This is a genomic window from Klebsiella sp. PL-2018, assembly GCF_019048985.1.
Lineage (GTDB): Bacteria > Pseudomonadota > Gammaproteobacteria > Enterobacterales > Enterobacteriaceae > Klebsiella > Klebsiella michiganensis.
Window position 1 is genome coordinate 5,339,368 of sequence record NZ_CP077673.1, and the last position, 54,082, is coordinate 5,393,449.

General features: G+C 52.8%; 71 protein-coding genes, 1 tRNA gene and 3 rRNA genes (2 of these 75 running past the window's edge). 15 read left to right on the plus strand and 60 right to left on the minus strand.

Features of this window, described 5'->3' with window-relative positions:
* From rrf to MKleb_RS25200, 4 genes are all read right to left on the minus strand, one after another.
* A 5S ribosomal RNA gene (gene rrf, locus MKleb_RS25185) occupies positions 1-81 on the minus strand; it reaches 35 nt to the left of the window's first position.
* 200 nt (positions 82-281) lie between these two features.
* Positions 282-3,187, minus strand: a 23S ribosomal RNA gene (locus MKleb_RS25190).
* 190 nt (positions 3,188-3,377) lie between these two features.
* Positions 3,378-3,453: transfer RNA gene (locus MKleb_RS25195), tRNA-Glu, on the minus strand.
* 85 nt (positions 3,454-3,538) lie between these two features.
* Positions 3,539-5,078 (minus strand): 16S ribosomal RNA (locus MKleb_RS25200).
* Together the 16S, 23S and 5S rRNA genes with 1 tRNA gene alongside form the textbook arrangement of a ribosomal RNA operon.
* A gap of 472 nt (positions 5,079-5,550) precedes the next feature.
* Between MKleb_RS25200 and MKleb_RS25205 the strand changes: the two genes are divergently transcribed.
* On the plus strand, positions 5,551-6,105 hold the full coding sequence (locus tag MKleb_RS25205; RefSeq protein WP_014839658.1) for a gamma carbonic anhydrase family protein: 555 nt from the start codon (positions 5,551-5,553) through the stop codon (positions 6,103-6,105).
* Here the strand turns inward: MKleb_RS25205 and MKleb_RS25210 are convergent.
* Genes MKleb_RS25210 through dprA form a run of 6 tightly spaced genes read right to left on the minus strand, consistent with a single transcriptional unit; the run spans position 6,081 to position 9,873 of the window.
* A complete protein-coding gene (locus MKleb_RS25210; RefSeq protein ID WP_014227027.1) occupies positions 6,081-6,338 on the minus strand; it encodes a DUF1488 family protein in 258 nt (85 codons plus the stop codon). The two genes, MKleb_RS25205 and MKleb_RS25210, sit on opposite strands and share 25 nt — an antisense overlap.
* Positions 6,335-7,153, minus strand: a complete 819-nt coding sequence (aroE, locus tag MKleb_RS25215; protein ID WP_014227028.1) for a shikimate dehydrogenase — start codon at positions 7,151-7,153, stop codon at positions 6,335-6,337. Before aroE ends, MKleb_RS25210 begins: the two co-directional genes overlap by 4 nt.
* 3 nt (positions 7,154-7,156) lie before the next feature.
* Positions 7,157-7,729 carry an L-threonylcarbamoyladenylate synthase type 1 TsaC gene (gene tsaC, locus MKleb_RS25220; RefSeq protein ID WP_163586447.1) on the minus strand — a complete coding sequence of 191 codons (573 nt, stop codon included), beginning with the start codon at positions 7,727-7,729 and terminating at the stop codon, positions 7,157-7,159.
* A gap of 4 nt (positions 7,730-7,733) precedes the next feature.
* Positions 7,734-8,276 (minus strand): DNA topoisomerase family protein, encoded by a 543-nt coding sequence (locus MKleb_RS25225; RefSeq protein ID WP_014227029.1) that lies wholly within the window; start codon positions 8,274-8,276, stop codon positions 7,734-7,736.
* A 27-nt stretch (positions 8,277-8,303) separates the two neighbouring features.
* Complete coding sequence (gene smg / locus MKleb_RS25230; protein WP_004125874.1) at positions 8,304-8,777, minus strand: DUF494 family protein Smg; 474 nt, start codon at positions 8,775-8,777, stop codon at positions 8,304-8,306.
* Entirely contained in the window at positions 8,749-9,873 is a 1,125-nt protein-coding gene (gene dprA, locus MKleb_RS25235; protein ID WP_025107518.1) for a DNA-protecting protein DprA, read from the minus strand. Before dprA ends, smg begins: the two co-directional genes overlap by 29 nt.
* 129 nt (positions 9,874-10,002) lie before the next feature.
* Between dprA and def the strand changes: the two genes are divergently transcribed.
* The 5 genes from def to mscL all read left to right on the plus strand — a co-directional run bounded on the left by def (position 10,003) and on the right by mscL (position 14,767).
* On the plus strand, positions 10,003-10,512 hold the full coding sequence (def, locus tag MKleb_RS25240; protein WP_004854751.1) for a peptide deformylase: 510 nt from the start codon (positions 10,003-10,005) through the stop codon (positions 10,510-10,512).
* A 14-nt stretch (positions 10,513-10,526) separates the two neighbouring features.
* Entirely contained in the window at positions 10,527-11,474 is a 948-nt protein-coding gene (fmt, locus tag MKleb_RS25245; RefSeq protein ID WP_025107519.1) for a methionyl-tRNA formyltransferase, read from the plus strand.
* A gap of 51 nt (positions 11,475-11,525) precedes the next feature.
* A complete protein-coding gene (rsmB, locus tag MKleb_RS25250; RefSeq protein WP_064375828.1) occupies positions 11,526-12,815 on the plus strand; it encodes a 16S rRNA (cytosine(967)-C(5))-methyltransferase RsmB in 1,290 nt (429 codons plus the stop codon).
* 21 nt (positions 12,816-12,836) lie between these two features.
* Positions 12,837-14,213, plus strand: coding sequence for a Trk system potassium transporter TrkA (gene trkA, locus MKleb_RS25255; RefSeq protein ID WP_004125888.1), 1,377 nt, complete (start codon positions 12,837-12,839; stop codon positions 14,211-14,213).
* 140 nt (positions 14,214-14,353) lie between these two features.
* Entirely contained in the window at positions 14,354-14,767 is a 414-nt protein-coding gene (gene mscL, locus MKleb_RS25260) for a large-conductance mechanosensitive channel protein MscL (protein ID WP_004106310.1), read from the plus strand.
* On the opposite strand, the gene MKleb_RS25265 is transcribed toward mscL, so the two are convergent.
* The 31 genes from MKleb_RS25265 to rpsJ all read right to left on the minus strand — a co-directional run bounded on the left by MKleb_RS25265 (position 14,721) and on the right by rpsJ (position 29,599).
* Positions 14,721-14,981, minus strand: a complete 261-nt coding sequence (locus tag MKleb_RS25265) for an alternative ribosome-rescue factor A (RefSeq protein ID WP_025107521.1) — start codon at positions 14,979-14,981, stop codon at positions 14,721-14,723. The two genes, mscL and MKleb_RS25265, sit on opposite strands and share 47 nt — an antisense overlap.
* 58 nt (positions 14,982-15,039) lie before the next feature.
* Complete coding sequence (gene zntR / locus MKleb_RS25270; protein WP_014227035.1) at positions 15,040-15,465, minus strand: Zn(2+)-responsive transcriptional regulator; 426 nt, start codon at positions 15,463-15,465, stop codon at positions 15,040-15,042.
* A 2-nt stretch (positions 15,466-15,467) separates the two neighbouring features.
* The gene (locus MKleb_RS25275) at positions 15,468-15,836 is read right to left on the minus strand and encodes a DnaJ family domain-containing protein (protein WP_025107522.1); all 369 of its coding nucleotides are present in this window, start codon (positions 15,834-15,836) and stop codon (positions 15,468-15,470) included.
* 107 nt (positions 15,837-15,943) lie between these two features.
* A complete protein-coding gene (rplQ, locus tag MKleb_RS25280) occupies positions 15,944-16,330 on the minus strand; it encodes a 50S ribosomal protein L17 (RefSeq protein WP_001216372.1) in 387 nt (128 codons plus the stop codon).
* Between the two features lie 40 nt (positions 16,331-16,370).
* A complete protein-coding gene (locus MKleb_RS25285) occupies positions 16,371-17,360 on the minus strand; it encodes a DNA-directed RNA polymerase subunit alpha (protein ID WP_002919219.1) in 990 nt (329 codons plus the stop codon).
* A 25-nt stretch (positions 17,361-17,385) separates the two neighbouring features.
* Positions 17,386-18,006: a 30S ribosomal protein S4 gene (gene rpsD, locus MKleb_RS25290; RefSeq protein ID WP_004125897.1), complete on the minus strand. Its 621-nt coding sequence runs from the start codon at positions 18,004-18,006 to the stop codon at positions 17,386-17,388.
* 33 nt (positions 18,007-18,039) lie between these two features.
* Complete coding sequence (gene rpsK, locus MKleb_RS25295; protein WP_004138423.1) at positions 18,040-18,429, minus strand: 30S ribosomal protein S11; 390 nt, start codon at positions 18,427-18,429, stop codon at positions 18,040-18,042.
* A 16-nt stretch (positions 18,430-18,445) separates the two neighbouring features.
* Positions 18,446-18,802 (minus strand): 30S ribosomal protein S13, encoded by a 357-nt coding sequence (rpsM, locus tag MKleb_RS25300; protein ID WP_004106333.1) that lies wholly within the window; start codon positions 18,800-18,802, stop codon positions 18,446-18,448.
* 146 nt (positions 18,803-18,948) lie between these two features.
* Complete coding sequence (rpmJ, locus tag MKleb_RS25305; RefSeq protein ID WP_000868187.1) at positions 18,949-19,065, minus strand: 50S ribosomal protein L36; 117 nt, start codon at positions 19,063-19,065, stop codon at positions 18,949-18,951.
* A gap of 31 nt (positions 19,066-19,096) precedes the next feature.
* Positions 19,097-20,428 carry a preprotein translocase subunit SecY gene (gene secY / locus MKleb_RS25310; protein ID WP_004106334.1) on the minus strand — a complete coding sequence of 444 codons (1,332 nt, stop codon included), beginning with the start codon at positions 20,426-20,428 and terminating at the stop codon, positions 19,097-19,099.
* Positions 20,429-20,435: 7 nt separating this feature from the next.
* Positions 20,436-20,870, minus strand: coding sequence for a 50S ribosomal protein L15 (gene rplO / locus MKleb_RS25315; protein WP_004106336.1), 435 nt, complete (start codon positions 20,868-20,870; stop codon positions 20,436-20,438).
* A gap of 3 nt (positions 20,871-20,873) precedes the next feature.
* Positions 20,874-21,053 (minus strand): 50S ribosomal protein L30, encoded by a 180-nt coding sequence (rpmD, locus tag MKleb_RS25320; RefSeq protein ID WP_001140434.1) that lies wholly within the window; start codon positions 21,051-21,053, stop codon positions 20,874-20,876.
* 3 nt (positions 21,054-21,056) lie between these two features.
* Complete coding sequence (gene rpsE, locus MKleb_RS25325; RefSeq protein ID WP_004106339.1) at positions 21,057-21,560, minus strand: 30S ribosomal protein S5; 504 nt, start codon at positions 21,558-21,560, stop codon at positions 21,057-21,059.
* Positions 21,561-21,574: 14 nt separating this feature from the next.
* A complete protein-coding gene (rplR, locus tag MKleb_RS25330; protein ID WP_000358960.1) occupies positions 21,575-21,928 on the minus strand; it encodes a 50S ribosomal protein L18 in 354 nt (117 codons plus the stop codon).
* 9 nt (positions 21,929-21,937) lie between these two features.
* Positions 21,938-22,471: a 50S ribosomal protein L6 gene (gene rplF, locus MKleb_RS25335; protein ID WP_025107523.1), complete on the minus strand. Its 534-nt coding sequence runs from the start codon at positions 22,469-22,471 to the stop codon at positions 21,938-21,940.
* A gap of 12 nt (positions 22,472-22,483) precedes the next feature.
* Positions 22,484-22,876, minus strand: coding sequence for a 30S ribosomal protein S8 (gene rpsH / locus MKleb_RS25340; RefSeq protein ID WP_004106343.1), 393 nt, complete (start codon positions 22,874-22,876; stop codon positions 22,484-22,486).
* A gap of 33 nt (positions 22,877-22,909) precedes the next feature.
* The gene (rpsN, locus tag MKleb_RS25345; protein WP_002919667.1) at positions 22,910-23,215 is read right to left on the minus strand and encodes a 30S ribosomal protein S14; all 306 of its coding nucleotides are present in this window, start codon (positions 23,213-23,215) and stop codon (positions 22,910-22,912) included.
* A gap of 14 nt (positions 23,216-23,229) precedes the next feature.
* A complete protein-coding gene (gene rplE / locus MKleb_RS25350) occupies positions 23,230-23,769 on the minus strand; it encodes a 50S ribosomal protein L5 (RefSeq protein ID WP_001096202.1) in 540 nt (179 codons plus the stop codon).
* 14 nt (positions 23,770-23,783) lie between these two features.
* The gene (rplX, locus tag MKleb_RS25355; RefSeq protein ID WP_004106345.1) at positions 23,784-24,098 is read right to left on the minus strand and encodes a 50S ribosomal protein L24; all 315 of its coding nucleotides are present in this window, start codon (positions 24,096-24,098) and stop codon (positions 23,784-23,786) included.
* Between the two features lie 10 nt (positions 24,099-24,108).
* Positions 24,109-24,480 (minus strand): 50S ribosomal protein L14, encoded by a 372-nt coding sequence (gene rplN, locus MKleb_RS25360; RefSeq protein ID WP_000613954.1) that lies wholly within the window; start codon positions 24,478-24,480, stop codon positions 24,109-24,111.
* Positions 24,481-24,645: 165 nt separating this feature from the next.
* On the minus strand, positions 24,646-24,900 hold the full coding sequence (gene rpsQ / locus MKleb_RS25365) for a 30S ribosomal protein S17 (RefSeq protein ID WP_004106347.1): 255 nt from the start codon (positions 24,898-24,900) through the stop codon (positions 24,646-24,648).
* Positions 24,900-25,091 (minus strand): 50S ribosomal protein L29, encoded by a 192-nt coding sequence (rpmC, locus tag MKleb_RS25370; RefSeq protein WP_002919754.1) that lies wholly within the window; start codon positions 25,089-25,091, stop codon positions 24,900-24,902. The genes rpsQ and rpmC overlap by 1 nt, the downstream gene beginning before the upstream one ends.
* A complete protein-coding gene (gene rplP / locus MKleb_RS25375) occupies positions 25,091-25,501 on the minus strand; it encodes a 50S ribosomal protein L16 (protein WP_002919759.1) in 411 nt (136 codons plus the stop codon). Before rplP ends, rpmC begins: the two co-directional genes overlap by 1 nt.
* A gap of 12 nt (positions 25,502-25,513) precedes the next feature.
* Positions 25,514-26,212: a 30S ribosomal protein S3 gene (gene rpsC, locus MKleb_RS25380; protein WP_004106350.1), complete on the minus strand. Its 699-nt coding sequence runs from the start codon at positions 26,210-26,212 to the stop codon at positions 25,514-25,516.
* A gap of 17 nt (positions 26,213-26,229) precedes the next feature.
* On the minus strand, positions 26,230-26,562 hold the full coding sequence (gene rplV / locus MKleb_RS25385; RefSeq protein WP_002919773.1) for a 50S ribosomal protein L22: 333 nt from the start codon (positions 26,560-26,562) through the stop codon (positions 26,230-26,232).
* Between the two features lie 14 nt (positions 26,563-26,576).
* The gene (rpsS, locus tag MKleb_RS25390; RefSeq protein ID WP_001138115.1) at positions 26,577-26,855 is read right to left on the minus strand and encodes a 30S ribosomal protein S19; all 279 of its coding nucleotides are present in this window, start codon (positions 26,853-26,855) and stop codon (positions 26,577-26,579) included.
* Between the two features lie 16 nt (positions 26,856-26,871).
* Complete coding sequence (rplB, locus tag MKleb_RS25395) at positions 26,872-27,693, minus strand: 50S ribosomal protein L2 (RefSeq protein WP_000301869.1); 822 nt, start codon at positions 27,691-27,693, stop codon at positions 26,872-26,874.
* A 17-nt stretch (positions 27,694-27,710) separates the two neighbouring features.
* Positions 27,711-28,013 carry a 50S ribosomal protein L23 gene (rplW, locus tag MKleb_RS25400; protein WP_000617546.1) on the minus strand — a complete coding sequence of 101 codons (303 nt, stop codon included), beginning with the start codon at positions 28,011-28,013 and terminating at the stop codon, positions 27,711-27,713.
* On the minus strand, positions 28,010-28,615 hold the full coding sequence (gene rplD, locus MKleb_RS25405; protein WP_003031119.1) for a 50S ribosomal protein L4: 606 nt from the start codon (positions 28,613-28,615) through the stop codon (positions 28,010-28,012). The genes rplW and rplD overlap by 4 nt, the downstream gene beginning before the upstream one ends.
* A gap of 10 nt (positions 28,616-28,625) precedes the next feature.
* Entirely contained in the window at positions 28,626-29,255 is a 630-nt protein-coding gene (rplC, locus tag MKleb_RS25410; protein ID WP_004106354.1) for a 50S ribosomal protein L3, read from the minus strand.
* Positions 29,256-29,287: 32 nt separating this feature from the next.
* Positions 29,288-29,599 (minus strand): 30S ribosomal protein S10, encoded by a 312-nt coding sequence (gene rpsJ / locus MKleb_RS25415; RefSeq protein WP_001181005.1) that lies wholly within the window; start codon positions 29,597-29,599, stop codon positions 29,288-29,290.
* A gap of 380 nt (positions 29,600-29,979) precedes the next feature.
* Here rpsJ and MKleb_RS25420 point away from each other — a divergent pair, with 380 nt between their 5' ends.
* Entirely contained in the window at positions 29,980-30,453 is a 474-nt protein-coding gene (locus tag MKleb_RS25420; protein WP_217076349.1) for a prepilin peptidase, read from the plus strand.
* On the opposite strand, the gene bfr is transcribed toward MKleb_RS25420, so the two are convergent.
* The 11 genes from bfr to fkpA form a co-directional block, all read right to left on the minus strand.
* A complete protein-coding gene (bfr, locus tag MKleb_RS25425) occupies positions 30,437-30,913 on the minus strand; it encodes a bacterioferritin (RefSeq protein ID WP_004125910.1) in 477 nt (158 codons plus the stop codon). The genes MKleb_RS25420 and bfr overlap by 17 nt on opposite strands.
* A 74-nt stretch (positions 30,914-30,987) precedes the next feature.
* Positions 30,988-31,182: a bacterioferritin-associated ferredoxin gene (gene bfd / locus MKleb_RS25430; RefSeq protein ID WP_004125913.1), complete on the minus strand. Its 195-nt coding sequence runs from the start codon at positions 31,180-31,182 to the stop codon at positions 30,988-30,990.
* 173 nt (positions 31,183-31,355) lie between these two features.
* Positions 31,356-32,540, minus strand: coding sequence for an elongation factor Tu (gene tuf, locus MKleb_RS25435; RefSeq protein WP_004097636.1), 1,185 nt, complete (start codon positions 32,538-32,540; stop codon positions 31,356-31,358).
* A 70-nt stretch (positions 32,541-32,610) separates the two neighbouring features.
* On the minus strand, positions 32,611-34,725 hold the full coding sequence (gene fusA / locus MKleb_RS25440) for an elongation factor G (RefSeq protein ID WP_004115957.1): 2,115 nt from the start codon (positions 34,723-34,725) through the stop codon (positions 32,611-32,613).
* Between the two features lie 96 nt (positions 34,726-34,821).
* The gene (gene rpsG / locus MKleb_RS25445) at positions 34,822-35,292 is read right to left on the minus strand and encodes a 30S ribosomal protein S7 (protein ID WP_004106370.1); all 471 of its coding nucleotides are present in this window, start codon (positions 35,290-35,292) and stop codon (positions 34,822-34,824) included.
* A gap of 95 nt (positions 35,293-35,387) precedes the next feature.
* Complete coding sequence (gene rpsL, locus MKleb_RS25450; RefSeq protein WP_002920115.1) at positions 35,388-35,762, minus strand: 30S ribosomal protein S12; 375 nt, start codon at positions 35,760-35,762, stop codon at positions 35,388-35,390.
* Positions 35,763-35,886: 124 nt separating this feature from the next.
* Complete coding sequence (gene tusB, locus MKleb_RS25455) at positions 35,887-36,174, minus strand: sulfurtransferase complex subunit TusB (RefSeq protein ID WP_025107828.1); 288 nt, start codon at positions 36,172-36,174, stop codon at positions 35,887-35,889.
* A 7-nt stretch (positions 36,175-36,181) separates the two neighbouring features.
* Positions 36,182-36,541, minus strand: coding sequence for a sulfurtransferase complex subunit TusC (tusC, locus tag MKleb_RS25460; RefSeq protein ID WP_004854839.1), 360 nt, complete (start codon positions 36,539-36,541; stop codon positions 36,182-36,184).
* Positions 36,541-36,927, minus strand: a complete 387-nt coding sequence (gene tusD, locus MKleb_RS25465) for a sulfurtransferase complex subunit TusD (protein WP_025107829.1) — start codon at positions 36,925-36,927, stop codon at positions 36,541-36,543. Before tusD ends, tusC begins: the two co-directional genes overlap by 1 nt.
* Positions 36,927-37,649, minus strand: coding sequence for a helix-turn-helix transcriptional regulator (locus MKleb_RS25470; protein WP_004106380.1), 723 nt, complete (start codon positions 37,647-37,649; stop codon positions 36,927-36,929). Before MKleb_RS25470 ends, tusD begins: the two co-directional genes overlap by 1 nt.
* Before the next feature lie 166 nt (positions 37,650-37,815).
* Entirely contained in the window at positions 37,816-38,634 is an 819-nt protein-coding gene (gene fkpA / locus MKleb_RS25475; protein ID WP_025107830.1) for an FKBP-type peptidyl-prolyl cis-trans isomerase, read from the minus strand.
* A 222-nt stretch (positions 38,635-38,856) separates the two neighbouring features.
* Here fkpA and MKleb_RS25480 point away from each other — a divergent pair, with 222 nt between their 5' ends.
* Positions 38,857-39,075, plus strand: a complete 219-nt coding sequence (locus MKleb_RS25480) for a protein SlyX (protein ID WP_004106384.1) — start codon at positions 38,857-38,859, stop codon at positions 39,073-39,075.
* 59 nt (positions 39,076-39,134) lie between these two features.
* Here MKleb_RS25480 and slyD read toward each other — a convergent pair whose 3' ends face one another.
* From slyD to kefG, 4 genes are all read right to left on the minus strand, one after another.
* Positions 39,135-39,722, minus strand: a complete 588-nt coding sequence (gene slyD, locus MKleb_RS25485; RefSeq protein WP_163586369.1) for a peptidylprolyl isomerase — start codon at positions 39,720-39,722, stop codon at positions 39,135-39,137.
* 94 nt (positions 39,723-39,816) lie between these two features.
* On the minus strand, positions 39,817-40,017 hold the full coding sequence (locus MKleb_RS25490; protein WP_004106389.1) for a YheV family putative zinc ribbon protein: 201 nt from the start codon (positions 40,015-40,017) through the stop codon (positions 39,817-39,819).
* A gap of 11 nt (positions 40,018-40,028) precedes the next feature.
* Positions 40,029-41,834: a glutathione-regulated potassium-efflux system protein KefB gene (gene kefB, locus MKleb_RS25495; RefSeq protein WP_014227043.1), complete on the minus strand. Its 1,806-nt coding sequence runs from the start codon at positions 41,832-41,834 to the stop codon at positions 40,029-40,031.
* On the minus strand, positions 41,821-42,381 hold the full coding sequence (gene kefG / locus MKleb_RS25500) for a glutathione-regulated potassium-efflux system ancillary protein KefG (RefSeq protein WP_004854856.1): 561 nt from the start codon (positions 42,379-42,381) through the stop codon (positions 41,821-41,823). The genes kefB and kefG overlap by 14 nt, the downstream gene beginning before the upstream one ends.
* 175 nt (positions 42,382-42,556) lie before the next feature.
* Between kefG and MKleb_RS25505 the strand changes: the two genes are divergently transcribed.
* On the plus strand, positions 42,557-44,461 hold the full coding sequence (locus tag MKleb_RS25505) for an ABC transporter ATP-binding protein (RefSeq protein WP_004854860.1): 1,905 nt from the start codon (positions 42,557-42,559) through the stop codon (positions 44,459-44,461).
* Positions 44,462-44,522: 61 nt separating this feature from the next.
* Here MKleb_RS25505 and MKleb_RS25510 read toward each other — a convergent pair whose 3' ends face one another.
* Positions 44,523-46,013 (minus strand): nicotinate phosphoribosyltransferase, encoded by a 1,491-nt coding sequence (locus MKleb_RS25510; protein WP_163586370.1) that lies wholly within the window; start codon positions 46,011-46,013, stop codon positions 44,523-44,525.
* A gap of 4 nt (positions 46,014-46,017) precedes the next feature.
* Positions 46,018-46,887: a ribose-phosphate diphosphokinase gene (gene prs, locus MKleb_RS25515; protein ID WP_064357751.1), complete on the minus strand. Its 870-nt coding sequence runs from the start codon at positions 46,885-46,887 to the stop codon at positions 46,018-46,020.
* A 196-nt stretch (positions 46,888-47,083) separates the two neighbouring features.
* On the opposite strand from prs, the gene MKleb_RS25520 reads away from it, so the two are divergent.
* From MKleb_RS25520 to MKleb_RS25535, 4 genes are all read left to right on the plus strand, one after another.
* A complete protein-coding gene (locus MKleb_RS25520; RefSeq protein ID WP_217076351.1) occupies positions 47,084-47,803 on the plus strand; it encodes an NUDIX hydrolase in 720 nt (239 codons plus the stop codon).
* 144 nt (positions 47,804-47,947) lie between these two features.
* Positions 47,948-48,907 (plus strand): hydrolase, encoded by a 960-nt coding sequence (locus MKleb_RS25525; RefSeq protein ID WP_231719137.1) that lies wholly within the window; start codon positions 47,948-47,950, stop codon positions 48,905-48,907.
* A complete protein-coding gene (locus MKleb_RS25530) occupies positions 48,904-49,122 on the plus strand; it encodes a YheU family protein (RefSeq protein WP_004125965.1) in 219 nt (72 codons plus the stop codon). Before MKleb_RS25525 ends, MKleb_RS25530 begins: the two co-directional genes overlap by 4 nt.
* A gap of 35 nt (positions 49,123-49,157) precedes the next feature.
* Positions 49,158-50,030, plus strand: coding sequence for a phosphoribulokinase (locus MKleb_RS25535; RefSeq protein WP_004854874.1), 873 nt, complete (start codon positions 49,158-49,160; stop codon positions 50,028-50,030).
* Between the two features lie 43 nt (positions 50,031-50,073).
* Here MKleb_RS25535 and MKleb_RS25540 read toward each other — a convergent pair whose 3' ends face one another.
* Positions 50,074-50,478: an OsmC family protein gene (locus MKleb_RS25540; protein WP_004854875.1), complete on the minus strand. Its 405-nt coding sequence runs from the start codon at positions 50,476-50,478 to the stop codon at positions 50,074-50,076.
* Between the two features lie 304 nt (positions 50,479-50,782).
* On the opposite strand from MKleb_RS25540, the gene crp reads away from it, so the two are divergent.
* Both crp and MKleb_RS25550 read left to right on the plus strand, forming a co-directional pair.
* Entirely contained in the window at positions 50,783-51,415 is a 633-nt protein-coding gene (crp, locus tag MKleb_RS25545; RefSeq protein ID WP_000242758.1) for a cAMP-activated global transcriptional regulator CRP, read from the plus strand.
* A 51-nt stretch (positions 51,416-51,466) separates the two neighbouring features.
* On the plus strand, positions 51,467-53,545 hold the full coding sequence (locus MKleb_RS25550; RefSeq protein ID WP_014839675.1) for a YccS/YhfK family putative transporter: 2,079 nt from the start codon (positions 51,467-51,469) through the stop codon (positions 53,543-53,545).
* Here MKleb_RS25550 and argD read toward each other — a convergent pair.
* Positions 53,535-54,082, minus strand: the 3' portion of a protein-coding gene (argD, locus tag MKleb_RS25555) for a bifunctional acetylornithine/succinyldiaminopimelate transaminase (RefSeq protein ID WP_025107834.1). 673 nt of this gene lie beyond the right edge of the window; 548 of the gene's 1,221 nt are visible here — the last part of the coding sequence; its start codon lies off the right edge, out of view; the stop codon is at positions 53,535-53,537. The genes MKleb_RS25550 and argD overlap by 11 nt on opposite strands.

Sequence of the window (54,082 nt, forward strand, 5' to 3'; positions counted from 1 at the left end):
CACACTACCATCGGCGCTACGGCGTTTCACTTCTGAGTTCGGCATGGGGTCAGGTGGGACCACCGCGCTAGTGCCGCCAGGCAAATTCTTTGTGCTCAGTACGCAATTCTTTATCGCATCAGCCGCGTTGCCCGCGCTCGCAAAGTCAGTCACATACTTCAGTATGCTCCTTCCTTTCCTTCGCTTGTCGCCTTGCTGCTGCGCAAATTATTGCGTACTCAACTCTGAATCAATGCTGAAATTGTTGTCTTCTCAAATCGCCAAAACATCTTCGGCGTTGTAAGGTTAAGCCTCACGGTTCATTAGTACCGGTTAGCTCAACGCATCGCTGCGCTTACACACCCGGCCTATCAACGTCGTCGTCTTCAACGTTCCTTCAGGACCCTTAAAGGGTCAGGGAGAACTCATCTCGGGGCAAGTTTCGTACTTAGATGCTTTCAGCACTTATCTCTTCCGCATTTAGCTACCGGGCAATGCCATTGGCATGACAACCCGAACACCAGTGATGCGTCCACTCCGGTCCTCTCGTACTAGGAGCAGCCCCCCTCAATTCTCCAGCGCCCACGGCAGATAGGGACCGAACTGTCTCACGACGTTCTAAACCCAGCTCGCGTACCACTTTAAATGGCGAACAGCCATACCCTTGGGACCTACTTCAGCCCCAGGATGTGATGAGCCGACATCGAGGTGCCAAACACCGCCGTCGATATGAACTCTTGGGCGGTATCAGCCTGTTATCCCCGGAGTACCTTTTATCCGTTGAGCGATGGCCCTTCCATTCAGAACCACCGGATCACTATGACCTGCTTTCGCACCTGCTCGCGCCGTCACGCTCGCAGTCAAGCCAGCTTATGCCATTGCACTAACCTCCTGATGTCCGACCAGGATTAGCTGACCTTCGTGCTCCTCCGTTACTCTTTAGGAGGAGACCGCCCCAGTCAAACTACCCACCAGACACTGTCCGCAACCCGGATTACGGGCCCACGTTAGAACACCAGCCATTAAAGGGTGGTATTTCAAGGATGGCTCCATGCAGACTGGCGTCCACACTTCAAAGCCTCCCACCTATCCTACACATCAAGGACCAGTGTTCAGTGTCAAGCTATAGTAAAGGTTCACGGGGTCTTTCCGTCTTGCCGCGGGTACACTGCATCTTCACAGCGAGTTCAATTTCACTGAGTCTCGGGTGGAGACAGCCTGGCCATCATTACGCCATTCGTGCAGGTCGGAACTTACCCGACAAGGAATTTCGCTACCTTAGGACCGTTATAGTTACGGCCGCCGTTTACCGGGGCTTCGATCAAGAGCTTCTCCGCGAGGATAACCCCATCAATTAACCTTCCGGCACCGGGCAGGCGTCACACCGTATACGTCCACTTTCGTGTTTGCACAGTGCTGTGTTTTTAATAAACAGTTGCAGCCAGCTGGTATCTTCGACTGATTTCAGCTCCACGAGCAAGTCGCTTCACTTACCATCAGCGTGCCTTCTCCCGAAGTTACGGCACCATTTTGCCTAGTTCCTTCACCCGAGTTCTCTCAAGCGCCTTGGTATTCTCTACCTGACCACCTGTGTCGGTTTGGGGTACGATTTGATGTTACCTGATGCTTAGAGGCTTTTCCTGGAAGCAGGGCATTTGTCACTTCAGCACCGTAGTGCCTCGTCATCACACCTCAGCGTTAGTGACGTTCCGGATTTACCTGGAACATCCGCCTACATGCTTAAACCGGGACAACCGTCGCCCGGCCAACATAGCCTTCTCCGTCCCCCCTTCGCAGTAACACCGAGTACAGGAATATTAACCTGTTTCCCATCGACTACGCCTTTCGGCCTCGCCTTAGGGGTCGACTCACCCTGCCCCGATTAACGTTGGACAGGAACCCTTGGTCTTCCGGCGTGCGGGTTTTTCACCCGCATTATCGTTACTTATGTCAGCATTCGCACTTCTGATACCTCCAGCAACCCTCACAGGCCACCTTCAACGGCTTACAGAACGCTCCCCTACCCAACAACACATAGTGTCGCTGCCGCAGCTTCGGTGCATGGTTTAGCCCCGTTACATCTTCCGCGCAGGCCGACTCGACCAGTGAGCTATTACGCTTTCTTTAAATGATGGCTGCTTCTAAGCCAACATCCTGGCTGTCTGGGCCTTCCCACATCGTTTCCCACTTAACCATGACTTTGGGACCTTAGCTGGCGGTCTGGGTTGTTTCCCTCTTCACGACGGACGTTAGCACCCGCCGTGTGTCTCCCGTGATAACATTCTTCGGTATTCGTAGTTTGCATCGGGTTGGTAAGTCGGGATGACCCCCTAGCCGAAACAGTGCTCTACCCCCGAAGATGAATTCACGAGGCGCTACCTAAATAGCTTTCGGGGAGAACCAGCTATCTCCCGGTTTGATTGGCCTTTCACCCCCAGCCACAAGTCATCCGCTAATTTTTCAACATTAGTCGGTTCGGTCCTCCAGTTAGTGTTACCCAACCTTCAACCTGCCCATGGCTAGATCACCGGGTTTCGGGTCTATACCCTGCAACTTAACGCCCAGTTAAGACTCGGTTTCCCTGCGGCTCCCCTATACGGTTAACCTTGCTACAGAATATAAGTCGCTGACCCATTATACAAAAGGTACGCAGTCACCCAACTAGTGGGCTCCTACTGCTTGTACGTACACGGTTTCAGGTTCTTTTTCACTCCCCTCGCCGGGGTTCTTTTCGCCTTTCCCTCACGGTACTGGTTCACTATCGGTCAGTCAGGAGTATTTAGCCTTGGAGGATGGTCCCCCCATATTCAGACAGGATACCACGTGTCCCGCCCTACTCTTCGAGTTCACAACCTGTGTGTTTTAGTGTACGGGAGTATCACCCTGTACCCTGCGACTTTCCAGACGCTTCCACTAACACACAAGCTGATTCAGACTCCGGGCTGCTCCCCGTTCGCTCGCCGCTACTGGGGGAATCTCGGTTGATTTCTTTTCCTCGGGGTACTTAGATGTTTCAGTTCCCCCGGTTCGCCTCGTTTGACTATGTATTCATCAAACGATAGTGCAACGAATTGCACTGGGTTTCCCCATTCGGACATCGCCGGCTGTAACGGTTCATATCACCTTACCGACGCTTTTCGCAGATTAGCACGTCCTTCATCGCCTCTGACTGCCAGGGCATCCACCGTGTACGCTTAGTCGCTTAACCTCACAACCCGAAGATGTTTCGTAAAACATCGTCGTGTCGCGAAAATTTGAGAGACTCGAACACACTTAAACAGTGTGTCGTTTCAATTTTCAGCTTGATCCAGATTTTTAAAGAGCAAATATCTCAAACGTCACCCGAAGATGAGTTTTGAGATATTAAGGCAGGTGACTTTCACTCACGAACCAGCAAGTGGCGTCCCCTAGGGGATTCGAACCCCTGTTACCGCCGTGAAAGGGCGGTGTCCTGGGCCTCTAGACGAAGGGGACACTGAAGTCTCAATCGCAAGACGCCTTGCTATTTACTTTTCATCAGACAATCTGTGTGAGCACTACAAAGGCAGGTTCTTTAAGGTAAGGAGGTGATCCAACCGCAGGTTCCCCTACGGTTACCTTGTTACGACTTCACCCCAGTCATGAATCACAAAGTGGTAAGCGCCCTCCCGAAGGTTAAGCTACCTACTTCTTTTGCAACCCACTCCCATGGTGTGACGGGCGGTGTGTACAAGGCCCGGGAACGTATTCACCGTGGCATTCTGATCCACGATTACTAGCGATTCCGACTTCATGGAGTCGAGTTGCAGACTCCAATCCGGACTACGACATACTTTATGAGGTCCGCTTGCTCTCGCGAGGTCGCTTCTCTTTGTATATGCCATTGTAGCACGTGTGTAGCCCTACTCGTAAGGGCCATGATGACTTGACGTCATCCCCACCTTCCTCCAGTTTATCACTGGCAGTCTCCTTTGAGTTCCCGACCGAATCGCTGGCAACAAAGGATAAGGGTTGCGCTCGTTGCGGGACTTAACCCAACATTTCACAACACGAGCTGACGACAGCCATGCAGCACCTGTCTCACGGTTCCCGAAGGCACCAAAGCATCTCTGCTAAGTTCCGTGGATGTCAAGAGTAGGTAAGGTTCTTCGCGTTGCATCGAATTAAACCACATGCTCCACCGCTTGTGCGGGCCCCCGTCAATTCATTTGAGTTTTAACCTTGCGGCCGTACTCCCCAGGCGGTCGACTTAACGCGTTAGCTCCGGAAGCCACTCCTCAAGGGAACAACCTCCAAGTCGACATCGTTTACAGCGTGGACTACCAGGGTATCTAATCCTGTTTGCTCCCCACGCTTTCGCACCTGAGCGTCAGTCTTTGTCCAGGGGGCCGCCTTCGCCACCGGTATTCCTCCAGATCTCTACGCATTTCACCGCTACACCTGGAATTCTACCCCCCTCTACAAGACTCCAGCCTGCCAGTTTCGAATGCAGTTCCCAGGTTGAGCCCGGGGATTTCACATCCGACTTGACAGACCGCCTGCGTGCGCTTTACGCCCAGTAATTCCGATTAACGCTTGCACCCTCCGTATTACCGCGGCTGCTGGCACGGAGTTAGCCGGTGCTTCTTCTGCGGGTAACGTCAATCGACAAGGTTATTAACCTTATCGCCTTCCTCCCCGCTGAAAGTACTTTACAACCCGAAGGCCTTCTTCATACACGCGGCATGGCTGCATCAGGCTTGCGCCCATTGTGCAATATTCCCCACTGCTGCCTCCCGTAGGAGTCTGGACCGTGTCTCAGTTCCAGTGTGGCTGGTCATCCTCTCAGACCAGCTAGGGATCGTCGCCTAGGTGAGCCGTTACCCCACCTACTAGCTAATCCCATCTGGGCACATCTGATGGCAAGAGGCCCGAAGGTCCCCCTCTTTGGTCTTGCGACGTTATGCGGTATTAGCTACCGTTTCCAGTAGTTATCCCCCTCCATCAGGCAGTTTCCCAGACATTACTCACCCGTCCGCCACTCGTCACCCGAGAGCAAGCTCTCTGTGCTACCGTTCGACTTGCATGTGTTAGGCCTGCCGCCAGCGTTCAATCTGAGCCATGATCAAACTCTTCAATTTAAGTTTGATGCTCGTAGAATTAAACTTCGTAATGAATTACGTGTTCACTCTTTGAGACTTGGTATTCATTTTTCGTCCGAGGACGTTAAGAATCCATGTCACTTTGAGTGCCCACACAGATTGTCTGATAAATTGTTAAAGAGCAGTGCAACGCGGCTTTCGCTCACCGTTGCGAGGTGGCGTATATTACGCTTTCCTCTTTCAGAGTCAACCCGTTATTTCAGGATTTTTTCTCTTCAACCGACCGGGTTGTTTGTGAAGTGATTCACATCTGCCGTGTCAGTGGGAGCGCATTATAGGGATCCCATTTTTTTGCACAAGCCTTTTTTCGATCTTTTTTTCCAAATGATGGTTTTTCAGCCGCTTCGCGGCGTTCTTGCTCAATTCGCTCAATTTTTACCACAATAAGGGGTTGCAGACGGCCAGAAAAGCAACCAAAGTCTCTGCACTCCCTTCGTTTATTGAGGTAACCATGACCACCAGCTTGCGTCGTTATAAAGATTTATTCCCTAAAACGGGCCTACGCGTGATGATCGACAGCAGCAGCGTGGTGATCGGCGATGTCAGAATAGCTGACGATGTCAGTATCTGGCCTCTGGTCGCCATTCGCGGTGATGTGAACTATGTGGAAATAGGCGCCCGCACTAACATTCAGGACGGTAGCGTCTTACATGTCACGCATAAGTCTTCATCTAATCCACACGGCAATCCACTTATCATTGGCGATGATGTTACCGTCGGTCATAAGGTGATGCTACACGGCTGCACTATTGGTAACCGGGTCCTGGTCGGTATGGGTTCGATTTTGTTGGATGGCGTGATTGTTGAAGACGATATAATGATTGGGGCTGGCAGTCTGGTGCCTCAGAACAAACGTCTCAAGAGTGGCTATCTTTACTTTGGTAACCCGGTAAAACAGATACGCCCCCTGACAGAGGCGGAAATTGCCGGGCTACAATATTCAGCGAACAACTATGTAAAGTGGAAAGGTGATTACCTGGCTCAGGAAAACCAGATCCAACCTTGAGCATCTTCTTGCTGGTCGAGAATGAGATCCTGGGCTTCATCTTCCAGATCCCAGCGATGTTCACGAAAAGCGGCCAGCCATTGCGCCGGCTCTTCACCGCCAAAACGCTTCTTGAGCACCGTTAGCGTTAAGGCGCAGGTAAGCTGCATGCCGTTAACTAATGCAGGAAAAGCGATACATTGACGCGCTTCATCCCATACCTCTCTGTCTGGAAACTGAATTGCCTGGTTCATGCATTCAGTTCCTTCTGCAAAGCCGCAATGACTGGCGTAATTTCTGGCAGAACGCCGTGCCACAACAGCACCGCATGAGCAGCCTGCGCCACCAGCATTCCCAACCCATCAGCGCATTTTGTCGCACCGTGTTGCTGGCATAAGGATAAAAATGGCGTACTACCTTTCTGGTAAAACATGTCATAACAACAGACATGGGGATTTATTAAGGTAACAGGGATCGCGGGAACACCGCCGTCAATACCGCTGGATGTCGCATTAATAATGAGATCAAATTCCTGACCGCCTAATGCTTCTATATCCAAAGCGCGGACGCTGCCGGTATGAGCAAAAAGCGTAGCCAGTTCATGGGCGCGAGAATAGGTACGATTAACAATAGTCACGGCACAATCCAGCGACAGGAGAGGAAGCAAAACGCCGCGTGAAGCCCCACCTGCGCCAATAAGCAATACCCGGAATCCTGGTTTAATAAAACCCAGCCGTTCCAGATCGCTCAGTAGTCCAATACCATCGGTATTGTCCCCCAGCAGGCGGCCATCCTCCAACCGTTTAAGCGTATTGACCGCACCGGCCAGCGCTGCACGTTCGGTTAGCTCATCTGCTCGCGCGAAGGCCTCTTCTTTAAAAGGCACGGTGACGTTCGCTCCCTTACCGCCTTCATTAAAGAAGGTATCGAGCGTCGTAACGAAATCATCGAGCGGAGCCAGGATACGGCCATAGGGATGCGTAATTTGCAACTGCTGAGCAAAAAGCCGATGAATAGATGGCGACTTGCTATGGGCAATAGGGTGTCCGAAGACGGCATAAGTTTCCATGAGTTACCCCTGGCGGAAGAGTTCGCCCGTCAAGGCATCACGTATTTCAGATGGGTTTTGACGCCCTCCCGTAGCCCCGTCAACGACCGGGAAATCAGCGCCAAACTGCGCATAAACTTCTGCCGTCGTGCGGCAAGGAGGCTGGCCAGACAAATTTGCGCTGGTTGAAACCAGCGGTTTTCCGTAAGCATTACACAGTTTGACCACCAGCGGATGATCCGTGACTCGCACAGCCAGTGAATTGAAGCGCCCCGTCAACCAACGCGGCGTTGAAGCGCAAGCGGGGAAGACAAATGTCACAGGCCCTGGCCAGCAAGAAAAAATCGTCTCCAGCTGCTCATCGCTAAGTTGCGTATCGTCAATATAGGGTTTGAGTTGCTCGAAGTTCGCCGCAATCAGGATCAGCCCCTTTTCAACGGGACGCTGTTTAAGTGCAAGCAGGCTCATGACGGCCTTTTCGCTATCGGGATCGCAACCGACGCCAAAAACGGCTTCTGTTGGATAGGCGATGACATGTTCATTATTCAGAAGCGCCACAGCACGTACGATGGCTTCTGAGGGCAGGTTATTATTCACAGATTTATTCCGCCGGTATCGGCTTTCCACATTGTTTGCTGGCACAGAAGCGTTTAACGCCCTGCGCCGTTTTCTTTTCGATTAGCAACGGGTAATGACACTCTGGACACTCGCCCGCCACTGGCCTGAAGTTTATGACGAACTGGCAATCGGGGTAACGATCGCAGGAATGGAAGTTTTTTCCAAAACGTGAGCGGCGCTGAACCAAATGCCCTTGCCCGCACTGTGGGCATGCAATTGCGGTTTCATCCGGCTTATCGATAAGTTCAGTATGTTCGCAATCTGGATAGCTGCTACAACCGATAAACATACCAAAACGCCCCTGGCGTAGTACCAGCACTGCGCCGCAAGACGGGCACGTTTGCCCCTCCAGAACTTTGACAATATGTCCGTCCGCCTGATTTTTCAGGGGCCGGACATAGTCACAGTCAGGATAATGCGAGCAGCCGAGAAAAGGCCCGTGTTTCCCGGAGCGTATTACCAGTTCAGCCCCACACTGCGGGCAGGGTTCGTTTTTACGCACCGAGAACAGCGCTGTTTTGGTCATAACAATTCTAATGTCGCAGCAAAAAAGTTAGTGCAGCATACCTTCATTTACTTCAAAGAGTAATTCTTCCATTTGCTGGTAGGCATTTTCGCAACCGGGAATATTGAACAGCACCATCAGGATCACCCATTTGAGATCTTCCAGATCGAACTCTGCCGTATCCAGCGCCAGTACACGCTCAATCACCATTTCCCGTGTTTCGAGGTTCAACACCTGAATTTGCTCAAGGAATAATAAGAATCCCCGGCAGCTTGCATCAAGACGCTGGCACTCCTCGTCGGTGTAGACTCGTAACGAGAGTGGGTCAGAAGCAAGCTGCATTGGCGCAACAAGCCCCTCCTGGTAATCAGCCAGTTTCTCCAGCCACATCAGGGCGTTATAGATATCTTCTCGTTCAAAACCGGCATCGGTCAGATCCCGAGTCAGCTTGTCCTGATCCACGCGCATTTCTGCTTCGTTATGGATGTAAGTTTCAAACAGATACATCAGTACGTCGAACATGGCTTGCCCTCCTTAATCGGACATAGCCGCCGGGTACAGCTGCGATCCAGCCTGCTAACTCCAGTTCTAGTAGCTGGGCTACGGTTACTGGCACAGATTGGCCGGCACGTTCAGCGACAACGTCAACAGGTGTTACCTCATCTCCTACGTTAGCCAGGAGCTCTGGAAATGGCAATGCTACAGAAGGCCGATTACCGCAATTATTTGCGTCATCTGGTTCAGGAAGAACATATGGCAGCTCATCCCGCCAGTATTCGACGATGTCTTCCGGGGCTGTCACGGGAATCGCGCCCTGCTTGATAAGCCAGTGGGGACCTTCTGAACCCGGGCTGCCAATCGGCCCTGGCAGGGCAAACACATCCCTTCCCTGCTCCAGAGCATAACGAACCGTCACTAATGAGCCGCTTTTCAGGGCCGCCTCAATAACCAACACGCCGGCACTTAGCCCGCTGATAATCCGGTTACGGCGAGGAAAGTTGCCCGGCAGGGGCGGGGTAAACAGCGGAAACTCCGAAATGATGGCGCCGCAGCTGTTAGTAATCTGCTCCGCTAACGCCTGATGACGGCGAGGATAGATCTCTCTTAAGCCATTCCCTAAAACAGCAACCGTTCTACCTTTCCCTTCCAGCGCACCACGATGAGCAATTCCATCAATGCCAAGGGCCAGGCCGCTCGTGATCGTAATACCATAACGTGCTAAAGCTTCGCTAAAGAGTTTCCCCCAACGAGCGCCATACCATGAATGCGCCCGGCTCCCAATGACGGACAGCTGCCGGCTGCTCAGTAGCGCAGGGTCTCCACATACTAAAAGAGCGCAAGGAAAGTCGACAATCGCCCGCAGCTGGGGTGGGTAAAGCGGATCTTCGGCAGTCAGTAGATAGCAATTTGGTCGCTCCAGCCATTGCAGCGTGGCATCTATCTCGCATTGGTTAACGCTGAGGAAATGCTTCGATTGCGCCAGACTCAAGCCACAGGCTCGCAAATCTTCTCGACCTAACGTCGCAGATGCACATAGCTGACGGGCGGCACTGACAGCACTCTCGCCATACAGGCTGCTCACCCTCATCAAACGTAACCAAATTTCCCTGGGCGTCATCCCTATCCCCCTGCCACAAGCGACTTTAACAATCTTTGCGATTGGACAGCGAGACTGTCAATTGCAGGGGGTTTTGTCTAGAATAGAGGTAATAATCTTTCCAACTCCTGAACACAACTCTGGATAACTATGTCAGTTTTGCAAGTGTTACATATTCCGGACGAGCGCCTTCGCAAAGTCGCAAAGCCGGTAGAAGAAGTAAATGCAGAAATTCAGCGTATCGTCGATGATATGTTCGAGACGATGTATGCTGAAGAAGGTATCGGTCTGGCCGCAACGCAGGTGGATATTCACCAGCGAATTATTGTTATTGATGTATCAGAAAATCGTGAAGAGCAGCTGGTATTAATTAACCCTGAGCTGCTGGAAAAAAGCGGAGAAACAGGCATTGAAGAGGGCTGCCTCTCTATTCCTGAACAGCGTGCTTTAGTGCCGCGTGCAGAAAAAGTGAAAATCCGCGCGCTCGATCGCGAAGGCAAACCTTTTGAGCTTGAAGCCGACGGTCTGCTGGCCATCTGCATTCAGCACGAGATGGATCACCTCGTCGGTAAGCTGTTCATCGATTACCTGTCACCGCTCAAGCAACAACGCATTCGTCAAAAAGTTGAGAAACTTGACCGCCTGAATGCTCGAGCTTAAGGACGAGAATAAACGTGTCAGACTCACTACGTATTATTTTTGCCGGCACCCCTGACTTTGCAGCACGTCATCTCGACGCGCTGCTGTCCTCTGGACACAACGTTGTTGGCGTCTTCACCCAACCGGACCGTCCGGCAGGTCGTGGTAAAAAACTCATGCCCAGCCCGGTGAAAGTTCTTGCTGAAGAAAAAGGCATACCGGTATTCCAGCCAGCTTCACTACGTCCGCAGGAAAATCAGCAGCTCGTCTCCGATCTGCGTGCAGACGTCATGGTCGTCGTAGCCTATGGGCTCCTTCTACCAAAAGCCGTGCTGGATATGCCGCGCCTGGGCTGCATTAACGTTCACGGTTCGTTGCTTCCGCGCTGGCGCGGCGCGGCGCCCATTCAGCGTTCGCTGTGGGCTGGCGATACCGAGACCGGTGTCACCATCATGCAGATGGATGTCGGTCTCGATACGGGTGATATGCTCTATAAACTTGCGTGCCCAATCACGGCCGAAGACACCAGCGGAACGCTGTACGACAAGCTGGCTAACCTGGGGCCGCAGGGGCTGATCGAAACCCTCAAGCAGCTTGCTGCAGGTACCGCGAAACCGGTTGTACAGGATGAAGCGCTGGTTACCCATGCGCAAAAACTCAGCAAAGAAGAAGCGCGTATCGACTGGTCTCTTCCAGCCGCTCAGTTAGAACGCTGCATTCGCGCCTTTAACCCGTGGCCAATGAGCTGGATAGAAATTGATGGCCAGCCGGTAAAAGTCTGGCAGGCGTCGGTTATCGATGTGGCCACAACAGCCGAACCGGGGACCATCATTGAAGCGACAAAACAGGGGATTCAGGTGGCGACCAGCGACGGCGTGCTGAATTTACTCTCGCTACAGCCTGCCGGGAAAAAAGCAATGAGTGCTCAGGATCTATTAAACTCGCGGCGGGAATGGTTCGCTCCTGGCAACCGTCTGGTCTGACGCGCCCTTCTTAATACGCCCGGTGTTGCCGGGCATTTTTATTTTGTGCTTATGAAAAAACAACTCAATTTACGCAGCCTGGCAGCGCAGGCCGTTGAACAGGTTCTCGAACAAGGGCAATCCCTGAGCAACGTTCTGCCCCCGCTGCAACAAAAAGTATCCGATAAAGACAAAGCGCTGCTTCAGGAACTCTGCTTTGGCGTGCTACGTACCCTTTCCCAGTTAGATTGGCTGATCGGCAAGCTCATGTCCCGGCCGATGACGGGTAAACAGCGTGTTGTGCACTACCTCATTATGGTGGGCATTTACCAACTGCTGTACACGCGGATTCCTCCTCATGCTGCATTGGCGGAAACGGTTGAAGGCGCAGTAGCAATTAAGCGCCCGCAGCTCAAAGGGTTGATTAACGGCGTATTGCGCCAGTTTCAGCGCCAGCAGGAAGAACTGTTATCTGAATTTTCTCGTAGCGAAATTCGCTTTTTACACCCCTCCTGGTTGTTGAAACGTCTGCAGAAAGCCTATCCAGCACAGTGGGAAGCGATCGTGGAAGCAAACAACCAGCGCCCGCCAATGTGGTTGCGCGTAAACCGTGTCCACCATCCGCGCGACGGCTGGCTGGCACTGCTGGAAGAGGCGGGAATGAAAGGTTTTACTCATCCTGCTTACCCTGACGCTGTGCGCATGGAAACACCGGTGCCGGTCCACGCATTGCCGGGGTTTGAAGAGGGTTGGGTTACCGTTCAGGATGCCTCCGCTCAGGGCTGCATCACATTTCTTGATCCAAAAAACGGCGAGCAAATTCTGGATCTGTGCGCGGCACCGGGGGGTAAAACCACGCATATTCTCGAAGCGGCGCCCGAAGCACAGGTGCTGGCCGTCGATGTTGATGAGCAGCGACTCTCCCGCGTCTATGACAACCTGAAGCGTCTGGGCATGAAGGCCACCGTTAAACAAGGTGATGGCCGTTATCCAGCCCAATGGTGTGGAGAGCAGCAGTTCGATCGTATTCTGCTGGACGCCCCTTGTTCCGCCACCGGCGTCATTCGCCGTCATCCGGATATCAAGTGGCTGCGCCGGGATCGTGATATCGCGGAACTGGCCCAGCTGCAGTCTGAAATTCTGGATGCCGTATGGCCGCATTTGAAAACTGGTGGGACTCTGGTTTACGCAACGTGTTCGGTATTGCCGGAAGAGAACAGCCAGCAAATTAAAGCCTTCCTGCTGCGTACTGCGGATGCGGTTCTCAGCGAAACCGGCAGCGCAGATTTGCCGGGCCAGCAAAATTTGCCAGGTGCTGAAGAAGGTGACGGCTTCTTTTACGCTAAGCTAATCAAAAAGTAATGAGATAACGAGTCGCGACTGATGAAAATTATCATATTGGGCGCAGGGCAGGTCGGCGGAACTCTGGCAGAAAACCTTGTCGGAGAGAACAACGATATTACGCTGGTAGACACGAATGGCGACCGCCTTCGCAGTCTTCAGGACAAATTTGATCTCAGAGTGGTTCAGGGCCACGGCTCGCATCCACGCGTGCTGCGTGAGGCGGGTGCGGATGACGCTGATATGCTGGTCGCAGTGACCAGCTCAGATGAAACGAATATGGTGGCCTGCCAGGTCGCCTATTCGCTGTTTAATACCCCAAATCGTATTGCTCGCATCCGCTCCCCGGATTATGTGCGTGATGCCGATAAACTTTTCCACTCAGAAGCGGTTCCTATTGACCACCTCATCGCGCCAGAGCAGCTGGTCATTGACAGCATTCACCGCCTGATTGAGTATCCAGGCGCGCTGCAGGTTGTCAATTTTGCCGAAGGAAAAGTAAGCCTGGCAGTCGTTAAAGCCTATTATGGCGGTCCTTTAGTGGGAAACGCACTTTCAACTATGCGCGAACATATGCCGCATATTGACACACGCGTAGCCGCTATCTTCCGCCACGATCGCCCCATCAGGCCACAAGGTTCAACCATTGTTGAAGCCGGTGATGAAGTGTTTTTCATCGCCGCTTCGCAGCATATTCGCGCCGTCATGAGCGAACTTCAGCGCCTCGAAAAGCCGTATAAGCGCATCATGCTGGTTGGCGGCGGAAACATTGGCGCCGGGCTCGCCCATAAGCTGGAGAAAGATTACAGCGTCAAACTGATTGAACGTAATCAACAGCGTGCCGCAGAGCTTGCAGAGAAGCTGCAAAATACGATCGTCTTCTACGGCGATGCTTCAGATCAAGAATTGCTGGCTGAGGAACATATCGATCAAGTTGATCTTTTCATTGCCGTCACCAACGATGATGAAGCCAATATTATGTCTGCCATGCTCGCAAAGCGCATGGGGGCCAAAAAGGTGATGGTGCTGATCCAGCGTCGTGCCTACGTCGATCTTGTCCAGGGGAGCGTGATCGACATTGCAATATCACCGCAGCAGGCAACCATCTCTGCACTGCTCAGCCATGTGCGTAAAGCCGATATTGTCGGCGTTTCCTCCCTACGCCGAGGTGTCGCAGAGGCTATTGAAGCTGTCGCGCACGGAGATGAAAGTACTTCGCGGGTGGTTGGACGCGCTATTGATGAGATTAAGCTTCCCCCCGGAACAATTATTGGCGCCGTTGTACGCGGTAATGATGTCATGATAGCGAATAACAATCTGCGTATTGAGCAAGGGGATCATGTCGTTATGTTCCTGACTGACAAAAAATTCATCTCAGACGTCGAAAGACTATTCCAGCCAAGTCCTTTCTTTTTGTAGTTCGCAGGCGTCGACAAGACGCCTTTCTTTTATCCCTTATATATCAAAGGATAATTTTTTTCTGCAATTATTTCGTGGTAATGGAAAATAGTAATACATTTGTTAAACTTATCAGTGTCAGCTGGCTCAAGGAGAATAAAATGAGTTTTTTAAAAGAATTTCGCGAATTTGCGATGCGCGGGAATGTGGTTGATTTGGCAGTCGGTGTCATCATTGGTGCAGCATTTGGTAAAATCGTATCGTCGTTAGTTGCCGATATTATTATGCCGCCGCTAGGCTTACTCATTGGCGGAATCGACTTTAAACAGTTTGCCGTGACGCTACGGGATGCCCAGGGCGACATCCCGGCGGTCGTCATGCATTACGGCGTATTCATTCAGAACGTGTTCGATTTTATTATCGTGGCGTTTGCTATTTTTATGGCAATCAAACTGATGAATAAACTGAACAGGAAAAAGGAAGAGGCCCCGGCAGCACCACCGGCGCCAACCAAAGAAGAAGTCCTGCTTAGCGAAATTCGTGACCTGCTGAAAGAACAAAACAATCGTTCTTAAGAAGCCTTAAAAGCAGAAGGCCAGTGGTAAAAAAGTCATTTACTTTCTTGCCACTGGCCTCCCGACCATTCTGTCCCGCATGTTTTTCTTTTCTTTGGTAGCTACCTTTCCCTTTCTTGTTCTTCTCAATTCGCTGCCTGAATAACGGGTCATGAAGTAGTGCCTCAATGGCGTTATCTTTTATTTGCCCTTTAGTATGCTGATAGCGGCTCATAAGCTCTCCAGATATGTAATAGAAATCGGCGTGAGTGTAGACGCGTCTGATGAAAAAATCAACGTGCTGGATTATGACTGCTGGCGCCCTGCTCCAGTGCTTCAAGAATTGAGCAATAGACGCTGCTGTGCGCTGTTCCGCAGCAAGCATCATTGAGGCGCTGCAAAGAACGACGCATGGCTTGTAACTCTTTAATCCGGGATTCCACTTCACTTAAACGAGCCTGCACAATGCCTTTAGATTCCTGACAGGTATGATGTTCCGGATCGATGCGGATCGAGAGAAGTTCGCGGATCGATTCCAGCGTAAAACCAAGCTGCCTGGCATAGCGAATAAAACGCAGCCTCTGTAGATCGTTATCCGAATAGAGACGAAATCCACCTTCAGTGCGCACGTTATGATCCATCATCTGCTGTTTTTCATAATAGCGGATGGTATCGGGAGTAACGTCAGCCAATTTAGCCAGTTCACCTATGCGGTACATGATTACTCCTCATTAATCTTTTGCAGCAACTTATCCGCGTAATCCCCACGCAGAAAGTCAGTGTTCAAGCCCGCCTGCCGCAGCTTTAACTCGAGCAGCGCCAGACGACGACTCAGCTCAGCATAGCGGGGATCGCTCTCCTGAACGCCTTTAAGTAAGTCATTGAGCATCACGGCTTCTTTACGATATTCAAGTTCGGGAGGTAAACAACCCGCATTCTTGAGTAATCGATAGCCTGCGCGTAGCTCAGGCGGCACATGCGAGTCATCGTCCAGAGTCAGTGGCTCCCCACTTCCCGGCAGGTTATCAAACTCACCTTTGTGCTGTGCATCAAGAATATGGCGTTCTGCCCACTGATCCAGTAACCACATCATAAGGCTCCGGGGATGAACAAAAATAATGCAGATATTGTAAACAAGCAGGAATAGGGAGGATATAAAAAAACCCGCCGGAGCGGGTTTTTTTACGTTACTACAGATTACTCTGCAGCAGCTTCTGCTTTCGATTCAGAGCGATCAACCAGCTCGATGTATGCCATCGGCGCGTTGTCGCCTGCACGGAAGCCACACTTCAGAATACGAGTGTAACCACCGGCGCGGCTCGCGAAACGCGGGCCCAGCTCGTTAAACAGTTTTGCCACGATCTCGTTATCACGAGTACGGGCGAATGCCAGACGACGATTAGCAACGCTATCAGTCTTGGCAAGAGTAATCAGCGGCTCAACTACGCGACGCAGTTCTTTCGCTTTCGGCAGGGTCGTCTTGATGATTTCATGACGAACCAGCGAACCAGCCATGTTACGGAACATAGCCTGGCGATGGCTGCTGTTGCGGTTCAGTTGACGACCACTCTTACGATGGCGCATGACCTTATCCTTCTCAGTAAAACCTTAACCTGTGATCCGGTTACTCGTCAGCAATGCTTGCCGGTGGCCAGTTTTCCAGGCGCATGCCCAGAGACAAACCACGTGAAGCCAGCACGTCTTTAATCTCAGTAAGAGATTTTTTACCCAGGTTCGGCGTTTTCAGCAACTCAACCTCGGTACGCTGTACCAGATCACCGATATAGTGGATAGCTTCTGCCTTAAGGCAGTTAGCAGAGCGGACAGTCAATTCGAGATCGTCAACAGGGCGCAGCAGGATCGGATCGAATTCTGGTTTCTCTTCTTTCACTTCCGGCTGACGTACATCACGTAAATCAACGAAAGCTTCCAGTTGTTCTGCCAGGATGGTTGCCGCACGACGAATCGCCTCTTCAGGATCGATTGTGCCGTTGGTTTCCATTTCGATGACCAGCTTGTCCAGGTCGGTACGCTGTTCTACACGCGCTGCTTCAACATTGTAGGCAATACGCTCTACAGGGCTGTAGCATGCGTCGACCAGCAGACGGCCGATTGGGCGCTCATCTTCTTCCGAATGAATTCGGGCAGAAGCCGGCACATAACCGCGACCGCGCTGAACTTTGATACGCATGCTAATAGCTGCGTTCTCATCGGTCAGGTGGCAGATCACATGTTGCGGCTTGACGATTTCGACATCACCGTCATGGGTAATGTCGGCTGCGGTCACAGGGCCAATGCCAGATTTGTTCAAAGTAAGGATAACTTCATCTTTACCCTGAACTCTCACCGCCAGCCCTTTCAGGTTGAGCAGGATTTCAAGGATATCTTCCTGAACGCCTTCTTTGGTGCTGTACTCATGAAGTACACCATCAATCTCAACCTCGGTCACCGCGCAACCCGGCATCGATGAGAGCAGAATACGGCGCAGTGCGTTACCAAGAGTATGGCCAAAGCCACGCTCTAAAGGTTCAAGGGTCACCTTGGCGTGCGTCGAACTCACTTGCTCGATATCGACCAGGCGCGGTTTTAGAAACTCTGTCACAGAACCCTGCATTGTGTCCTCTCTTTGGTACTAAGCTTTACTTGGAGTAAAGCTCGACGATCAGGTGTTCGTTAATGTCCGCAGACAGATCAGAACGTTCCGGCTGACGCTTGAACGTACCTTCCATCTTGCCAGCATCAACTTCCAGCCAGGTTGGCTTTTCACGCTGCTCAGCCAGCTCCAGAGCGGCTTTCACGCGAGATTGCTTTTTCGCTTTCTCACGAATGCTGACAACGTCATTCGCTTTAACCTGATAAGAAGCGATGTTAACAACACGACCGTTTACCATGATAGCTTTGTGGCTAACCAGCTGACGTGATTCAGCACGAGTCGCGCCGAAGCCCATACGGTATACAACGTTGTCCAGACGACCTTCCAGCAGAGTCAACAGGTTTTCACCGGTGTTGCCTTTCAGACGCGCTGCTTCTTTATAGTAGTTACGGAACTGACGCTCCAGCACACCGTACATACGGCGAACTTTTTGCTTTTCACGCAACTGCACACCATAGTCAGACAGACGCGGTTTACGCGCACCGTGCTGGCCAGGAGCTTGTTCAATTTTACACTTGGTATCGATCGCGCGAACGCCAGACTTAAGGAACAGGTCTGTGCCCTCACGACGGCTCAGCTTGAGCTTAGGACCCAAATATCTTGCCATTTTCTTTCTCCAACAATCCTAGAAACGAACGCGTTATACGCGACGTTTTTTCGGCGGACGACAACCGTTATGAGGGATCGGAGTCACATCAGTAATATTAGTGATGCGGAAACCAGCGGCGTTCAGTGCACGAATAGTAGATTCGCGACCTGGACCCGGACCTTTGACCATAACTTCCAGATTCTTGATGCCGTATTCTTTTACGGCTTCAGCGCAACGCTCTGCTGCAACCTGAGCTGCAAACGGAGTGGATTTGCGAGAACCACGGAAACCGGAACCACCGGCTGTTGCCCAACCCAGCGCGTTACCCTGACGATCGGTAATGGTAACGATGGTGTTGTTAAAAGAAGCATGGACATGAGCCACGCCATCAGAGACTTGTTTTCTTACACGCTTACGTGCACGAACTGGTGCCTTTGCCATTATTCAATCACCCCGACTATTTCTTGATCGGTTTACGCGGACCCTTACGGGTACGTGCGTTGGTCTTAGTACGCTGACCGCGAACCGGAAGACCACGACGATGGCGTAAACCACGATAGCAACCAAGGTCCATCAGACGCTTGATGCTCAGGGTGATTTCACGGCGCAGATCACCTTCAACGACAAATTTACCAACCGCTTCACGCAGGGATTCAATTTGTTCTTCAGACAGCTCACTGATCTTAACATTTTCAGCGATACCCGTGTCAGCACAGATGGCTTTAGAGCGGGTCTTGCCGATACCGAAAATAGCAGTTAATGCGATTACGGTATGTTTGTGATCAGGAATGTTAATGCCTGCTATACGGGCCACTATGCACTCCTACTATTTAATATGTACGCACCATGCTGAAAAGCCCGTTTTCAGGATACTCAAATGGAAACGTACAGACATACAAAAGATTGGCTGGCTAATCTAGCCAGCTCAACCCAACTTTGCAAGAAAAATATGCGAATAAATCAGCCTTGGCGCTGTTTATGCTTCGGCTCGGCACTGCAAATCACGCGGATGACGCCATCACGCTTAACGATTTTGCAGTTACGGCATAATTTCTTGACGGAAGCACGAACTTTCATTTTTACTCTCCGTAACTTCTCGAGCGACCTGTTAGCGGCCGTAGCCTTTCAGGTTCGCCTTCTTCAATGCAGACTCGTACTGACTCGACATCATCAGAGTTTGCACTTGAGCCATAAAGTCCATAATCACGACAACAACGATAAGCAGTGAGGTCCCACCAAAGTAGAACGGTACTTTCATTGCATCACGCATGAACTCCGGGATCAGGCAGATAAAAGTGATGTATAACGCACCGACCAAAGTCAGGCGAGTCATTACTTTATCGATATACTTCGCCGTTTGCTCTCCCGGACGAATTCCTGGTACAAATGCACCGGACTTCTTCAGGTTATCTGCTGTTTCACGCGGGTTGAAAACCAACGCCGTGTAGAAGAAACAGAAGAAGATGATTGCAGACGCATAGAGTAACACATAAAGCGGTTGCCCAGGCTGCAAATACAGCGAAATTGTTGTCAGCCAGTTCCAACCAGTACCGCCCCCGAACCATGATGTAATGGTAGCCGGGAACAGAATAATACTGGAAGCGAAGATTGCCGGGATAACCCCTGCCATATTCACTTTCAGCGGTAAATGTGTGCTCTGTGCAGCATAGACACGACGACCCTGTTGACGTTTAGCGTAGTTTACCACAATGCGGCGTTGACCACGCTCTACAAAGACAACAAAGAAGGTCACTGCAAATACTAATACTGCAACCAACAGCAACAGGAGGAAGTGCAGGTCGCCTTGACGCGCTTGCTCGATAGTATGGGCGATGGCCGGCGGGAGACCCGCAACGATACCGGCGAAGATAATGATTGAGATACCGTTTCCGATACCGCGCTCAGTAATCTGTTCGCCGAGCCACATCAGGAACATCGTTCCTGAGACCAGACTAACAACAGCGGTGAAATAGAATGCAAAGCCTGGATTAATCACCAGGCCCTGCATACCAGGCATATTCGGCAGACCGGTAGCAATACCGATCGACTGGAATATCGCCAGCACCAGAGTACCGTAGCGGGTGTACTGGCTGATCTTACGACGACCAGACTCCCCTTCTTTCTTCAGCTCCGCTAACGGCTGATAAACAACCGTCAGCAGCTGGACAATGATCGATGCCGAAATATACGGCATGATACCCAACGCAAAGATAGAAGCACGGCTGAGAGCACCACCAGAGAACATGTTGAACATTTCAATGATGGTGCCTCGCTGTTGCTCAAGCAGTTTGGCAAGTACAGCGGCATCAATACCAGGGATCGGAATAAAAGAGCCAATACGGAACACAATCAACGCACCGATTACAAACAACAGTCTGCGCTTCAGTTCGCCAATCCCACCTTTGGCACTTTGAAAATCTAATCCCGGTTGCTTAGCCATCTGCTACTTATTCCTCAATTTTACCGCCAGCAGCTTCGATAGCAGCACGAGCACCTTTAGTCACGCGCAGGCCACGAACAGTTACCGGACGAGATACTTCACCAGACAGGATCACTTTCGCGAATTCGATCTGGATACCGATAATGTTAGCCGCTTTCAGCGTGTTCAGGTCGATAACATCGCCTTCTACGTGAGCCAGATCAGACAGACGAACTTCTGCGGTGATCATCGCTTTACGAGAAGTGAAGCCGAATTTCGGCAGACGACGGTACAGAGGCATCTGACCACCTTCGAAACCGCGACGTACGCCACCACCAGAACGAGAGTTCTGACCTTTGTGACCACGACCACCGGTTTTACCGAGGCCAGAACCGATACCACGACCCAGGCGTTTACCCGCCTTTTTGGAGCCTTCGGCCGGAGACAGAGTATTTAAACGCATCTCTTACTCCTCAACTTTAACCATGAAGGAAACCGCGTTGACCATACCACGAACAGCAGGAGTATCCTCGCGCTCTACGGTGTGACCAATACGACGCAGACCCAGGCCAAGCAGCGTTGCCTTGTGTTTCGGCAGACGACCGATTGCACTGCGGGTTTGAGTAATTTTAATAGTCTTTGCCATGGTTTATTTCCCCAGAATTTCTTCAACGGATTTACCACGCTTGGCAGCGACCATTTCTGGAGAATTCATATTTTCCAGGCCATCAATAGTTGCACGAACCACGTTGATCGGGTTGGTGGAACCATATGCTTTGGCCAGAACGTTATGAACTCCAGCAACTTCCAGAACGGCGCGCATTGCACCACCGGCGATGATACCGGTACCTTCGGAAGCTGGCTGCATGAATACACGAGAACCCGTGTGAACACCTTTAACCGGGTGCTGCAGGGTGCCGTGGTTCAGCGCGACGTTAATCATATTGCGACGGGCTTTTTCCATCGCTTTCTGGATCGCTGCTGGAACTTCACGCGCTTTACCGTAACCAAAACCAACGCGACCGTTACCGTCACCAACTACAGTCAGAGCTGTGAAGGAGAAAATACGACCACCTTTAACGGTTTTAGATACGCGGTTAACCGCGATCAGCTTTTCCTGCAGTTCGCCAGCTTGTTTTTCGATGTGAGCCATCTTACACCTCTACCTTAGAACTGAAGGCCAGCTTCACGGGCAGCATCTGCCAGTGCCTGGACACGACCATGATATTGGAACCCGGAACGGTCAAAGGAAACATCTTTGATGCCTTTTTCCAGAGCGCGTTCAGCAACAGCTTTACCCACAGCTGCTGCCGCGTCTTTGTTACCGGTGTACTTCAGTTGTTCAGCGATAGCTTTTTCTACAGTAGAAGCAGCTACCAGAACTTCAGAACCGTTCGGTGCAATTACCTGTGCGTAAATATGACGCGGGGTACGATGTACCACCAGGCGAGTTGCACCCAGCTCCTGGAGCTTGCGGCGTGCGCGGGTCGCACGACGGATACGAGCAGATTTCTTATCCATAGTGTTACCTTACTTCTTCTTAGCCTCTTTGGTACGCACGACTTCGTCGGCGTAACGAACACCCTTGCCTTTATAAGGCTCAGGACGACGGTAGGCGCGCAGATCTGCTGCAACCTGGCCGATCACCTGCTTATCAGCGCCTTTCAGCACGATTTCAGTTTGAGTCGGACATTCTGCAGTGATACCGGCCGGCAGTTTATGCTCAACAGGATGAGAGAAACCTAAAGCCAGGTTTACTACATCCCCTTTGACCGCTGCACGATAGCCTACACCAACCAGCTGAAGCTTTTTAGTGAAGCCTTCGGTAACACCAACAACCATTGAGTTCAGCAGGGCACGCGCGGTACCAGCCTGAGCCCATCCATCCACGAAACCATCACGCGGACCGAAGGTCAGAGCATTTTCTGCATGTTTAACTTCAACAGCATTGTTGAGGGTACGAGTCAGCTCGCCGTTTTTACCTTTGATCGTAATAACCTGACCGTTGATTTTTACATCAACGCCGGCAGGAACAACGACCGGTGCTTTAGCAACACGAGACATTTTTTCCTCCGATTAGGCTACGTAGCAGATAATTTCGCCACCAAGACCAGCCTGGCGCGCTGCACGATCGGTCATAACACCTTTAGAGGTAGAAATAACCGCGATACCCAGACCTGCCATAACTTTCGGCAGCTCATCTTTACGTTTGTAGATGCGCAGACCTGGGCGGCTGACACGCTGAATGCTTTCTACAACAGCTTTACCCTGGAAATACTTAAGAGTCAGTTCCAGTTCCGGCTTGATGTCGCCTTCAACTTTAAAATCTTCAATAAAGCCTTCTTCCTTCAGCACGTTGGCAATTGCCACTTTCAGCTTGGAGGAAGGCATGGTGACCGCAGCTTTATTCGCGGCCTGACCGTTACGGATACGGGTCAGCATATCCGCGATCGGATCTTGCATGCTCATCTGTCTTTACTCCCGTGATTCAATTGGTGACAATTACCAGCTAGCCTTTTTCAGACCCGGGATTTCACCGCGCATTGCGGCTTCACGGACCTTGATACGGCTCAACCCGAACTTCCGCAGGAAACCATGCGGACGACCTGTTTGACGGCAGCGATTACGCTGACGAGACGGGCTGGAATCACGCGGCAGAGTCTGCAGCTTGAGAACAGCATTCCAACGATCTTCGTCGGTTGCGTTCACATCAGAGATGATAGCTTTCAGTTCAGCGCGTTTAGCGAAGAATTTATCAGCTAAAGCCACGCGCTTTACTTCGCGTGCTTTCATTGATTGCTTAGCCATTAAGTAACCCTACCTTACTTGCGGAACGGGAAGTCAAAGGCAGCCAGCAGAGCGCGGCCTTCTTCATCAGATTTCGCAGTAGTGGTAATGGTAATATCCAAACCACGAACGCGGTCGACTTTATCGTAGTCGATTTCTGGGAAGATGATCTGCTCACGGACACCCATGCTGTAGTTGCCACGACCGTCGAAAGACTTAGCGGACAAGCCACGGAAGTCACGGATACGCGGTACAGCAATAGTGATCAGGCGCTCAAAGAACTCCCACATGCGTTCGCCACGCAGAGTTACTTTACAGCCGATCGGATAGCCCTGACGGATTTTGAAGCCTGCAACTGATTTGCGTGCTTTGGTGATCAGCGGTTTTTGACCGGAGATTGCTGTCAGATCGGCTGCTGCGTTATCCAGCAGTTTCTTGTCAGCGATCGCTTCACCAACACCCATGTTCAGGGTGATCTTCTCGACCCGAGGGACTTGCATGACAGAATTGTAGTTAAACTCAGTCATGAGTTTTTTAACTACTTCGTCTTTGTAGTAATCATGCAGTTTCGCCATCGTACTACTCCAAATTACTTGATAGTTTCGCTGTTAGATTTGAAGAAACGGACTTTTTTGCCGTCTTCGAATCTAAAGCCTACACGGTCAGCCTTGCCGGTTGCCGCATTGAAGATTGCAACGTTAGAAACCTGAATAGCAGCTTCTTTTTCAACGATGCCGCCTGGTTGGTTCAGAGCCGGAACCGGCTTCTGGTGTTTCTTAACCAGGTTGATACCTTCAACAATGAGCTTGCCGGAAGACAAGACATTCTTAACTTTACCGCGTTTACCTTTATCTTTACCGGTTAACACGATAACTTCGTCATCACGACGGATTTTCGCTGCCATGATTCGCTCCTTAGAGTACTTCTGGGGCCAGAGAGATAATTTTCATGAACTTCTCGTTACGAAGTTCACGAGTTACCGGCCCAAAAATACGCGTACCGATGGGCTGCTCGCTGTTATTGTTTAAAATAACGCATGCATTACCATCGAAGCGAATGACAGAACCGTCCGGGCGACGAACACCCTTCTTGGTGCGCACCACTACCGCCTTCAGCACATCACCTTTTTTGACCTTACCACGCGGAATTGCTTCTTTGATGGTGATCTTGATGATGTCGCCTACGCCTGCGTAGCGACGGTGCGAGCCACCCAGAACCTTGATACACATTACGCGACGTGCACCGGAGTTGTCGGCGACGTTCAGCATAGTCTGTTCTTGGATCATTTTAGTGCTCCGCTAATGTCAACTACTACTGAGACCCAAAAATAGGGTCGTTAAAAAAGCCCCATATCGAGGGCGCGGCATTATAACACCGCAAATCAGATATGGGTAGAAAAAATAAACGGCTCATCGCTGAGCCGTTTATCCGTATCGAGAATGCGTACTCTATTACAGAACCGCTTTCTCTACAACGCGAACCAGCGTCCAGGACTTAGTCTTGGACAGCGGACGGCATTCGCGGATTTCAACCACGTCGCCGATACCGCATTCGTTGTTCTCGTCATGTACGTGCAGTTTGGTCGTACGCTTGATGAATTTGCCGTATACCGGGTGTTTCACCATACGTTCGATAGCAACAACAATGGATTTCTCCATTTTGTCGCTAACCACGCGACCTTGCAGAGTACGGATTTTATCGGTCATTACGCACCCGCCTTCTGAGTCAGTAAAGTCTTAACGCGTGCAACATCACGACGCACTTGCTTCAGCAGATGAGTCTGTTGCAGCTGGCCACTTGCAGCCTGCATACGCAGGTTGAACTGCTCACGCAGCAGGTTCAGCAGCTCAGCGTTCAGCTCTTCAACGCTTTTTTCACGCAGCTCTTTTGCTTTCATTACATCACCGTCTTAGTTACAAAGGTGGTTTTGATCGGCAGTTTCGCTGCTGCCAGGCCGAATGCTTCACGGGCCAGCTCTTCCGGTACGCCGTCCATTTCATAAAGGACTTTACCCGGCTGAATCAAGGCAACCCAGTACTCCACGTTACCTTTACCTTTACCCATACGAACTTCCAGCGGCTTCTCGGTGATCGGTTTGTCCGGGAATACACGGATCCAAATCTTACCTTGACGCTTAACTGCACGGGTCATAGCACGACGTGCTGCTTCGATCTGACGTGCAGTCAGACGACCACGGCCAACAGCTTTCAGACCGAAAGTGCCGAAGCTAACATCCGTACCCTGCGCCAGACCACGGTTGCGGCCTTTGTGCACTTTACGGAATTTTGTACGCTTTGGTTGTAACATCAGCGACGCTCCTTATTTACGGCCTTTACGCTGCTGCTTTTTAGGTTGAGCAGCCGGTTCCGGTTGTTCAACAGCAGCCATACCACCCAGGATCTCACCTTTGAAGATCCATACCTTAACGCCGATTACACCGTAAGTGGTGTGCGCTTCAGAGGTGTTGTAGTCGATGTCAGCACGCAGAGTGTGCAGCGGTACGCGACCTTCACGGTACCATTCGGTACGTGCGATTTCCGCGCCGCCCAGACGGCCGCTAACTTCAACTTTGATACCTTTAGCGCCCAGACGCATTGCGTTCTGTACAGCACGCTTCATAGCACGACGGAACATAACGCGACGTTCCAGCTGAGAAGTGATGCTGTCAGCAACCAATTTAGCGTCCAGTTCAGGCTTACGAACTTCGGCAATATTGATCTGTGCAGGCACGCCAGCGAGATCCGCGACGACCTTGCGCAGTTTTTCTACGTCTTCGCCTTTCTTACCGATAACGATACCCGGGCGAGCAGTGTGAATGGTCACACGGATGCTTTTAGCCGGACGCTCGATAACGATGCGAGATACAGACGCTTTCGCCAGTTCCTTAGTCAGGTACTGACGTACTTTAAAATCGCTGTCCAGGTTGTCAGCGAATTCTTTGGTGTTCGCAAACCAGGTTGAGTTCCATGGTTTTACAATACCCAGGCGAATACCATTAGGATGTACTTTCTGACCCATTGCTAGTCTCCAGAGTCTCAGCGATCGGACACAACCACAGTAATGTGGCTGGTGCGCTTCAGGATGCGATCTGCACGACCTTTAGCACGCGGCATAATGCGCTTCATGCTCGGGCCTTCGTCTACGAAAATTTTCGCAACTTTCAGATCATCAATGTCAGCGCCATCGTTGTGTTCAGCGTTAGCAATGGCAGATTCCAGTACCTTCTTGACCAGTACAGCAGCTTTCTTATTGGTGTAGGTCAGAATATCCAGGGCCTGCGACACTTTCTTACCGCGAATCAGGTCAGCAACAAGGCGAACCTTCTGAGCAGAAGAACGAGCATGGCGATGTTGAGCTAAAGTTTCCATCTCTTCCTCCTACCTTATTTCTTCTTCGCTTTTTTATCAGCAGCGTGGCCGCGATAAGTACGAGTCGGTGCGAATTCACCCAGTTTGTGACCAACCATTTCGTCGGAAACAAAAACTGGAACGTGCTGACGACCATTATGGACAGCGATGGTCAAACCGATCATGTTAGGAAAGATCGTTGAACGACGGGACCAAGTGCGCAGGGGCTTCTTGTCTCCGCTTTCCACCGCTTTCTCTACCTTCTTCAGCAAGTGCAGGTCAATAAAAGGACCTTTCTTGAGAGAACGTGGCATGGCTTATCCTCTAAAATTATTTGCTACGGCGACGTACGATGAATTTATCAGTACGCTTGTTGCTGCGGGTCTTCTTACCTTTGGTCTGAACGCCCCACGGAGTTACCGGGTGCTTACCAAAGTTACGACCTTCACCACCACCATGTGGGTGGTCGACTGGGTTCATCGCAGTACCGCGAACGGTAGGACGAACACCACGCCAGCGTGCAGCACCTGCTTTACCCAGAACGCGCAGCATATGCTCAGCATTGCCAACTTCGCCCAGAGTAGCGCGGCAGTCTGCTTCGACTTTACGCATTTCACCAGAACGCAGACGCAGGGTGACATAAGCACCATCGCGAGCAACGATCTGAACGTAAGTACCAGCGGAACGAGCCAGCTGACCGCCTTTACCTGGTTTCATTTCTACGTTATGAACGGTAGAACCAACCGGGATATTGCGCATCGGCAGGGTGTTGCCTGCTTTGATTGCAGCATCAACGCCAGATTGAATCTGGTCGCCAGCTTTCAGGCCTTTAGGGGCCAGAATGTAACGGCGCTCACCGTCTTTGTACAGAACCAGCGCGATGTTCGCGGAGCGGTTCGGATCGTACTCAAGACGTTCAACAACTGCCGGGATACCATCTTTGTTGCGTTTGAAGTCAACAATACGGTAGGCCTGTTTGTGACCACCACCGATATGACGGGTGGTGATACGGCCATTGTTGTTACGACCACCGGATTTGCTGTTTTTTTCAACCAGCGGAGCAAAAGGTTTGCCCTTGTGCAGCTCTGGGTTGACCACTTTAACAACGTGGCGACGACCCGGAGATGTCGGTTTACATTTAACAACTGCCATTGTATTACTCCTCCGACTTACTCAGCGCCGCCGACGAAGTCCAGATTCTGGCCTTCCTTCAGGGTGACGTAAGCTTTTTTCCAGTCGCTACGACGACCGATACGCTGTCCGTGACGTTTAACTTTCCCTTTAACAACCAGGGTGTTAACGACTTCGACTTCGACTTCAAACAGTTTCTGCACAGCAGCTTTGATCTCTGCTTTGGTCGCGTCTTTAGCAACTTTGAGAACGATGGTGTTAGTTTTTTCCATCGCAGTAGACGCTTTTTCAGAAACGTGCGGTGCGCGCAGCACCTTCAGCAGACGTTCTTCACGAATCATGCCAGCATCTCCTCAACTTGCTTAACAGCATCAGCAGTCATTACGACTTTGTCGAAGGCGATCAGGCTAACCGGGTCGATACCAGTTGCATCACGTACGTCAACCTTGTGCAGGTTGCGCGCAGCAAGGAACAGGTTCTCGTCCAGCTCACCGGTGATGATCAGCACATCTTCCAGAGCCATGTCTTTCAGTTTCTGTGCCAGCAGCTTAGTTTTAGGCGCTTCTACAGAGAAAGATTCGACAACGATCAGACGATCCTGACGTACCAGTTCGGACAGAATGCTTTTCAGCGCGCCGCGGTACATCTTTTTGTTAACTTTTTGACTGTGGTCCTGCGGACGCGCAGCGAAGGTCACGCCACCTGAACGCCAGATCGGGCTCTTGATAGAACCTGAACGCGCACGGCCGGTACCTTTCTGGCGCCACGGCTTTTTGCCTGAACCAGTTACTTCAGCACGAGTCTTCTGAGCACGAGTACCCTGACGAGCACCAGCTGCATAAGCAACTACAACCTGGTGAACCAGCGCTTCGTTGAAATCACGACCGAAGGTAGTTTCGGAAACAGTCAGCGCGCTCTGCGCGTCTTTCAATACTAATTCCATTGCTATCCCCTTACGCCTTCACAGCTGGTTTAACGATCAGGTCGCTACCGGTTGCACCCGGGACCGCGCCTTTAACCAGCAGCAGGTTGCGCTCAGCGTCAACACGTACTACGTCCAGGCTCTGAACGGTGACACGTTCGTTACCCAGCTGACCTGCCATTTTCTTGCCTTTGAACACTTTGCCCGGAGTCTGGTTCTGACCGATAGAACCCGGAACGCGGTGAGACAAGGAGTTACCGTGAGTAGCGTCCTGGGTACGGAAGTTCCAGCGCTTAACGGTACCAGCAAAACCTTTACCTTTAGAGGTACCGGTTACGTCAACTTTTTTAACGTCAGCAAACAGCTCAACGCTAATGTCCTGACCTACGGTGAACTCTTCGCCGTCAGCCAGACGGAATTCCCACAGACCACGGCCAGCTTCTACGCCAGCTTTAGCGAAGTGACCCGCTTCCGGTTTGGTTACACGGTTAGCTTTTTTAGCACCAGTGGTCACCTGAACGGCACGGTAGCCATCGTTAGCCAGATCTTTAACCTGAGTAACGCGGTTTGCTTCAACTTCGATTACGGTTACTGGGATAGATACGCCATCTTCAGTGAAGATGCGGGTCATGCCCACTTTTTTACCGACTAAACCAATCATTGTTTCAACCTCTCAATCGCTCGATGACCTGATTAACCCAGGCTGATCTGCACGTCTACACCGGCAGCCAGATCCAGACGCATCAGAGCATCAACGGTTTTTTCAGTTGGCTCAACGATGTCAACCAGACGCTTATGAGTGCGGATTTCGTACTGATCGCGCGCGTCTTTGTTAACGTGCGGAGAGATCAGAACGGTAAAGCGCTCTTTGCGGGTCGGCAGCGGGATCGGACCACGGACTTGCGCACCAGTGCGTTTAGCAGTCTCGACGATTTCCGCGGTTGATTGATCGATCAGACGATGATCAAACGCTTTAAGGCGGATACGGATTCTTTGGTTCTGCATGAGACCAGAGCTCCAATTATTTTATAGACGAAATGGTTACTCCTCATACCCATTACGATTGATGGGAGAGTGTAACCGTTCTTACATAGTTCCCCAATTGGGAACATTGTTTGGTAGCGTGTTGCTGCTACCAGGGTTCATATCGAACCGGCCGTCAACTTTGACAGGCCCGCGCATTATACGCAAATTCAGCGACAACGCAAGGGCTGCGTACAAAATCATCACCTGTTTCTGCGAGCTCACTTCCACTCCCGACGCAATGCCATGAAAGGCCGACAAATACTCTGGAGCGGGACATCCATTCCTGTTTATTGCCTTTTGCCAGAGGCTCGGCTCCTGCATCACACTCGGTACCCAGGACCACCACATGGAAACCATCGATGATAGCGACTTTGGCATTCTTTATTATTTATGGCGGGTTATTACTCACGCTTTGTTGGCACGATCTGCGCTATGGCTTGCTACCCGATAAATTTACCTGCCCTCTGCTGTGGGGCGGGTTGCTTTATTATCTGTGTATGTCACCAGCCAATCTGCAGCATGCAGTCTGGGGAGCGATAGCAGGCTGTCTGGCCTTTGCGTTGATCTATTGGCTCTACAGGGGAATACGCGGGCGTGAAGGCATCGGCTACGGCGATGTCAAATTTCTCGCCGCACTAGGGGCATGGCAGGGATGGAGAGTTTTACCGCAGCTCGTAATTATAGCAACGATTCTCGCCTGCGCTGCCGTAACGGTTCTGATGCTGTGCGGCAAACATAGGCTGGCATTACGCAACCCGCTGCCTTTCGGCCCTTTCCTGGCCACAGCGGGTTTGCTATGTGGTTGGCAGACGTTTTTTAGTCAGCCACTTTAATCTGCGACTGAAGATAATTCTGCAGACCAATTTTACCTATCAAATCCAGCTCGGTTTCCAGCCAGTCGATATGGCCTTCTTCATCGGCGAGGATGGTGATTAACATATCACGGCTGACGTAGTCGTGGACGCTGTCAGCATAGGCGATGGCTTCTCGTAGATCCTTCGCCCCTTCCAGTTCCAGCCTCAGGTCGGATTGCAGCATCTCCTCGACGTCCTCTCCGATGCGGAGTTTGCCGAGATCCTGCAGGTTCGGGATCCCTTCGAGAAATAAAATGCGCTCGATATATTTATCGGCATGCTTCATTTCATCGATAGATTCGTGGTACTCGACATCATTGAGGCGCATCAGGCCCCAGTTCTTGAACATTCTCGCATGGAGAAAGTATTGATTAATTGCGACTAGCTCATTTCCCAATAATTTATTGAGATAACTTATGATTTTGACATCACCTTTCATTATATAGTCCCTCCGCTTCCACTTATTGAAGCGTAGTTCGGGCTATAGGGATGTCAAAGTAAAGCTGAGAGACTTCAGGCGATCTCTTGATATTCCGGCATGCGGGTTAATTCATCTTCCATAATTTCTCGTGCTGCACGAACGCACTTACCACATTGATTTCCAACGGGAATAAATTTCCGCAGCTGCTGAAAAGACTGAGGATTGAATTGGCGCACAGCCTGACGAATTTTTTTATCGTTCACACCATTACACAGACAAACGTACATATATACTCCCGTTCAACTTACAGACAAAGTGTAAATGAGAATAGTTATGATTACAATAGACTGTTTATTAAATAGGCGTTTAATCTCTTTGCTGTCAGTCACTGTGCTGCTTCATGCAAATAGCAGACAGCAAAAAGGGCGCCTTAGCGCCCTTTTTAATTCAGAACTAAATATTAGCCCAGAACTTTAGCAACAACGCCCGCGCCAACGGTACGGCCACCTTCACGGATTGCGAAACGCAGACCGTCGTCCATCGCGATCGGGTGGATCAGGGTAACAACCATTTTGATGTTGTCGCCCGGCATTACCATCTCTACGCCTTCCGGCAGTTCGATGGTGCCAGTCACGTCAGTTGTACGGAAGTAGAACTGCGGACGGTAGCCTTTGAAGAACGGAGTATGACGGCCGCCTTCGTCTTTGGACAGAATGTACACTTCAGATTCGAACTTGGTGTGCGGCTTGATAGAACCCGGCTTAGCCAGTACCTGACCACGTTCGATTTCTTCACGTTTGATACCACGCAGCAGAACACCAACGTTCTCACCAGCACGGCCTTCGTCCAGCAGTTTGCGGAACATTTCAACGCCAGTACAGGTAGACTTCGCAGTCTCTTTGATACCAACGATTTCAACTTCTTCGCCAACTTTGATGATACCGCGCTCTACACGACCGGTAACAACGGTACCACGACCGGAGATGGAGAATACGTCTTCGATCGGCAGCAGGAACGGCTTGTCAATCGCACGCTCTGGTTCCGGGATGTAAGAATCCAGGTAGCCAGCCAGTTCGATGATTTTCGCTTCCCAGTCTGCGTCGCCTTCCAGCGCTTTCAGAGCGGAACCGCGAACGATCGGAGTGTCGTCGCCCGGGAAATCGTACTGAGACAGAAGTTCACGAACTTCCATTTCAACCAGTTCCAGCAGCTCTTCGTCATCAACCATGTCGCATTTGTTCAGGAACACGATGATGTACGGAACGCCTACCTGACGACCCAGCAGGATGTGCTCACGAGTCTGCGGCATCGGGCCGTCAGTCGCAGCAACAACCAGGATCGCGCCGTCCATCTGCGCAGCACCGGTGATCATGTTTTTAACATAGTCGGCGTGGCCCGGGCAGTCTACGTGCGCGTAGTGGCGAGTCGGGGTGTCATATTCAACGTGAGAAGTGTTGATGGTGATACCACGAGCTTTTTCTTCCGGCGCGTTATCGATCTGGTCGAATGCGCGAGCAGAACCACCGTAGGTTTTAGCCAGAACGGTAGTGATTGCAGCGGTCAGAGTAGTTTTACCATGGTCAACGTGGCCGATAGTACCGACGTTGACGTGCGGTTTTGTACGTTCAAATTTTTCTTTAGACACGGCTATATTCCTTACTATAGTGCTCTCCCCTTCTGGAGAGAGCACGGGACTTTGGTTTTAACCCTGCGGCTTATTTACCACGGGCTTCGATTACGGCCTGAGCAACGTTGTTCGGCGCATCATCATACTTCAGGAACTCCATGGAGTAAGAAGCACGACCTTTGGTCAGAGAACGCAGCTGAGTTGCATATCCGAACATTTCAGACAGCGGAACTTCAGCGTGGATCACAACGCCAGTCACGTTGGATTCCTGACCGCGCAGCATACCGCGACGACGGCTAAGGTCACCGATAACGTCACCAGTGTTCTCTTCCGGAGTTTCTACTTCAACCTTCATGATCGGCTCAAGCAGAACTGGTTTCGCTTTCTTAAAGCCATCTTTAAAGGCAATAGAAGCGGCCAGTTTAAACGCCAGTTCAGAGGAGTCAACGTCGTGGTAAGAACCGAAGTGCAGACGCACGCCCAGATCAACTACCGGATAACCAGCCAGAGGACCTGCTTTCAGCTGCTCCTGGATGCCTTTATCAACGGCCGGGATGTATTCGCCAGGAATTACACCACCTTTGATGTCGTTGATGAACTCATAACCTTTCGGGTTAGAGCCCGGCTCCAGTGGGTACATGTCGATAACGACGTGACCGTACTGACCGCGACCACCAGACTGTTTAGCGTGTTTACCTTCGATATCGGTAACTTTCGCGCGAATCGCTTCGCGGTAAGCAACCTGAGGTTTACCGACGTTCGCTTCAACGTTGAATTCACGCTTCATACGGTCAACGATGATGTCGAGGTGCAGCTCACCCATACCGGCGATGATGGTCTGGTTAGATTCTTCGTCAGTCCATACGCGGAAAGACGGGTCTTCTTTAGCCAGACGGCCCAGAGCCAGACCCATTTTTTCCTGGTCAGCTTTGGTTTTCGGTTCAACGGCGATAGAGATTACCGGCTCAGGGAATTCCATACGCTCCAGAATGATCGGCGCATTAGGATCGCACAGAGTGTCACCCGTAGTTACGTCTTTCAGACCGATAGCAGCAGCGATATCGCCCGCGCGAACTTCTTTGATCTCTTCACGTTTGTTAGCGTGCATCTGTACGATACGACCGAAACGCTCACGTGCAGCTTTCACGGAGTTCAGGATGGTATCACCAGAGTTAACCACACCAGAGTACACGCGGAAGAAGGTCAGGTTACCCACGAACGGGTCGGTAGCGATTTTGAATGCCAGAGCAGCAAACGGCTCATCATCGCTAGCGTGACGCTCAGCCGGAGTATCTTTACCATCGTCCAGGATACCGTTGATCGCAGGTACGTCAACCGGGGATGGCAGGTAGTCAACTACCGCATCCAGCATCGCCTGAACACCTTTGTTCTTGAACGCAGAACCACAGGTTACCAGGATGATTTCGTTGTTCAGAACGCGCTGACGGAGAGCAGTTTTAATCTCTTCTTCAGTCAGTTCTTCACCACCCAGGTATTTCTCCATCAGCTCTTCAGAAGCTTCAGCAGCGGACTCGATCAGGTTCTGGTGCCATTCTTCGGCCAGTTCCTGCATGTCTGCCGGGATATCTTCGTAAGTGAAGGTTACACCTGCGTCTTCTTCGTTCCAGTTGATGGCTTTCATTTTCACCAGGTCAACAACACCGGTGAACGCTTCTTCAGCGCCAATCGCCAGCTGCAGCGGAACAGGGTTCGCGCCCAGACGGGTTTTGATCTGACCAACAACTTTCAGGAAGTTCGCACCCATACGGTCCATTTTGTTAACGAACGCAATGCGCGGAACTTTGTATTTGTTTGCCTGACGCCATACGGTTTCAGACTGAGGCTGAACACCACCAACTGCGCAGTAAACCATTACTGCACCATCAAGCACACGCATGGAACGTTCTACTTCGATGGTGAAGTCAACGTGCCCCGGGGTGTCGATGATGTTTACGCGATGCGGTTCATACTGCTTAGCCATACCTGACCAGAATGCAGTAGTCGCTGCGGAGGTGATAGTAATACCACGCTCCTGCTCCTGTTCCATCCAGTCCATGGTGGCAGCGCCGTCATGAACTTCACCGATTTTGTGGTTTACACCGGTGTAGAACAGAATACGTTCGGTAGTAGTAGTTTTACCGGCGTCGATGTGCGCACTGATACCGATGTTACGGTAGCGTGCGATGGGTGTTGTACGAGCCATTTGATTCCTCGTTTATTTCTTTAGGCGTTCAGTTAAGTTATCCAAAACGGGCGACTTATCTGAAGCGCCCGCCTGGTGACTAATACTCCGAAGGGATTACCAACGGTAGTGTGCGAACGCCTTGTTGGCTTCTGCCATACGGTGAACGTCTTCACGTTTCTTAACTGCAGTACCTTTGTTGTCTGCAGCATCAGAAAGTTCGTTCGCCAGACGCAGAGCCATGGATTTATCACCACGTTTACGAGCAGCTTCAACGATCCAACGCATTGCCAGAGCATTACGACGAACCGGACGGACTTCAACTGGAACCTGATAAGTAGAACCACCAACGCGGCGAGACTTAACTTCTACAGTCGGGCGCACGTTGTCGAGAGCGACTTCGAAAGCTTCCAGTTCATTTTTACCAGAGCGCTGAGCCAGGGTCTCCAGCGCGCTGTATACGATTGCTTCTGCAGTAGATTTTTTACCATCTACCATCAGGATATTTACAAATTTAGCCAGCAGTTCTGATCCGAACTTAGGATCCGGCAGGATTTTACGCTGACCAATGACGCGACGACGTGGCATGGAAATACTCCGTTGTTAATTCAGGATTGTCCAAAACTCTAAGAGTTTAGTTTGACATTAATATAAAACGTTTGGCCTTACTTAACGGAGAACCATTAAGCCTTAGGACGCTTCACGCCATACTTGGAGCGAGCTTGCTTACGGTCTTTAACGCCGGAGCAGTCAAGCGCACCACGAACGGTGTGGTAACGAACACCCGGAAGGTCTTTAACACGACCGCCACGGATCAGGATCACGGAGTGCTCCTGCAGGTTGTGACCTTCACCACCGATGTAGGAGGTGACTTCGAAACCGTTAGTCAGACGCACACGGCAAACTTTACGCAGTGCGGAGTTCGGTTTCTTAGGAGTGGTGGTATATACACGAGTACATACGCCACGTTTCTGCGGGCAGGCTTCCAGCGCCGGCACGTTGCTCTTTGCAACTTTGCGCGCGCGTGGTTTGCGTACCAGCTGGTTAATTGTTGCCATTAAATAGCTCCTGGTTTTAGCTTTTGCTTCGTAAACACGTAATAAATCGCCTCATATAATATGAGGACGCAGAATTTTAGGGCGGTGCCGAAAAGGTGTCAAGAAATATACAACGATCCCGCCATTACCAGGACAACTGACCTGCATGTTTGACTGAAAGTCTGACGAAATCAGTATAGCTAACCCTGACGACACTGTCCGCAATTTGACCAGCCAGCCCGCGGGCTTCGATATCTTCTTGCAGAGCGTAGAGGGATATGGGGGCAGATTGCAGGATTTCAAGGAAACGGCCTTCCGCGAGAGCGGCGATAACGCCGTCCGACAGCAGCAGAAGATCGTCGCCCTCTTTTAGCAAACGGAGCATAGCCGCCATATCGGCGTGCCAGGGGGATGTGCTTAGCGTGTGGAGCATTCGAGCCTCAGAACCGCAGTATCACGTTAAAATCGTCAAGCCGGGCGCGCAAAGCCTCTGGCTCCAGCCATTCGCCATCAACAACCCACGGCGTGGCAGAATTCAGACCGCGCTCCCGTGCTGAAGCAGCGCAAATCCAGCACTGTTCGATATCGTATAGCGATAAGAGCTTAAAGGTGGAGATATAGTCGCGCGCCAGCACCGCTGCGGGGCGCTGTCCGGGAAGAAGCTGAAAGACGCCATCGCCCACGAAGAAAACGCCGATCTCCTCCGTCAGCGCGGAGGTTGCCAGCAGGGCGTCCAGCCCTTCCCTGCCCGACGCTGAACCATGAGGCGCAGACGAAAAAACAAAGGCTACGCGCTTCATCAAAACTGCACCATGCGATCGCAGGTTAACGCGGCTTCCGCCAGCGCGCCCAATCCGCTCAAGGTAAAGCCCGGCTGCAAATTATACCCAGGCAAATTCAACTGCCGTGCCTCCTGTTCATCAGTGATTCCACGGCGTAACGCTGCGGCTACACAGATATGCAAGGAAACGGCGTGTTCGTCATGCAGCGTCTGCCAGGCCCGAACCAGATCAAATTCGTCGCTGGCGGGCGCCGTGAGCTGATTCGCGTTATAGACGCCTTCACGATAGAAAAAGATGCTGATCAACTCGTGGCCTTCCTGCAAAACGGCGCGGGCAAACTGTAGTGCGCTGCTGGCCTGCTGGGTACCATAAGCGGGCCCCGTTACCGTAATGGCAAAGCGCATTACTTATCCAGCCCCTGGAAATCTCCACTTTTGAACTGACGAATGTAGAGATAGACCGTGTGCTTAGAGATGTTCAGCCTATCGGCCACCTGGTTGATGGCATCTTTGATATCAAAGATCCCCTTCTCATAGAGGTTCAGGACGATCTGCCGATTTTTAGCGTTGTTAGAAACGTTACGGTCAGCGTTCACCTCTTCAATCGTGAACTCAAGCGTCTGGGCCACCAGATCGTCAACCGATGAAGCAAAGTTGACCTGGGAATTCACCTCCGTCGTTTCCGGCGGAATAAAGGTGCTCATGATTTGTGAGAAAGGGACATCAAGGTTCATGTTGATGCACAGCAGGCCAATGACCCGATGGTCACGGTTGCGGATAGCGATGGTGACCGATTTCATCAGCACACCGCTTTTGGCGCGAGTAAAATAGCATTTGGAAACGCTGCTATCGGCTCCAGTCATATCGTGCAGCATGCGCAGCGCAAGGTCGGTAATTGGCGAGCCGATTTGACGGCCGGTGTGTTCACCGTTGGCGATACGAATAGCGGAACATTTTAAGTCCTGCAATGAGTGCAATACGATTTCACAGTGGGAACCGATGAGCATCGCTAACCCGTCCACTACCGCTTCATAGGATTTAAGGATATCGAAGTCGGTCTGGTCAAAAGGACGTTGATCCAGCAAATCAAGCTCACTGGTCTCGTTGGTTAAAAGCGACCTGGACATGAAAAAAAGCACTCCTTTTCAGGAGCCTGTCGTTATCGTCAGGGCAGGCTCATCATCATTATTAATCTATCTAAAGTAATACAGCGCCTGAGGTTCTTTCCAGTTTTAATTATATCTGCCCGCAATAAAAAAACCGCCGCCCCTGGAGGCGGCGGCTTAAAACCGATTACTTCTTAGCGTCAGCGGCTGGCGCTTCAGCAGCGGCTTCAGGCTTGGCGTCTGCTTTCGGCGCCGGTTTAATATCCAGCAGCTCTACATCAAATACCAGAGTAGAGTTTGCCGGGATACCCGGTACGCCAGTTTTGCCGTAAGCCAGATCCGGTGGAATGACCAGCTGGATTTTACCGCCTTTCTTGATGTTCTTCAGGCCTTCGGTCCAGCCCGGGATCACCCCGTCCAGGCGGAAGGAAAGCGGCTCGCCGCGGGTATAAGAGTTATCAAACTCTTTACCGTCGATCAGCGTACCTTTGTAGTTGACGACAACGGTATCGCTGTCTTTCGGCGTTTCGCCGGTCCCCGCTTTCTCGACTTTGTAGAGCAGGCCAGATTTAGACGTTTTCACGCCTTTCTCTTTGGCAAAGGCGTCACGGTAAGCTTTGCCTTTTGCTTCATTCTCAGAGGCGTCTTTTTCCATTTTCTGCTGAGCAGCAGTTTTTACACGGGTTTCAAACGCCTGCAGAGTCTGTTCGATCTCCTGATCGGACAGTTTGCTCTTATCAGCAAAAGCGTCCTGAACGCCGGCGATCAGCTGATCTTTATCTAATTTGATGCCCAGTTTTTCTTGTTCTTTCAGGGAGTTTTCCATGTAACGTCCCAGCGATGCACCCAGCGCATAAGCAGATTTCTGATCGTCATTTTTAAATGCCGATTTGCTGTCCGTTGCGGGTGCCGCTTTCGCTGTAGTCTCAGCAGCGAAGCTCAGCGGTGCATTCAGGGCGATGGCCATAGTGGTCGCCAGCAGCGTTACTTTAAACAGTGATTTCATCCATTTCTCCAGGGCCGGGGCATCTCACCCCAGGGTTATCGTAAAAAACAAAAAACGTACTATAGAACGTTGCAGAACAAATCAACATACAGACGTACCTGAATATCGCCTCATTTAAGACTATTTTTGTATGAATTAGTTTCCTGTCAGACGTAACGATGCTGCGCGGATGCTGAAACTTCAGTAGAATCCGCCCGCAGGATAAGACAGAAGAGGTTACTCATGCACGATAGCACTTTAGAGACTCGCCTTGCGGAGCTGGAGAGCAGACTGGCGTTTCAGGAAATCACTATTGAAGACCTCAACAAGACCGTCACCGCCCACGAGATAGAAATGGCGAGGATGCGCGAACATATGCGCCTGATGGTCGAAAAACTGAAAGCCACTCAGCCGTCGCATATGGCTTCACAGGCGGAAGAAACGCCCCCGCCGCACTATTAAGACGTAAAAAAAGCGGGTTTCCCCGCTTTTTTCTATTCCGCGACGCGAGCGCAGCGGAATTAGTGGCAGCCGCAGCCGCCGTTGCCGCCGCAGCCGCCTTTGCCATGTTCGTGGTCATGGTCATGGCCGTGGCCACCGCAGCAACCATCATGATCGTGGTCGTGGCCATGATCGTGCCCGTGAGCACCGTGTACATGACCATGCTCCAGCTCTTCCGCCGTTGCTTCGCGAATCGCGACAACTTCAACGTTGAACTTCAGATTCTGACCAGCCAGCATGTGGTTACCGTCAACAACAACGTGTTCGTCACCCACTTCGGTGATTTCTACCGGTACCGGACCCTGATCGGTTTCCGCCAGGAAGCGCATGCCAACCTGCAGTTCATCAACGCCCATAAATACGTCTTTAGGAACGCGCTGAACCAGGTTTTCGTCGTACTGACCGTATGCATCGTTAGCGCCGACTTCGACGTCAAATTTGTCGCCAACGTTGTGGCCGTCCAGCGCGTTTTCCAGGCCGGAAATCAGGGAACCGTGACCATGCAGGTAGTCAAGCGGCGCGCTTACCGGAGACTCATCAACCAACACACCGTCTTCTGTACGTACCTGATAGGCCAGGCTGACCACCAGGTCTTTTGCTACTTTCATGATATCTCCTGAGCATGGGAAGAATAGTGGCGCAGATTGTAGCGGAATTCTGCACCCGTGTACCCTCTAGCTTAAAAAAAGCCGATAGATAACGCTAGTCCGGATGAAAAATGCCTATCACTTGCTCTTCTTTGCGAACATGCTCGCGGACCTCTTTATCCGCCTCACGCATCTGATGACCGCACTTAACGCACTCAACAATATCGACATTATTCTCACGCCACATCGCCAGCGAATCCTGGGCCTGGCACGCCGGGCATTTCGCACCGGCGATAAAACGTTTACGCACAGCCATATCATTTACCTTTATTCAAATTCATCCCAGCCGTCTAACTGCCTGCTCTCTTTTTGCATCTCGCGCTGAAAAATCTCCTCCAGCTCGCGTCTGGCTTCCCGCACGCGGGATATCTGCAGGGTATCACTATGCACCGGCATTAACTCACGCAGCATCCGCATATCGAGGCGCCGAAAATGCAGCTGGGCGCGCTGCGCCTGATGGGGATGCATGCCGAGCGAGATAAGCGCTTTTCGTCCTAGCTCCAGCGCGCTGGAGAAGGTTTCGCGGGAAAACTGCGCCACTCCCGCCTGCAGCAGCTCATGGGCCTCAACGCGTCCCCGCGCTCGCGCCAGAATATGGAGATGTGGAAAGTGTTGTTGACACATCTCCACCAGCTTCATGGTATCTTCCGGCTCGTTGCAGGTGATAACGATCGACTGCGCGTCTTCGGCTCCCGCCGAGCGCAGGAGCTCCAGCTGCGTCGCATCGCCAAAATAAACTTTATAGCCATATTTACGCATCAGATTGACCGCGCTGATATCGCGCTCCAGTACCGTAATACGCATTTTGTTCGCCATCAGCAGACGGCCAATCACCTGGCCGAAACGCCCAAAACCAACGATGATCACCTGCGGTTTGTCATCTTCAACCCACGGAGCCTCGCCCTCCTCTTCAGGTTGGTTCAATCGCCGCGAAAGGACTTTATCGATGAGCTTCATCAGCAGCGGCGTGGTCATCATCGATAATGTCACCGTCACCAGCAGCAGGGCCATCTGATCGTTTTGAAACAGACGAAGCGAAGCGGGGAGTGAGAACAGCACAAAGGCAAACTCTCCCCCCTGGCTCAGCACGCCGGCAAACTGCACCCGTTCAGAGCTGCGCAGGCCATAAACCCGTGCCAGAAGATACAGGACGAGACCTTTTACCGTCACCAGTATCGCGACGCTGGCCACAACCCACAGTAAATGGGTATAAAGCACCCCAAGGTTCAGCGCCATGCCAACGGAAATAAAGAACAGCCCGAGGAGAAGCCCTTTAAACGGCTCAATGGCGATTTCCAGCTCGTGGCGATACTCGCTCTCTGCCAGCAGGACGCCGGCGATAAAGGTCCCCAGCGCCATCGACAAACCGAGCGCATCCATAAACAACGCCGATCCAAGAACCAGCAGTAGCGTCGCCGCGGTAAAGACCTCCCGCACGCCGGAGCCGGCGATAAACCGAAATACCGGCCTCAGCAGATAACGACCTCCAACCAGCATTCCGCCGAAGGCCAGCACCTTCATCCCGATGGTGAGCCAGTTAAAATGGTCGTCACCTGACCCTGCGAGCAGGGGAACCAGTGCCAGGGCCGGGATCACAGCCAGATCCTGAAACAGCAGTACGGAGAAGCCCAGCTGCCCGGACTCGCTGCGGCTCATGCCTTTCTCCCGCATCAGCTGCAGCGCCATCGCGGTGGAAGACATCGCCAGCCCAATTCCGCCAACCACCGCAGCGCGCCATGAGAAGTCGCTAAGCATGAGCAAACCGCCAAGTATCAGCGCGCTGAAGGCGACCTGAGCGGCCCCGACGCCGAAAATGGAGCTTCTCAGCCGCCACAGCTTGGACGGATTCAACTCCAGTCCGATGATAAACATCAGAAAGACGACGCCTAATTCTGAGAAGTGAAGAATTTCATCCACATCGCTGATGAAGCCTAATCCCCAGGGGCCGATGGCGATACCGGCCAACAGATACCCCAGCACGGCACCAATACCCAGCCTCGCCGCCAGCGGCACCGCCACTACGGCGGCAAACAGAAATAACACCCCGGCCAGCAGTAAATCAGCTCCCGCCATTTGGACCTCCCGCCGTTACAGGGTTAGCCAGCCAATCGCGGTAGGCGCGAGCGCGGCTTTTCAGATCGTCGGGTGATTGCCGACGCGCCCAGTAGACGATAATCGGGCTCATCCAGTGCATGCGGCACATACCGGCGGTCAGTTCGAAAGGGCGGAGAATATCATTCATCGGATAACGGTGGGCATCGCGCCGGTAGGCGCTCTCCGGCTCGCCGGTAGTAATGACGCTACGCCAGTACTTTCCCGCCAGCTGATTCCCTCCCGCCCCGCTGGCAAAGCCGCGGCTGAGCACCCTGTCCAGCCACTCTTTCATCAGCGCCGGGCAGCTCCAGGTATAGAGCGGATGCTGGAAAACAATCACCTCATGCTGGCGCAGGAGATCCTGCTCGCAGGCGATATCGATAAAAAAATCCGGATAGTGCGCGTAGAGATCGTGCACGGTAACATTCGACAACTGTAAGGCCGGTTCAAGCAAAACCCGGTTGGCCACGGAATCCTGAGATTCTGGGTGGGCATACAGCAGCAAAACTTTCGCTGTCTGAGACATCTTTCCCCTCCCGAACGTCTTCTGGCGGCCTGTGCAGCGGCTGCGTCCCGACGCAACCAGAATGACTTTGTGTATCATCTTCATTTTGGGCTACCATTGCGGCCCGGTTGAGCGATTCGCTCGACACTACATTATCATAATGACAAATTAACATAGTCAGAACATACGGCGCCTTATGATTGTTTTCTCCTCCTTACAAATTCGTCGCGGCGTACGCGTCCTGCTGGACAACGCTACCGCCACCATCAACCCAGGGCAAAAAGTCGGCCTGGTGGGTAAAAACGGCTGCGGTAAATCCACGCTGCTTTCGCTTTTGAAAAACGAGATTAGCGCCGACGGCGGCTCAATGACCTTCCCCGGCAGCTGGCAGCTGGCCTGGGTTAATCAGGAAACGCCTGCGCTTGCGCAGCCGGCTATTGACTATGTTATTGATGGCGATCGCGAATTCCGCAAGCTGGAGGCGGACCTGCACGAAGCCAACGAACGTAATGACGGCCATGCCATCGCGACGGTCCACGGTAAGCTGGACGCCATCGACGCCTGGACCATCCGCTCGCGTGCGGCCAGCCTGCTCCACGGGCTCGGTTTCAGCAACGAACAGCTTGAAAGACCGGTGAGCGACTTTTCCGGCGGCTGGCGTATGCGTCTCAACCTCGCGCAGGCGCTGATTTGCCGTTCCGATCTGCTGCTGCTTGATGAACCGACGAACCACCTCGATCTCGACGCGGTCATCTGGCTGGAGAAGTGGCTCAAAGGCTACCCGGGGACCCTGATACTGATCTCCCACGATCGCGATTTTCTCGATCCGATCGTCGACAAAATTATCCATATCGAACAGCAAACGATGTTCGAGTACACCGGCAACTACAGCTCATTTGAAGTGCAGCGCGCGACCCGTCTTGCGCAGCAACAGTCGATGTATGAGAGCCAGCAGCTGCGCGTCGCGCATTTGCAGAGCTACATCGACCGTTTTCGCGCCAAAGCCACCAAAGCTAAACAGGCGCAAAGCCGTATCAAAATGCTCGAGCGTATGGAGCTCATCGCCCCTGCCCACGTTGATAACCCGTTTCACTTTAGCTTCCGCGCGCCGGAAAGCCTGCCCAATCCCCTATTGAAAATGGAAAAGGTCAGCGCCGGTTATGGCGAGCGCGTGATTCTCGACTCAATCAAGCTGAATCTGGTTCCCGGTTCGCGCATCGGTCTGCTGGGGCGCAACGGGGCCGGTAAATCGACGCTGATAAAACTGCTGGCCGGCGAGCTACAGCCGCTGCAGGGTGAAATTGGTCTGGCGAAAGGCATCAAGCTTGGCTACTTCGCTCAGCATCAGCTGGAGTTTCTGCGCGCCGACGAATCCCCGCTGCAGCATCTTGCCCGTATTGCGCCGCAGGAGCTGGAGCAGAAGCTGCGCGACTATCTGGGCGGTTTCGGCTTCCAGAGCGATAAAGTCAACGAAGAGACAAAGCGTTTCTCCGGCGGCGAGAAAGCGCGCCTGGTGCTGGCGTTAATCGTCTGGCAGCGGCCTAACCTGCTGCTGCTTGATGAACCCACCAACCACCTCGATCTCGATATGCGCCAGGCGCTAACCGAAGCGCTCATTGATTTTGAAGGCGCGCTGGTGGTGGTTTCGCACGACCGTCATCTGATTCGCTCCACCACCGATGACCTTTATCTGGTGCACGACAGCAAAGTCGAACCTTTCGATGGCGATCTTGAAGACTATCAGCAGTGGCTGAGCGACTCGCAAAAGCAGGAAAGCCAGACATCGGAAGAGCCAAAGGAAAACGGCAACAGCGCCCAGGCGCGTAAAGATCAGAAACGCCGGGAAGCCGAGCTGCGTACGCTGACCCAGCCGCTGCGCAAAGAGATCGCCCGACTGGAAAAAGAGATGGAGAAGTTCAACGCGCAGCTGGCGCAGGCGGAAGAGAAGCTGGGCGACAGCGAATTGTACGATCAAAGCCGCAAAGCCGAGCTCACCGCGTGTCTACAGCAGCAGGCCAGCGCGAAGTCCGGGCTGGAAGAGTGTGAAATGGCCTGGCTGGATGCCCAGGAGCAGCTGGAGCAGATGCTGCAGGAAGGCTAGCGGCAATATGCCATACGTGAAGGCGGGCTAACCCGCCTTTTTTCATCCTCCGCACCCTGGCTTAGCGCTGCGCCGCCAGCCGGGCGCGGATCTGCGACAGCGAGGCATAGCCGTACAGCTTGCCATCCAGAAAGCGCGTTTTTAACTCACCCTGCTGCTCCTGTTCCAGCGTTTGCCCATCGTACAGCTGCAGTTCCCCCAAGGCGTCGCGTTCCACGCGCAGCAGACCACGCGCCGAACGTTTAAGACCATTATCGGTTTTCGGCTCCTTAAAGAGGGCTCTTCCCTCGCCGTTCACCTCCCCCCAGGTTGCCTTCATCGCGAAGCCGAAGGTATCGCGGGTGTTGTACTGGTAGGTAAATGAACCCACGCCGAACACCACGTTAGCGCTGGCAAAGCCTTTCGCTTCCAGGCGACGCAGGATCTCATCCGCTCTGGCGAGAGTAATGGAATCGCCGTAAATCAGGCCGACATGCGGATCCAGCACCTTGTATCCTTTTTCGTTGATAGTGCCGCCAAAAATTTCCCACAGAACCTCCACGGAGCCTTTCTCCTCGGCGCTGCGCTCGCTGCGGGTGTCGTCGTCAGCTGCGGTTCCGCACAGAATCGCCACCGGATCGCCGCTGTCCGGACGGAATACCACGCGCCCCTGACGCTGCATAATTATTGCCTGCAGCTCGCGGGTGTATTCGGTCAGCACCTGCCAGTAGTCCCAGGTATCCGAGACGATAGAGACGAAACCCTGCGGGTGGACTTCGGTAATCAGCCGGCGAAAGGTTTCAATTTCCCGCTCGCGCTCGCCCATACACATCACGCTGTGTTCCGTAGCCGGAATGCTGGCACCGATGAGCTCATCTTCACCGCGAGTGTAATAATCACGGGCATACAGCAGCGAAGGCAGGCTATCGGTCCCTTTGAAGCTGGCCAGATGTCCGCAGCCCGACTGCGCAGTGTCGTGCAGTCCGGACATCCCCCGAAACGAAAAGTCGTGACATTGGAAATCAAGGTGCGTCAGATCGCTACAGGTTTTCTCCGCCCAGCGTTCGCAAATCAGGCGATAGTGGTGGGCGATGGTCGCGTTGGTTGACGCTTTCCACAGCTCCGCCGAAAGCACCGTCTCCAGATAGTTCACCAGCCAGAAGAACTCAGGTTGCGTATTGGTGATGGTCAGCACCGGTACTTTCATCGGCACCTTGGTGCCTTCATCCAGCGCTTTGATATGCAGCGGTAAATAGCCAAGGCGATGCAGAGCGCGAATAGGCTCCACCCCAACCGTATCGCGCCCCAGATAGCCGTCCATCACCTGCTTATACTCGTTCACGACCTCCTCTTCCGGGCGGGCGAAAAACGCCTCGTTAAACAGATCGACCAGGAACCACTGCAGAAAGCCCTGCAGGCCGAAAAACACCAGCTTGCCATCGGCCTGCGGCGACTGGAAAAAACGATCGCTGCGCGGGGTAAAGTTAGAGTAAACCTTCGTTGTCCCCTGCGGATACTGCACGCGATGGGAAACTTTATAACCATCAATGGCCAGAATCGGATTTATTTTCATCATGTTATCCCCAATGTGCGCGGTAGATGGCGTCAATATCGATAAGCTCCAGCTGCGGATGAGCCAGGGCAGGAGAAGTCAAAGAGGTGGTGGCGTAAACGGCATCGATGCCGTTATTCAACAGATGCTCTACGCCTTTGGAAAAAATACCGTGGGTGACGTACAGACTCACGCTGCGGGCGCCCGCCTCGCGCAGCACCTGCGCCGAGCCGATAAAGGTGCCGCCAGCGTCGCAGAGGTCGTCAACAATAAGCACCGCTTTCCCCGCGACATCACCGGTCAGCAGGGAAAAACCGGTTAACGCGCCGCTGGCAAGATCACGCTCTTTACCGAGGATCGCGAACTCTCCGGCACCGCAGGCTTTAGCCACAGGATGAATCTTCTTTAGCGCGCCGGCATCCGGCGCCACCAGCATCAGCTCCCCGGCAGCAATAGCCTGACGCAGACCGGCGCTCTGCAGAAGACAGTGCTGTTGAGCCACCGCGACCATATTATTGACTGCCGCCGCTGCGGCATCGCTGTGCGGGTCAAGCACCACGACTTTGTCAAAGCCAAGGGTATTAAGCTGCCTGGCAAAGACCTTCAGCGCGAAGCTGTCTCCCGGCACCATATGACGATCCTGACGCGCCCACGGCAGCCACGGCAGTTCCAGATGGCTAAACGTCACGTCGGTAACATGACGCACGGCCTCCACCAGCTGCGCCAGCAGCATAAAATCGTTCATGTCGCGCAGAGCAACCGCCCGGATGCGCATCAGACGGGCAGAAGGCGGTAGTGGATTGGTCACCTTCAGCCACACAGCGCCATCGGGAAAGACGCCGCTGGCAAGCGTAAACGCCTCATCATCCAGTTCCAGGGTAAATTTTTCGCTCATGATGACCTCCGCTCATTAAATTATGTCCCTAAGACACAATCAATAATGTCCCTAAGACACATATTGTGCAAGCGTTAAATGTCATTTAAGCGGAGATGTGAATTAAGCAGTTGAAAAACAATAATAAAAATGTAGGCTTGCTGCTCAGGAAGGGGCTGGTACACTTGTCAGCGTTCTTTTCCGCTGCGAGCGCTCTATGACCAACGATGCCGAATACCTCAGCCAATACGATGCCAGCCGCTTTCCCTCGCCGCTGGTGACCGTCGATAGCGTCCTGTTTACCCTGCATGAAGGGGCGCTGTGCGTTCTGCTGGTTGAGCGCGCTAATCCACCGCAGCAGGGGGCGTGGGGGCTACCCGGCGGCTTTATCGATCTGGCGCACGATGATTCAACCCGCGCCACGGCGCTACGTAAGCTCACGGAAAAAACCGGGATTTCACCGTCATGGCTGGAGCAGCTCGACACCTTCTCCGGGCCGGATCGCGATCCGCGCGGCTGGAGCCTGACTATCGCCTGGTTTGCGTTAATCTCGTGGGTAGAGTGTCAGCCGCATATCGCCAGCGTCAGCGATGCCCGCTGGGTGCCGGTGGCGCAGCTGGATAGCTATTCGCTGGCTTTCGATCATCAAACGATTATCGACGCCGGTCTGCATCGCTTACGCCAAAAAACGATGTACTCTTTACTGCCGGTTTACTGTCTGCCGGAGACCTTTACCCATGGTCAGCTGCTGGAAGCCACGGAAATCATCCTTGGTCAGCCGATTCAACGCAAAAGCCTGATTCGCCGCTTCGAAGCCTCCGGAATGTTTGAAGAGACCGGTGAAACAGCGGCAACCGGCGCGCGGAAAGCGCGGCTATGGCGGCGTAAACCCGGCGTCGATTTTCATCTCTTTTCACGTAACCTGCTGGCCGATTAGCCGCAAGGCCACATATGGGCTAACCTGCGCACTTCATGCGCGGTATAGTATGTTATAAAGATTATTTATTGCTCTGGTGCTATGGTTGATATCACTCCTACAGAAATGACGCCCCCTGAAGACGACTCGCAGCAGTTTCATCCGATGCGCGGCGTAGGCAATCGTCATTTGCAAACCATGTTGCCGCGGCTAATCCGTCGCAAACTCCGCTTTACTCCCCACTGGCAGCGTCTGGAATTGCCGGACGGCGATTTTGTCGATCTGGCATGGAGTGAAGACCCTTCTCAGGCGCGCCATAAACCTCGTCTGGTGGTATTTCATGGCCTGGAGGGGAGCCTACACAGCCCTTACGCACACGGACTTATCCATGCGGCAATGCAGCGCGGCTGGCTGGGCGTGGTAATGCACTTTCGCGGCTGTAGCGGCGAACCCAACCGGAATAACCGCATCTACCACTCGGGCGAAACGGAAGACGGCTCCTGGTTTCTGCGCTGGCTCCAGCGCGAGTACGGCACGGTCCCCACCGCCGCGGTGGGATATTCGCTCGGGGGCAATATGCTGGGCTGCCTGCTGGCAAAAGAAGGCGACGCTATTCCCGTTGATGCCGCGGTTATCGTCTCGGCGCCGTTTATGCTGGAAGCCTGTAGCTATCATATGGACAAAGGTTTCTCCCGCGTTTATCAGCGCTACCTGCTCAACCTGCTGAAAGCCAACGCCGCGCGTAAGCTAAAAGCCTATCCCGGCTCTCTGCCCGTCGATTTACGCCAGCTAAAAAGCATGCGCCGTATCCGCGAGTTTGACGATTGCATTACGGCCAGGATCCACGGTTTTGCCGATGCGCTGGACTACTATCGCCAGTGTAGCGCCATGCCGCGCCTGAGCGATATCACTAAGCCCACGCTGATTATTCACGCGAAGGACGATCCCTTTATGGATCACCACTCGATTCCCCCGCAGGAGCAGCTGCCGGCGAATGTCGAATATCAGCTCACGGAGCACGGCGGGCACGTTGGCTTCGTCGGCGGCACGCTGCGTAAGCCTGAAATGTGGCTTGAAAAACGCATCCCGGATTGGCTAACCCGTTGGCTAGGAGCGCAAATATGATCATTCCCTGGCAAGATCTCGATCCCGAAACGCTGGATAACCTGATCGAAAGTTTTGTATTACGTGAAGGCACCGATTATGGTGAACATGAACGTTCGCTGACGGATAAAGTCGCGGATGTTAAACAGCAGTTGAAAAGCGGAGAAGCCGTGCTGGTGTGGTCAGAACTGCACGAAACGGTGAATATCATGCCCCGCAAGCAGTTTCACGGCTAAGGCGGCACACACTATCGTTTACTCTGGGAGTTGTTATGTCTGCCAAACATCCGGTGATTGCCGTCACGGGCTCCAGCGGCGCGGGAACCACGACCACCAGCCTCGCTTTTCGCAAAATTTTCGCCCAGCTTAATCTGCACGCCGCCGAAGTTGAAGGCGATAGCTTTCACCGCTATACCCGTCCGGAAATGGACATGGCGATCCGTAAAGCACGCGATCAGGGCAAACATATCAGCTACTTTGGCCCCGAGGCTAACGACTTCGGCCTGCTGGAACACACGTTCGCCGAATATGGGCAAAGCGGCAAAGGCCAGTCGCGCAAATATTTACATACCTATGACGAGGCCGTGCCGTGGAATCAGGTTCCGGGGACCTTCACGCCCTGGCAGCCGCTGCCGGAACCGACTGACGTCCTGTTTTATGAAGGCCTGCACGGCGGCGTTGTGACGCCACAGCATAACGTAGCAAACCATGTCGACCTGCTGGTCGGCGTGGTGCCCATCGTCAATCTTGAGTGGATCCAGAAGCTTATCCGCGACACCAGCGAGCGCGGACACTCTCGTGAGGCGGTCATGGATTCCGTGGTCCGCTCGATGGAAGATTACATCAACTTTATCACCCCGCAGTTTTCACGCACCCACCTCAACTTTCAGCGCGTACCGACGGTGGATACGTCCAACCCGTTTGCGGCCAAAGCCATTCCTTCACTGGATGAAAGTTTTGTCGTTATCCATTTCCGTAATCTAAAAAATATCGATTTCCCCTGGCTACTGGCGATGCTGCAGGGCTCGTTTATTTCGCATATGAATACCCTGGTGGTACCGGGCGGGAAAATGGGGCTGGCGATGGAACTGATTATGGCGCCGCTGGTTGAGCGGCTGATGGAAGGCAGGAAAATCAGCGAGTAGCCAGAACCCCGGTGGCGCGATTGCCGGCCGGGGCGCATTCGGCTTACCCTTCGATCACTTCATAAGAGTGGGTAATGTTTACCGCTTTCTCAAGCATCAGCGCGACGGAACAATACTTTTCCGCCGACAGGTCGACCGCGCGAGACACGGCAGCGTCCTTCAGTTCTTTACCGGTCACGATAAAATGCAGATTGATATGGGTAAACAGACGCGGCGCCTCTTCGCGGCGCTCCGAGGTCAGCTTAACTTCGCAGTTGGTGACGTTCTGGCGGCCCTTCTGCAATATGGAAACCACATCAATCGCGCTGCATCCGCCTGCCGCCATCAGTACCATTTCCATTGGGCTAGGCGCTTTATCCCCGGAATTGCCGTCCATCAGAATCTGGTGACCAGAAGCCGACTCACCGATGAAGGTTAACCCTTCAACCCACTTCACTCGCGCTTGCATAAATTTAACTCCAGGGCTGTAATTTTCCTGACAGATTACGCGTACATAACAATTCTAGCAACGGAAGGCGACCTGGGTCATGCTGAAGCGAGACACCAGGAGACATGCGGCGAAAGCTATGCTAAAACAATCTGGATGCTACAGTAATACATTGATGTACTGCATGTATGCAGAGGACTTCACATTACAGGCTGCAGAAAAATTTCAGCCGGATTCCCAGGTATAGGGATTCAATACGATTGCATGCCCGGATGCCGTGTAGTGTCGGCACCCGGAGATAGCTTATAACAGAGGATAACCGCGCATGGTGCTTGGCAAACCGCAAACAGACCCTACCCTTGAATGGTTCTTGTCTCATTGCCACATTCATAAGTACCCATCAAAGAGCACGCTGATCCACCAGGGTGAGAAAGCAGAAACGTTGTACTACATCGTTAAAGGCTCCGTGGCTGTACTCATCAAGGATGAAGAAGGTAAAGAGATGATCCTCTCTTACCTTAATCAGGGCGATTTCATCGGTGAATTAGGCTTGTTTGAAGAAGGCCAGGAGCGTAGCGCTTGGGTACGTGCGAAAACCGCATGTGAAGTGGCCGAAATCTCCTACAAAAAGTTCCGTCAGCTGATCCAGGTTAACCCGGACATCCTGATGCGTCTCTCTTCGCAGATGGCTCGTCGTCTGCAGGTCACGTCTGAGAAAGTCGGCAACCTCGCCTTCCTTGACGTTACCGGTCGTATCGCTCAGACGCTGCTGAACCTGGCTAAACAGCCGGATGCGATGACCCACCCGGACGGTATGCAAATTAAAATTACCCGCCAGGAAATTGGTCAGATCGTCGGATGCTCCCGCGAGACCGTTGGCCGCATCCTGAAAATGCTGGAAGATCAAAACCTGATCTCCGCGCACGGTAAAACTATCGTCGTCTACGGTACCCGTTAAGTCGGTAAAACGGCGTATTGCCTAACAATACGCCGTTTTTGTTTTCCCCTCATGTGGCGCAGGCTGATTTACCACCCGGAAGTCAACTATGCACTGCGGCAAACGCTGGTGTTGTGTCTGCCGGTTGCGATTGGGCTTCTGCTCGGTCATCTCCAGCAGGGGCTGCTGTTTTCTCTAGTTCCCGCCTGCTGCAACGTTGCCGGGCTGGATACGCCGCATAAACGCTTCTTTAAACGCCTGATTATCGGCGGCAGCCTGTTTGCCGGCTGTAGCCTGATCGTTCAGCTCCTTCTGCAGCGAGACATCCCTTTGCCGCTGATCCTCACGGGTCTGGCGCTCATCCTCGGCGTCACCGCCGAAATCAGCTCCCTGCACGCTCGGCTGCTGCCCGCCTCGCTTATCGCGGCTATTTTTACCCTCAGTCTCGCTGGCAATATGCCGATCTGGGAGCCGCTGTTAATCTACGCCATGGGCACCTTATGGTATGGCGTGTTTAACTGGTTCTGGTTTTGGCTGTGGCGCGAACAGCCGCTGCGCGAATCATTAAGCCTGCTCTACCGGGAGCTGGCCAACTACTGCGAGGCCAAATACAGTCTGCTTACCCAGCATACGGACCCCGCCACATCGCTGCCGCCGCTGCTCAACCGCCAGCAGAAGGTGGTGGATCTGATTACCCAGTGCTATCAGCAGATGCATATGCTGGCGGCTAACCAGCGCAGCGATCACAAACGCCTGCTGCGCGCTTTCCAGGTTGGACTGGACCTTCAGGAACATATTTCCGTCAGTCTTCATCAGCCGGAAGAGGTGCAGAAACTGGTGGAGCGCAGCCACGCGGAAGCGGTGATTCGCTGGAACGCGCAAACCGTTGCCGCCCGCCTGCGGGAGCTGGCGGACGATCTCCTCTACCACCGTTATCCTCAGCGCTTTCAGATGGATAAACAGATCGGCGCGCTGGAAAAAATCGCCTGGCAGCATCCGGATAATCCGGTTGGCCAGTTCTGCGCCTGGCACTTCAGCCGCATTGCCAGGGTTCTGCGCACCCAGCGCCCGCTATACGCGCGTAACCTGATGGCGGATAAAACCCGCCGCCTGCCGCTGCTGCCCGCGTTGAAAAACTATCTGTCGCTTAAGTCGCCGGCGTTACGAAACGCGGCGCGTATCAGCGTGATGCTGAGCGTCGCCAGCCTGATGGGCAGCGCGCTGCATCTGCCTAAGCCCTACTGGATCCTGATGACCGTGCTGTTCGTGACGCAAAACGGCTACGGCGCAACCCGGGTACGTATCGTCCATCGGGCTGCCGGAACCATTGCGGGACTGGTCATTGCCGGGCTCACGCTGCACTTTCACGTTCCTGAAGGCTATACGCTGACCGCGATGCTGTTCATCACGCTGTTAAGCTATCTGATTATCCGCAAGCACTACGGCTGGGCGATGGTCGGGTTTACGGTGACGGCGGTGTACACTCTGCAGCTGCTCACCCTGAACGGCGAGCAGTTTATCATCGCCAGACTGATTGATACGCTGATTGGCTGTCTGATCGCCTTCGGCGGAATGGTCTGGCTATGGCCACAGTGGCAAAGCGGGCTGCTGCGCAAAAATGCCCACGATGCGCTGGAAGCCGATCAGGAAGCGATCAGGCTGATCCTCAGCGACGATCATCAGGCCCCGGCGCTGGCCTACCAGCGCATGCGCGTTAATCAGGCGCATAACGCGCTGTTTAACTCGCTGAATCAGGCGATGCAGGAACCCGGCTTTAACTCGCACTATCTGGAAGACATGAAGCTGTGGGTGACCCACAGCCAGTTTATTGTCGAGCATATTAACGCGATGACCACTCTGGCGCGCGAGCACAATATGCTGACGCCGGATCTGGCGCAGCGTTATCTGGAATCCTGCGAGATTGCGCTCCAGCGCTGCCAGCAGCGGCTGGATTCCGACGGGCCGGGCAGCGCGGGGGATGTGAACATTATGGAGGCGCAGGATGCGGAGGTTCCTCGCGGCCCGCTCAGTACGATGGAGCAGCATTTGCAGCGCATCCTCGGGCATCTGAACACCATGCACACCATTTCATCGGTGGCATGGCGTCAGCGTCCGCATCATGGCATCTGGCTGCGCGCCACTAAGCGCTAAGCACCCGCTCAACCGCCAGGGCAAAGCGCGCCATGCCTTCAGCAATATCGCTATCATCAATCACCAGCGACGGTACGAAGCGCATCACGTCCGGTCCGGCATTGAGCACCATGACGCCCGCCTCTGCGGCGGCGTAGAGGAAATTGCGCGCCTTCCCGTGATACTGCGGCTTCAGCTCGGCGCCGATAAGCAGACCCATGCCGCGAATATCGCTGAACAGATCGAACCGCGCGTCAATGCGCTGAAGGTGCTCAACAAACAGCTCGCGCTTCGCGGTGACGCCGTCCAGCACTTCCGGCGTGTTAATCAGATCGAAGGCCGCTCCGCCGACCGCGCAGGCCAGGGGGTTACCGCCGTAGGTTGAGCCGTGAGAACCGGCGTGGAAAGCGCTGGCGATATCATGGGTGGTCAGCATCGCGCTGATAGGGAAGCCGCCGCCAAGCGCCTTGGCGCTGGTCAGAATATCCGGCGTCACGCCGTAGTGCATATAGGCAAACAGCGAGCCTGTACGCCCCATACCGCACTGTACTTCATCAA

Coding starts and splice junctions, on each gene's coding strand:
- MKleb_RS25205 (WP_014839658.1), top strand. CDS start 5,551: ATGACCACCAGCTTGCGTCGTTATAAAGATTTATTCCCTAAAACGGGC.
- MKleb_RS25210 (WP_014227027.1), bottom strand. CDS start 6,338: ATGAACCAGGCAATTCAGTTTCCAGACAGAGAGGTATGGGATGAAGCG.
- aroE (WP_014227028.1), bottom strand. CDS start 7,153: ATGGAAACTTATGCCGTCTTCGGACACCCTATTGCCCATAGCAAGTCG.
- MKleb_RS25225 (WP_014227029.1), bottom strand. CDS start 8,276: ATGACCAAAACAGCGCTGTTCTCGGTGCGTAAAAACGAACCCTGCCCG.
- smg (WP_004125874.1), bottom strand. CDS start 8,777: ATGTTCGACGTACTGATGTATCTGTTTGAAACTTACATCCATAACGAA.
- dprA (WP_025107518.1), bottom strand. CDS start 9,873: ATGACGCCCAGGGAAATTTGGTTACGTTTGATGAGGGTGAGCAGCCTG.
- def (WP_004854751.1), top strand. CDS start 10,003: ATGTCAGTTTTGCAAGTGTTACATATTCCGGACGAGCGCCTTCGCAAA.
- rsmB (WP_064375828.1), top strand. CDS start 11,526: ATGAAAAAACAACTCAATTTACGCAGCCTGGCAGCGCAGGCCGTTGAA.
- trkA (WP_004125888.1), top strand. CDS start 12,837: ATGAAAATTATCATATTGGGCGCAGGGCAGGTCGGCGGAACTCTGGCA.
- mscL (WP_004106310.1), top strand. CDS start 14,354: ATGAGTTTTTTAAAAGAATTTCGCGAATTTGCGATGCGCGGGAATGTG.
- MKleb_RS25265 (WP_025107521.1), bottom strand. CDS start 14,981: ATGAGCCGCTATCAGCATACTAAAGGGCAAATAAAAGATAACGCCATT.
- zntR (WP_014227035.1), bottom strand. CDS start 15,465: ATGTACCGCATAGGTGAACTGGCTAAATTGGCTGACGTTACTCCCGAT.
- MKleb_RS25275 (WP_025107522.1), bottom strand. CDS start 15,836: ATGTGGTTACTGGATCAGTGGGCAGAACGCCATATTCTTGATGCACAG.
- rplQ (WP_001216372.1), bottom strand. CDS start 16,330: ATGCGCCATCGTAAGAGTGGTCGTCAACTGAACCGCAACAGCAGCCAT.
- MKleb_RS25285 (WP_002919219.1), bottom strand. CDS start 17,360: ATGCAGGGTTCTGTGACAGAGTTTCTAAAACCGCGCCTGGTCGATATC.
- rpsD (WP_004125897.1), bottom strand. CDS start 18,006: ATGGCAAGATATTTGGGTCCTAAGCTCAAGCTGAGCCGTCGTGAGGGC.
- rpsK (WP_004138423.1), bottom strand. CDS start 18,429: ATGGCAAAGGCACCAGTTCGTGCACGTAAGCGTGTAAGAAAACAAGTC.
- rpmJ (WP_000868187.1), bottom strand. CDS start 19,065: ATGAAAGTTCGTGCTTCCGTCAAGAAATTATGCCGTAACTGCAAAATC.
- secY (WP_004106334.1), bottom strand. CDS start 20,428: ATGGCTAAGCAACCGGGATTAGATTTTCAAAGTGCCAAAGGTGGGATT.
- rplO (WP_004106336.1), bottom strand. CDS start 20,870: ATGCGTTTAAATACTCTGTCTCCGGCCGAAGGCTCCAAAAAGGCGGGT.
- rpmD (WP_001140434.1), bottom strand. CDS start 21,053: ATGGCAAAGACTATTAAAATTACTCAAACCCGCAGTGCAATCGGTCGT.
- rpsE (WP_004106339.1), bottom strand. CDS start 21,560: ATGGCTCACATCGAAAAACAAGCTGGCGAACTGCAGGAAAAGCTGATC.
- rplR (WP_000358960.1), bottom strand. CDS start 21,928: ATGGATAAGAAATCTGCTCGTATCCGTCGTGCGACCCGCGCACGCCGC.
- rplF (WP_025107523.1), bottom strand. CDS start 22,471: ATGTCTCGTGTTGCTAAAGCACCGGTCGTTGTTCCTGCCGGCGTTGAT.
- rpsH (WP_004106343.1), bottom strand. CDS start 22,876: ATGAGCATGCAAGATCCGATCGCGGATATGCTGACCCGTATCCGTAAC.
- rpsN (WP_002919667.1), bottom strand. CDS start 23,215: ATGGCTAAGCAATCAATGAAAGCACGCGAAGTAAAGCGCGTGGCTTTA.
- rplE (WP_001096202.1), bottom strand. CDS start 23,769: ATGGCGAAACTGCATGATTACTACAAAGACGAAGTAGTTAAAAAACTC.
- rplX (WP_004106345.1), bottom strand. CDS start 24,098: ATGGCAGCGAAAATCCGTCGTGATGACGAAGTTATCGTGTTAACCGGT.
- rplN (WP_000613954.1), bottom strand. CDS start 24,480: ATGATCCAAGAACAGACTATGCTGAACGTCGCCGACAACTCCGGTGCA.
- rpsQ (WP_004106347.1), bottom strand. CDS start 24,900: ATGACCGATAAAATCCGTACTCTGCAAGGTCGCGTGGTTAGCGACAAA.
- rpmC (WP_002919754.1), bottom strand. CDS start 25,091: ATGAAAGCAAAAGAGCTGCGTGAAAAAAGCGTTGAAGAGCTGAACGCT.
- rplP (WP_002919759.1), bottom strand. CDS start 25,501: ATGTTACAACCAAAGCGTACAAAATTCCGTAAAGTGCACAAAGGCCGC.
- rpsC (WP_004106350.1), bottom strand. CDS start 26,212: ATGGGTCAGAAAGTACATCCTAATGGTATTCGCCTGGGTATTGTAAAA.
- rplV (WP_002919773.1), bottom strand. CDS start 26,562: ATGGAAACTTTAGCTCAACATCGCCATGCTCGTTCTTCTGCTCAGAAG.
- rpsS (WP_001138115.1), bottom strand. CDS start 26,855: ATGCCACGTTCTCTCAAGAAAGGTCCTTTTATTGACCTGCACTTGCTG.
- rplB (WP_000301869.1), bottom strand. CDS start 27,693: ATGGCAGTTGTTAAATGTAAACCGACATCTCCGGGTCGTCGCCACGTT.
- rplW (WP_000617546.1), bottom strand. CDS start 28,013: ATGATTCGTGAAGAACGTCTGCTGAAGGTGCTGCGCGCACCGCACGTT.
- rplD (WP_003031119.1), bottom strand. CDS start 28,615: ATGGAATTAGTATTGAAAGACGCGCAGAGCGCGCTGACTGTTTCCGAA.
- rplC (WP_004106354.1), bottom strand. CDS start 29,255: ATGATTGGTTTAGTCGGTAAAAAAGTGGGCATGACCCGCATCTTCACT.
- rpsJ (WP_001181005.1), bottom strand. CDS start 29,599: ATGCAGAACCAAAGAATCCGTATCCGCCTTAAAGCGTTTGATCATCGT.
- MKleb_RS25420 (WP_217076349.1), top strand. CDS start 29,980: ATGATAGCGACTTTGGCATTCTTTATTATTTATGGCGGGTTATTACTC.
- bfr (WP_004125910.1), bottom strand. CDS start 30,913: ATGAAAGGTGATGTCAAAATCATAAGTTATCTCAATAAATTATTGGGA.
- bfd (WP_004125913.1), bottom strand. CDS start 31,182: ATGTACGTTTGTCTGTGTAATGGTGTGAACGATAAAAAAATTCGTCAG.
- fusA (WP_004115957.1), bottom strand. CDS start 34,725: ATGGCTCGTACAACACCCATCGCACGCTACCGTAACATCGGTATCAGT.
- rpsG (WP_004106370.1), bottom strand. CDS start 35,292: ATGCCACGTCGTCGCGTCATTGGTCAGCGTAAAATCCTGCCGGATCCT.
- rpsL (WP_002920115.1), bottom strand. CDS start 35,762: ATGGCAACAATTAACCAGCTGGTACGCAAACCACGCGCGCGCAAAGTT.
- tusB (WP_025107828.1), bottom strand. CDS start 36,174: ATGCTCCACACGCTAAGCACATCCCCCTGGCACGCCGATATGGCGGCT.
- tusC (WP_004854839.1), bottom strand. CDS start 36,541: ATGAAGCGCGTAGCCTTTGTTTTTTCGTCTGCGCCTCATGGTTCAGCG.
- tusD (WP_025107829.1), bottom strand. CDS start 36,927: ATGCGCTTTGCCATTACGGTAACGGGGCCCGCTTATGGTACCCAGCAG.
- MKleb_RS25470 (WP_004106380.1), bottom strand. CDS start 37,649: ATGTCCAGGTCGCTTTTAACCAACGAGACCAGTGAGCTTGATTTGCTG.
- fkpA (WP_025107830.1), bottom strand. CDS start 38,634: ATGAAATCACTGTTTAAAGTAACGCTGCTGGCGACCACTATGGCCATC.
- MKleb_RS25480 (WP_004106384.1), top strand. CDS start 38,857: ATGCACGATAGCACTTTAGAGACTCGCCTTGCGGAGCTGGAGAGCAGA.
- slyD (WP_163586369.1), bottom strand. CDS start 39,722: ATGAAAGTAGCAAAAGACCTGGTGGTCAGCCTGGCCTATCAGGTACGT.
- MKleb_RS25490 (WP_004106389.1), bottom strand. CDS start 40,017: ATGGCTGTGCGTAAACGTTTTATCGCCGGTGCGAAATGCCCGGCGTGC.
- kefB (WP_014227043.1), bottom strand. CDS start 41,834: ATGGCGGGAGCTGATTTACTGCTGGCCGGGGTGTTATTTCTGTTTGCC.
- kefG (WP_004854856.1), bottom strand. CDS start 42,381: ATGTCTCAGACAGCGAAAGTTTTGCTGCTGTATGCCCACCCAGAATCT.
- MKleb_RS25505 (WP_004854860.1), top strand. CDS start 42,557: ATGATTGTTTTCTCCTCCTTACAAATTCGTCGCGGCGTACGCGTCCTG.
- MKleb_RS25510 (WP_163586370.1), bottom strand. CDS start 46,013: ATGAAAATAAATCCGATTCTGGCCATTGATGGTTATAAAGTTTCCCAT.
- prs (WP_064357751.1), bottom strand. CDS start 46,887: ATGAGCGAAAAATTTACCCTGGAACTGGATGATGAGGCGTTTACGCTT.
- MKleb_RS25520 (WP_217076351.1), top strand. CDS start 47,084: ATGACCAACGATGCCGAATACCTCAGCCAATACGATGCCAGCCGCTTT.
- MKleb_RS25525 (WP_231719137.1), top strand. CDS start 47,948: ATGCGCGGCGTAGGCAATCGTCATTTGCAAACCATGTTGCCGCGGCTA.
- MKleb_RS25530 (WP_004125965.1), top strand. CDS start 48,904: ATGATCATTCCCTGGCAAGATCTCGATCCCGAAACGCTGGATAACCTG.
- MKleb_RS25535 (WP_004854874.1), top strand. CDS start 49,158: ATGTCTGCCAAACATCCGGTGATTGCCGTCACGGGCTCCAGCGGCGCG.
- MKleb_RS25540 (WP_004854875.1), bottom strand. CDS start 50,478: ATGCAAGCGCGAGTGAAGTGGGTTGAAGGGTTAACCTTCATCGGTGAG.
- crp (WP_000242758.1), top strand. CDS start 50,783: ATGGTGCTTGGCAAACCGCAAACAGACCCTACCCTTGAATGGTTCTTG.
- MKleb_RS25550 (WP_014839675.1), top strand. CDS start 51,467: ATGTGGCGCAGGCTGATTTACCACCCGGAAGTCAACTATGCACTGCGG.